The sequence below is a fragment of the Acinetobacter sp. ANC 3882 genome, assembly GCF_022549545.1.
Classification (GTDB): domain Bacteria; phylum Pseudomonadota; class Gammaproteobacteria; order Pseudomonadales; family Moraxellaceae; genus Acinetobacter.
In genome coordinates, this window is sequence record NZ_JAKZGB010000012.1 from 1 (window position 1) to 57,671 (window position 57,671).

The 57,671-nt window shown below is 39.7% G+C and carries 45 protein-coding genes and 1 pseudogene (1 of these 46 running past the window's edge); 31 read left to right on the forward strand and 15 right to left on the reverse strand.

Annotated elements, in window-relative coordinates; all coding sequences use genetic code 11:
* From MMO42_RS16455 to MMO42_RS16470, 4 genes are all read left to right on the forward strand, one after another.
* On the forward strand, positions 1–2,643 hold a 2,643-nt coding region (locus MMO42_RS16455), incomplete at its 5' end, for an ABSDF2314 family large adhesin (RefSeq protein ID WP_241321364.1).
* A gap of 128 nt (positions 2,644–2,771) precedes the next feature.
* On the forward strand, positions 2,772–4,427 hold the full coding sequence (locus tag MMO42_RS16460) for a glycoside hydrolase family 88 protein (protein WP_241321365.1): 1,656 nt from the start codon (positions 2,772–2,774) through the stop codon (positions 4,425–4,427).
* Positions 4,428–4,438: 11 nt separating this feature from the next.
* Positions 4,439–7,627 carry a CapA family protein gene (locus MMO42_RS16465; RefSeq protein ID WP_241321366.1) on the forward strand — a complete coding sequence of 1,063 codons (3,189 nt, stop codon included), beginning with the start codon at positions 4,439–4,441 and terminating at the stop codon, positions 7,625–7,627.
* Positions 7,627–9,054 carry a Mur ligase family protein gene (locus MMO42_RS16470; RefSeq protein WP_241321367.1) on the forward strand — a complete coding sequence of 476 codons (1,428 nt, stop codon included), beginning with the start codon at positions 7,627–7,629 and terminating at the stop codon, positions 9,052–9,054. Before MMO42_RS16465 ends, MMO42_RS16470 begins: the two co-directional genes overlap by 1 nt.
* A 5-nt stretch (positions 9,055–9,059) precedes the next feature.
* Here MMO42_RS16470 and MMO42_RS16475 read toward each other — a convergent pair whose 3' ends face one another.
* Positions 9,060–9,797, reverse strand: coding sequence for a metalloprotease (locus MMO42_RS16475; protein WP_241321420.1), 738 nt, complete (start codon positions 9,795–9,797; stop codon positions 9,060–9,062).
* Positions 9,798–10,573: 776 nt separating this feature from the next.
* Here MMO42_RS16475 and MMO42_RS16480 point away from each other — a divergent pair.
* The 8 genes from MMO42_RS16480 (at position 10,574) to MMO42_RS16515 (ending at position 20,806) form a co-directional block, all read left to right on the forward strand.
* Positions 10,574–11,146 carry a recombinase family protein gene (locus MMO42_RS16480; protein ID WP_241321368.1) on the forward strand — a complete coding sequence of 191 codons (573 nt, stop codon included), beginning with the start codon at positions 10,574–10,576 and terminating at the stop codon, positions 11,144–11,146.
* 328 nt (positions 11,147–11,474) lie between these two features.
* Positions 11,475–13,064 carry a peptide chain release factor 3 gene (locus MMO42_RS16485; RefSeq protein ID WP_151717072.1) on the forward strand — a complete coding sequence of 530 codons (1,590 nt, stop codon included), beginning with the start codon at positions 11,475–11,477 and terminating at the stop codon, positions 13,062–13,064.
* A 69-nt stretch (positions 13,065–13,133) separates the two neighbouring features.
* Positions 13,134–13,961 carry a hypothetical protein gene (locus MMO42_RS16490; protein ID WP_241321369.1) on the forward strand — a complete coding sequence of 276 codons (828 nt, stop codon included), beginning with the start codon at positions 13,134–13,136 and terminating at the stop codon, positions 13,959–13,961.
* A 108-nt stretch (positions 13,962–14,069) separates the two neighbouring features.
* Complete coding sequence (locus MMO42_RS16495; protein ID WP_241321370.1) at positions 14,070–14,981, forward strand: RsiV family protein; 912 nt, start codon at positions 14,070–14,072, stop codon at positions 14,979–14,981.
* On the forward strand, positions 14,981–15,796 hold the full coding sequence (locus MMO42_RS16500) for a TatD family hydrolase (RefSeq protein ID WP_241321371.1): 816 nt from the start codon (positions 14,981–14,983) through the stop codon (positions 15,794–15,796). The genes MMO42_RS16495 and MMO42_RS16500 overlap by 1 nt, the downstream gene beginning before the upstream one ends.
* A gap of 126 nt (positions 15,797–15,922) precedes the next feature.
* Positions 15,923–18,679, forward strand: a complete 2,757-nt coding sequence (acnA, locus tag MMO42_RS16505; protein ID WP_241321372.1) for an aconitate hydratase AcnA — start codon at positions 15,923–15,925, stop codon at positions 18,677–18,679.
* A 113-nt stretch (positions 18,680–18,792) separates the two neighbouring features.
* Positions 18,793–19,980 carry an MFS transporter gene (locus MMO42_RS16510; protein ID WP_241321373.1) on the forward strand — a complete coding sequence of 396 codons (1,188 nt, stop codon included), beginning with the start codon at positions 18,793–18,795 and terminating at the stop codon, positions 19,978–19,980.
* A gap of 61 nt (positions 19,981–20,041) precedes the next feature.
* Positions 20,042–20,806 (forward strand): tRNA threonylcarbamoyladenosine dehydratase, encoded by a 765-nt coding sequence (locus MMO42_RS16515; protein ID WP_241321374.1) that lies wholly within the window; start codon positions 20,042–20,044, stop codon positions 20,804–20,806.
* A 16-nt stretch (positions 20,807–20,822) separates the two neighbouring features.
* Here the strand turns inward: MMO42_RS16515 and MMO42_RS16520 are convergent, their stop codons facing one another.
* Complete coding sequence (locus MMO42_RS16520; protein WP_241321375.1) at positions 20,823–21,302, reverse strand: CHAP domain-containing protein; 480 nt, start codon at positions 21,300–21,302, stop codon at positions 20,823–20,825.
* A 260-nt stretch (positions 21,303–21,562) separates the two neighbouring features.
* Complete coding sequence (gene dusA, locus MMO42_RS16525; RefSeq protein ID WP_241321376.1) at positions 21,563–22,567, reverse strand: tRNA dihydrouridine(20/20a) synthase DusA; 1,005 nt, start codon at positions 22,565–22,567, stop codon at positions 21,563–21,565.
* Positions 22,568–23,443: 876 nt separating this feature from the next.
* On the opposite strand from dusA, the gene MMO42_RS16530 reads away from it, so the two are divergent.
* The 3 genes from MMO42_RS16530 to MMO42_RS16540 all read left to right on the forward strand — a co-directional run bounded on the left by MMO42_RS16530 (position 23,444) and on the right by MMO42_RS16540 (position 28,756).
* Positions 23,444–24,079: a response regulator gene (locus MMO42_RS16530; protein WP_241321377.1), complete on the forward strand. Its 636-nt coding sequence runs from the start codon at positions 23,444–23,446 to the stop codon at positions 24,077–24,079.
* Positions 24,080–24,087: 8 nt separating this feature from the next.
* Positions 24,088–27,705, forward strand: coding sequence for a transporter substrate-binding domain-containing protein (locus MMO42_RS16535; RefSeq protein ID WP_241321378.1), 3,618 nt, complete (start codon positions 24,088–24,090; stop codon positions 27,703–27,705).
* A 766-nt stretch (positions 27,706–28,471) separates the two neighbouring features.
* The gene (locus MMO42_RS16540) at positions 28,472–28,756 is read left to right on the forward strand and encodes a hypothetical protein (protein ID WP_241321379.1); all 285 of its coding nucleotides are present in this window, start codon (positions 28,472–28,474) and stop codon (positions 28,754–28,756) included.
* A 257-nt stretch (positions 28,757–29,013) separates the two neighbouring features.
* Here MMO42_RS16540 and MMO42_RS16545 read toward each other — a convergent pair whose 3' ends face one another.
* Together MMO42_RS16545 and MMO42_RS16550 are read right to left on the reverse strand one after the other, a co-directional pair.
* The gene (locus MMO42_RS16545) at positions 29,014–30,207 is read right to left on the reverse strand and encodes an MFS transporter (protein ID WP_241321380.1); all 1,194 of its coding nucleotides are present in this window, start codon (positions 30,205–30,207) and stop codon (positions 29,014–29,016) included.
* A gap of 19 nt (positions 30,208–30,226) precedes the next feature.
* Positions 30,227–30,646 carry a Rid family hydrolase gene (locus tag MMO42_RS16550; RefSeq protein WP_241321381.1) on the reverse strand — a complete coding sequence of 140 codons (420 nt, stop codon included), beginning with the start codon at positions 30,644–30,646 and terminating at the stop codon, positions 30,227–30,229.
* A gap of 867 nt (positions 30,647–31,513) precedes the next feature.
* Here MMO42_RS16550 and MMO42_RS16555 point away from each other — a divergent pair.
* The 3 genes from MMO42_RS16555 to MMO42_RS16565 are packed head-to-tail and all read left to right on the forward strand — an operon-like array spanning position 31,514 to position 34,435.
* Entirely contained in the window at positions 31,514–32,641 is a 1,128-nt protein-coding gene (locus tag MMO42_RS16555; RefSeq protein WP_241321382.1) for a Re/Si-specific NAD(P)(+) transhydrogenase subunit alpha, read from the forward strand.
* 12 nt (positions 32,642–32,653) lie between these two features.
* Positions 32,654–32,977 carry a proton-translocating transhydrogenase family protein gene (locus tag MMO42_RS16560; RefSeq protein ID WP_005051598.1) on the forward strand — a complete coding sequence of 108 codons (324 nt, stop codon included), beginning with the start codon at positions 32,654–32,656 and terminating at the stop codon, positions 32,975–32,977.
* 3 nt (positions 32,978–32,980) lie between these two features.
* Positions 32,981–34,435 (forward strand): NAD(P)(+) transhydrogenase (Re/Si-specific) subunit beta, encoded by a 1,455-nt coding sequence (locus MMO42_RS16565; RefSeq protein ID WP_241321383.1) that lies wholly within the window; start codon positions 32,981–32,983, stop codon positions 34,433–34,435.
* Positions 34,436–34,499: 64 nt separating this feature from the next.
* Here the strand turns inward: MMO42_RS16565 and MMO42_RS16570 are convergent, their stop codons facing one another.
* The 7 genes from MMO42_RS16570 to MMO42_RS16600 all read right to left on the reverse strand — a co-directional run bounded on the left by MMO42_RS16570 (position 34,500) and on the right by MMO42_RS16600 (position 42,231).
* Positions 34,500–35,312 carry an SDR family NAD(P)-dependent oxidoreductase gene (locus MMO42_RS16570; protein ID WP_277603373.1) on the reverse strand — a complete coding sequence of 271 codons (813 nt, stop codon included), beginning with the start codon at positions 35,310–35,312 and terminating at the stop codon, positions 34,500–34,502.
* A 195-nt stretch (positions 35,313–35,507) separates the two neighbouring features.
* A complete protein-coding gene (locus MMO42_RS16575; protein WP_241321384.1) occupies positions 35,508–36,128 on the reverse strand; it encodes an NUDIX hydrolase N-terminal domain-containing protein in 621 nt (206 codons plus the stop codon).
* Positions 36,129–36,307: 179 nt separating this feature from the next.
* Positions 36,308–36,706, reverse strand: a complete 399-nt coding sequence (rsfS, locus tag MMO42_RS16580) for a ribosome silencing factor (RefSeq protein WP_004774663.1) — start codon at positions 36,704–36,706, stop codon at positions 36,308–36,310.
* Between the two features lie 81 nt (positions 36,707–36,787).
* Positions 36,788–37,582: a TIM barrel protein gene (locus tag MMO42_RS16585; protein ID WP_005291788.1), complete on the reverse strand. Its 795-nt coding sequence runs from the start codon at positions 37,580–37,582 to the stop codon at positions 36,788–36,790.
* 30 nt (positions 37,583–37,612) lie between these two features.
* Positions 37,613–38,479, reverse strand: coding sequence for an NAD(P)-dependent oxidoreductase (locus MMO42_RS16590; protein ID WP_241321385.1), 867 nt, complete (start codon positions 38,477–38,479; stop codon positions 37,613–37,615).
* Positions 38,480–38,500: 21 nt separating this feature from the next.
* Positions 38,501–39,289, reverse strand: coding sequence for a crotonase/enoyl-CoA hydratase family protein (locus MMO42_RS16595; RefSeq protein ID WP_241321386.1), 789 nt, complete (start codon positions 39,287–39,289; stop codon positions 38,501–38,503).
* A 131-nt stretch (positions 39,290–39,420) separates the two neighbouring features.
* Positions 39,421–42,231, reverse strand: a complete 2,811-nt coding sequence (locus tag MMO42_RS16600; protein ID WP_241321387.1) for an ATP-binding protein — start codon at positions 42,229–42,231, stop codon at positions 39,421–39,423.
* A 149-nt stretch (positions 42,232–42,380) separates the two neighbouring features.
* Here MMO42_RS16600 and cysM point away from each other — a divergent pair, with 149 nt between their 5' ends.
* The 4 genes from cysM to MMO42_RS16620 all read left to right on the forward strand — a co-directional run bounded on the left by cysM (position 42,381) and on the right by MMO42_RS16620 (position 47,970).
* Complete coding sequence (gene cysM, locus MMO42_RS16605; protein ID WP_241321388.1) at positions 42,381–43,310, forward strand: cysteine synthase CysM; 930 nt, start codon at positions 42,381–42,383, stop codon at positions 43,308–43,310.
* Between the two features lie 87 nt (positions 43,311–43,397).
* Positions 43,398–44,213: a 3'-5' exonuclease gene (locus MMO42_RS16610; RefSeq protein ID WP_241321421.1), complete on the forward strand. Its 816-nt coding sequence runs from the start codon at positions 43,398–43,400 to the stop codon at positions 44,211–44,213.
* A 9-nt stretch (positions 44,214–44,222) separates the two neighbouring features.
* Positions 44,223–45,632 (forward strand): 23S rRNA (uracil(1939)-C(5))-methyltransferase RlmD, encoded by a 1,410-nt coding sequence (gene rlmD / locus MMO42_RS16615; protein WP_241321389.1) that lies wholly within the window; start codon positions 44,223–44,225, stop codon positions 45,630–45,632.
* Between the two features lie 31 nt (positions 45,633–45,663).
* Positions 45,664–47,970 carry a bifunctional (p)ppGpp synthetase/guanosine-3',5'-bis(diphosphate) 3'-pyrophosphohydrolase gene (locus tag MMO42_RS16620; protein ID WP_005291805.1) on the forward strand — a complete coding sequence of 769 codons (2,307 nt, stop codon included), beginning with the start codon at positions 45,664–45,666 and terminating at the stop codon, positions 47,968–47,970.
* Between the two features lie 45 nt (positions 47,971–48,015).
* Here the strand turns inward: MMO42_RS16620 and MMO42_RS16625 are convergent, their stop codons facing one another.
* Positions 48,016–48,789 carry an SDR family oxidoreductase gene (locus tag MMO42_RS16625; RefSeq protein WP_241321390.1) on the reverse strand — a complete coding sequence of 258 codons (774 nt, stop codon included), beginning with the start codon at positions 48,787–48,789 and terminating at the stop codon, positions 48,016–48,018.
* Positions 48,790–48,890: 101 nt separating this feature from the next.
* On the opposite strand from MMO42_RS16625, the gene mazG reads away from it, so the two are divergent.
* The 9 genes and pseudogenes from mazG to yjgA all read left to right on the forward strand — a co-directional run.
* Positions 48,891–49,697 (forward strand): nucleoside triphosphate pyrophosphohydrolase, encoded by an 807-nt coding sequence (mazG, locus tag MMO42_RS16630; protein ID WP_241321391.1) that lies wholly within the window; start codon positions 48,891–48,893, stop codon positions 49,695–49,697.
* A complete protein-coding gene (locus tag MMO42_RS16635) occupies positions 49,666–50,094 on the forward strand; it encodes a ComEA family DNA-binding protein (protein ID WP_005291811.1) in 429 nt (142 codons plus the stop codon). The genes mazG and MMO42_RS16635 overlap by 32 nt, the downstream gene beginning before the upstream one ends.
* Before the next feature lie 139 nt (positions 50,095–50,233).
* Positions 50,234–51,688, forward strand: coding sequence for a polynucleotide adenylyltransferase PcnB (gene pcnB / locus MMO42_RS16640; protein ID WP_241321392.1), 1,455 nt, complete (start codon positions 50,234–50,236; stop codon positions 51,686–51,688).
* The gene (gene folK, locus MMO42_RS16645; RefSeq protein WP_005291815.1) at positions 51,685–52,173 is read left to right on the forward strand and encodes a 2-amino-4-hydroxy-6-hydroxymethyldihydropteridine diphosphokinase; all 489 of its coding nucleotides are present in this window, start codon (positions 51,685–51,687) and stop codon (positions 52,171–52,173) included. Before pcnB ends, folK begins: the two co-directional genes overlap by 4 nt.
* Positions 52,174–52,212: 39 nt before the next feature.
* Positions 52,213–53,022 (forward strand): 3-methyl-2-oxobutanoate hydroxymethyltransferase, encoded by an 810-nt coding sequence (panB, locus tag MMO42_RS16650; protein ID WP_005184787.1) that lies wholly within the window; start codon positions 52,213–52,215, stop codon positions 53,020–53,022.
* 3 nt (positions 53,023–53,025) lie between these two features.
* On the forward strand, positions 53,026–53,871 hold the full coding sequence (panC, locus tag MMO42_RS16655; protein WP_241321393.1) for a pantoate--beta-alanine ligase: 846 nt from the start codon (positions 53,026–53,028) through the stop codon (positions 53,869–53,871).
* A 20-nt stretch (positions 53,872–53,891) separates the two neighbouring features.
* The gene (gene rapZ, locus MMO42_RS16660; RefSeq protein ID WP_005291820.1) at positions 53,892–54,743 is read left to right on the forward strand and encodes an RNase adapter RapZ; all 852 of its coding nucleotides are present in this window, start codon (positions 53,892–53,894) and stop codon (positions 54,741–54,743) included.
* Positions 54,740–55,009, forward strand: coding sequence for an HPr family phosphocarrier protein (locus tag MMO42_RS16665; protein WP_004637957.1), 270 nt, complete (start codon positions 54,740–54,742; stop codon positions 55,007–55,009). The genes rapZ and MMO42_RS16665 overlap by 4 nt, the downstream gene beginning before the upstream one ends.
* Positions 55,010–55,011: 2 nt before the next feature.
* Positions 55,012–55,548, forward strand: a pseudogene (yjgA, locus tag MMO42_RS16670) (ribosome biogenesis factor YjgA); the annotation flags it as partial.
* A gap of 60 nt (positions 55,549–55,608) precedes the next feature.
* Here yjgA and MMO42_RS16675 read toward each other — a convergent pair.
* Both MMO42_RS16675 and MMO42_RS16680 read right to left on the reverse strand, forming a co-directional pair.
* Positions 55,609–56,679 (reverse strand): hypothetical protein, encoded by a 1,071-nt coding sequence (locus MMO42_RS16675; protein WP_241321394.1) that lies wholly within the window; start codon positions 56,677–56,679, stop codon positions 55,609–55,611.
* Positions 56,680–56,952: 273 nt separating this feature from the next.
* Positions 56,953–57,671 carry the end of an acyl-CoA synthetase gene (locus MMO42_RS16680; protein WP_241321395.1) on the reverse strand. Its footprint extends 916 nt past the window's final position, so 719 of the gene's 1,635 nt are visible here — the last part of the coding sequence; the start codon falls outside the window, past its right edge — the gene reads right to left on this strand; it ends in the stop codon at positions 56,953–56,955.

Here is a 57,671-nt window from a genome sequence, read left to right on the forward strand (position 1 = left end):
TACACAGTAGATCTAGCAAACCCATTAACCAATGGTGAAGTGGTAGATGTGACTGCGACAGATGCTGCTGGAAACGAATCTGAACCTACACAAGCAACAGCTGATGACACAACGGCACCAAATGCACCGACAGCTGATGTTGTTAATGACGGCACGCAAGTAACAGGTACAGCGGAACCAGGTTCAACAGTGACTGTTAAAGACCAAAACGGCAACGTATTGGGCACAGCGGTTACCGATGAAAACGGCAACTACACAGTAGATCTAGCAAACCCATTAACTAATGGTGAAGTGGTAGATGTGACTGCGACAGATGCTGCGGGGAATGAATCTGAACCTACACAAGCGACAGCGGATGACACAACGGCACCAAATGCACCGATTGCTGAGTTCAACGATGAAGGTGATGCAGTAACAGGTACAGCGGAACCAGGTTCAACAGTGACTGTTAAAGACCAAGACGGTAACGTATTGGGTACAGCGGTTACGGATGAAAATGGCAATTACACTGTTCCAGTTAATCCAGCGGATCTGGCGAATAATGAAGTGGTAGATGTGACTGCGACAGATGCTGCAGGTAATGAATCACAACCAACCGAAGCAACAGCACCATTGTACTTAGATGCAATTAGTGATGTAGCAACTGTTTTAAGTGAGATTACTCCTGTAGTAACTAATCCAGATATTCCTGGTGGCGCATTAGTAACCTTCCCATCATTGTCATTCCTCGGTCCAATTATTGACTTGAAAGGTCAAACACCAATTACAGTTACCGTACCTGAAGGTGGAATTGCATCGTTTGATGTATCTTTTGGTGGTGTTTTATTTGGTGGTGGTATTGGAGCTTATGACCTTAATATTCTTCGTTATAACGAGAATACTGGTGGATACGAACCGTACAGCAAAATAGATAATGCTGGAATCATGGTTGGATTCATTGGTGGAGTTATGGGTGGCGGAGCATCTATCGATAATCTACCTGAAGGGCAATATGCACTTGTACTAACTCCAGGTGCAGGCGTACAAGTAACTGGAATTGGTATCGCTTCAATTTCTGTTACCAACGAGGTGTTGAGTGATTATGGAGATGTAGTAGCCAAAGGTAATGTCATTTCAGCAAACAACCCTGAAAATCCAACAGATGTTGCTGATGTGATCCATGCTGGTCAAACAGCAACAGTTGTTAGTGTTGCTAATGAAGACGGTGTAACAACTGCTCTACCACAAGACAATGAAGCATTTACTCGTATTCAAGGCGAATATGGTGAACTGTTTATTGATAAGAATGGTAATTATGAATACATCCGTGATTTCACTGTTCCAAATAGTCTAGGTAAAGTAGATAGCTTCACTTATACCCTTCAAGACAGTGATGGACATCAAGACACTGCGACTTTAAATATTCGCATTGATACAAATGGTCTTGATATCACATGGCCAGAAGATCCGACTCAAGATGGTGTAGTAGAGTTGACGGCAACTGATAATACAGCAGCAGCTGCGATTACTTTAGTTCCATCAACTAACACAACAGTTGACTCGGGTAGTATGGCCGCAAGTAGTACAAAACCTTTATTTGGTTCGGCTACTTCTGTTGCTGGTAGTGACACGAGTGATGTGATTAATGTTGCTGCACATACTGCTGCATCGATTAATTTCTCTGTAACTACACAAGGCGGTATCTTCGATAGCTCTGCTAATGGCGATACTTTCAGTTACCAAGTACAAAAACTTGTGAGCGGTGTATGGACAACTCAGCCTGGAGCATCAGCTTCAGTTGTACATTCATCACCAATCTTAGGTGATGCGGGTGGTACAGTGTTGATCAGCGGTTCTTATCAAGTTTCTGCATCAGAGACTACTAGCCAATGGCGTGTTGTGTTTGGTAGCACAGAATCTAATATTCCTCTGATTGCTGGAACGAACACAACTACTGTTAATACAACTGTAAATGCTACTTTCACACATTTTGACCAATTCATTGGTAATGGTGCAACGGTAACAGCTACAGGTAACTTGTTAACAGATGACTCTGGTAGTGGTGTAGATGTAACGGGCGGTGCAAGTACGAAAGTATTTGTAGAAACTTCACCTGGTACGTATGTACAAGCCAATGGTCAAACAATCTCGGTTGAAGATGGTACCTTCGTGGTTTCGGCAAATGGAACATATACGTTCACAGCAAATGGTTCTGCGACTTCAGGTGATGTTGCTACACTGAACTATAAACTGGTTGCTGCAACGGGCGATGAAAGTACACCTGCAACATTGACCGTGAATATTGGTAGTGAGGTCGTGAGTACTGCTAGCCATGACATCATTACGACTGGAGCTGGAGCAGATACAGTTGTCTATAACTTACTGAACGCTGCTGACGCAACGGGTGGTAATGGTACGGATGAATGGACTGACTTCAATTTGGCGCAAGGTGATAAAGTTGATATTAGTACGCTGTTAGACGGTGCTAATGCAGATAATATTGCAAATTATGTGTCAGTTACTTCAGATGGTGCAGGAAATACATTAATTAGCATCGATCGTGATGGTAATGGAAATGTATATAACTCAACAGATCTTATTGTATTAAAAAATACAGATACGACACTGGATGAGTTGTTGAATAATAATCAACTGTTGTTTTAATTTGATTTAAAAAAAGAGGGTCTAAGGACCCTCTTTTTATTATATGACTAGTATTTAAATTGAATAATTATGATATATTATTCAAATATAGATTTTTAAATTTTATTAAATTTAAGTGTGTAATTAATATGGCAATAAATACTTATACCGAATTATTAAAGCTTAAGCAAAATGCCTTTGAATGGGTGAATAAAACTTTGGAAAATGAAGAAAATAATAGTGAAAGATACTATGTTTTTTTATCCTATGGTGATGGAACTCAAAGAAGTACAGTTTGGAGTAATAGCGATAGAAATATTGATATAATACTAAAAAGGATGCTTAATTTTATTGAAAAAACTTTTGAAAAAAATAAAAAATTACTTAATTTTTTCAAAATAGATATTGCTTACCAGATTGAAAAAGAATCCTGGGAAAGTGTTGTCAGTCAAGTCACCAATCAGAATCATAATAATCATTATCGTAAAGGAATTAGTTTAGATCAAAACTTCGATGTGGTTTTCTTGGAACAGGAGGTTTATGGGAGAGCAATTATTCGTGGGCTGAAATATGATCAACCTAATTTTTTTGACGAAGATAATTTAAATAATGCAATTAAGAAAAAATATCCAAATATTCAGAAAAATGTCATATTAGATCAGCTTCAATTTGTATGGACTTTTGAAACTCATGGTGCAATTTATGAAAATGATCGATTTGTTTCTTTGCAAAGTGGGGGGTGTCAAAATGGTGTTCGAGAATTAGAAGATAATAAAAAAGAACATCTCAAAAATTTAATTTCAAAAAATGCAGAGTTTTTGATGGAGCAAATTCAAGAAAATGGTAAATTTATTTATGGCTATTTTCCAGCTTTTGATCGTGAATTGAAAAGCTATAATACAGTTCGACATTGTACATCAGTGTATGCACTTATTGAAAGCTTAGAAGTAAAAGAAAATCAAGCGTACTGGCCTAGAATATATAGTGCAATCCAGTATGCGATTGATCAATTTTATAAAGAAAAGCAAGAAAATATTGCTTTTATGATTGATGGTGAAAAAAATATCGAGATTAAGCTGGGATCAAATGCTGCAGCTATCCTTATGCTCACAAAATATCAAGAGCTTACTCAGGATGATCGTTATCTAAAATACGCAGAAGCAATTGCAAATGGGATTTTAGAAATGGTTGATGCAAATGGACAAACAACGCATGTATTACATTATCCAAGTTTGGAACTAAAAGAAAAATTTCGTATCGTTTATTATGATGGTGAAGCAGCTTTAGCATTATTGAGGCTTTATCAAATTAATCAAGATCCGAAATTACTTGAAACTGTAAAATTAATGTTTGAACATTTTATTGAGAAAAAGTATGACAAATATCATGATCATTGGTTAAGTTATTGTACTAATGAGCTTACTAAAATATGCCCAGAAGAAAAATATTTTCAGTTTGGCTTAAATAACTACTTAAAACATATGAACTTTATTAAAGATAGAAAGACAGCTTATGCAACATTTTTAGAAATGTTAATGTCTGCATATAAGATGGTGAAGCGATTAAAAGAACAAGGCTATGATGAGTTATATGCAAAAGCAGAGTTTGAAAAACTTCAAGAATTGATTGAGATCAGAAGCGAGTTTCAGAGAAGTGGTTTCTTTTACCCTGAAGTTGCGATGTACATGGCAAGACCAAATAAAATTTTAAACGCCTTTTATGTTCGACATGACCGTTTTAGAACTCGGATAGATGACCAAGAGCATAATTTATCTGGATATGTTGCTTATGTAAATTATTTTTAAATGGTGAAAGAATGATTCTAAATAAGAACAATATCGAGGAAATAATGCCTGGAAGATGGCATGTTGAACCTAAAGATGATTGGTATGTTCAACATATTTCAGAAAATCAGTTGAATTGTAAAAAAGACGAAACACTCTTTGTTGCAATGGATAAGGAGACATGGCTAAAGGGAACAGGTAATACTGGAGTGTATGCGAAATGGGAGGATACTCATGATCTTGTGTATACCTTTCATGATTATGTAAAAGGGGTTGTAGTACAAAGACCTATATTAGAGTTGCCTTCACATCTTCCACAATATGTTGTAGCAGACTCTTATCAATTTATTAGTCAATGTGCTGAATACACAAGAAAGAATATTAAGAGTAAAACGATTGCAATTACAGGTACAGTAGGAAAAACTAGCACCAAAAATTACCTTAACTTATTATTGAAAAAGTATGGATCCACTTATGCAACGTATGGTAATCATAATTCGCGAACAGGCGTAAAGCTGACATTATCCAACGCAATGTTTGAGCCAGACTATTTAATTTTAGAAACCGCAATGTCTGCGCTATGGATGAAAGATGGTGGGATTAGTCAATTATCTTGTCCTGATATTGCGATTATTACGGAAATAGGTGTTGGACAAAAAGGTTATGATGAAGATCAGACGGCAGATTTTAAGAGTAGGATTGCAAATGGTTTAAATACTGCTGGGATAGTAATTTTAAATCGTGATATAAAAAACTACGACCATCTTTTATACTGTGTTCAGCGGTATAGTCATAATATTTTGAGTTATGGTAAGCATCAAAAGGCTGATGTGAGATATGAGAGAACTGATAAAGGTTTTTTAGTTAATATAAAAGAAATTGATTACAATATTTTATTAGATCATTATATTGATGATGGGACATTGAGTAATATGGTTGCTACTTTTGCAACCTTATATACACTTGATTTAGATGTGACTAAAACTCTACATTTATTTAATTCTATGACTAATAAAGAATCAACATTAGAAATTTTACCAGTGCAGGGTAAGAAGGCATATTTAATTGATGATACTTATAATGCAGAATATCTTTCGATGGTTAATGCATTTAAGTATTGTTATGAAAAATTTAAAAAAAATAGAAAAATATTAATAATAGGCGATATTATAAATTTAGGAAATAAGTCTAGACAAGTCCATGAAAGTTTACTCACGCCAATACTTGAAAATGAGTTTGAATTCATTGCAACTTTTGGTAAAGATACACTATTCTTAAATCAAATTTTGCCAAAAGAGCGAAATCTAGGGCACTATACAGATGCCAATCAATGTGCTAAACAGGTTAGAAATCTTTTAAAAGAAAATGACGTTGTTCTTATTAAAGGCTCAAGACGAAATTCGACTATAGCAACAATTCCTAATCTAATAGTGATACAAGATAAAAATCAAATAGATAATAACTTAGGCAAGCATGTCACTGCAAATTTATCTCATTCCAATTTCTCAGAAGAAATATGGCAGACTAAAACAGAGTATGGTATTGGTGCTCTTATTTTAATTTATTTAGCCTTAAAGAAATATGCATTAAATGATATTCAATTGAATTCTATTTATAAAGTTACTGAAAATGTAGATAGAGAAGCTAAAATAAAAAATGCTTTAGGTCTGTTTTTTGGAGAAAGCTATTCTTTTTGCCAGATATTGCAATATACAATTTTAACTCAAAAACCAGATTGTGTATTAGCTCTTGCAGAGCTATTGTATCGAACAACTGGCGATGCATTAAAAGACATAAAGAGAGAAGCTGAAATTATAGGAATAGATCCAAATAAGATTCTTAATGTTACAGGGCGAAACGTGAGAGGGATAAATCAAGAAAAAAATTTTATAGATATCTTTAAAGTTGCAAAAAAGATTTTTGAACTTCCAGTATATTTTAGAAGTCATTTTTTTGTTGATATTACCTATTTTAAAGAAAAAATATTAAGACCAAGCATTGCTGTTACTTTAGATGCTAGTCTAAATGGATTTCTATTCTTAGGTGATAGAAGTAGGCTGGTTTATATTGGTTTTAGTCAGCAGCCTACAAAAAGAATAAGTATTCACTATACAGATGGGGAGCAAGCAAAGATAGAGCATACTCTTCCGTATAATCAAACTTTTGATGAGTTACCAAATCCTAAAAAAATAAATGCTAAAAGCCCGTTTATTAATATTTTAGGTGATACATATTTTGGTGAGTTTTATACCAAAATTAGAGAGCGAAGAAAAATAGTCGATGTATTACAGAAATATGGCTATACGTACTCTTTTGAAAAAATCGCTTCAATCTTTGGCAAAGATGACATTAATATTGCAAACTTTGAAGCAGTCTTTACCAATAAAGAAAATGAGCAGTCACCTTTAGAAAAGATTAAGCCTTTTATTTTAGGGGCTGATGCAGAAAAAACCTTAAATGAATTTTTACATAGAAATATCAATCATGTTGTACTTGCAAACAATCATTTAAAAGATTATGGAAGTGAAAGTCTTGAATTTACTCTAGATCAATTTGATAAAAAGTCGATTGCATACATAGGCGCTGGTCGAAATCAAAAGCAAGCAAATGAGTTTTTTGAAATTGATTACAATGATAAAAAGATAGCAATCTTTAATGGATACTGGCATAGAGATGTTGCTTACAATAAATTTGACTTCTATGCTTTAGGTCATAGAGATGGGGTGGCTTGTACGAATGGTATTCTCATAGAGCAGCTTAAAGCTTATCGTACTTGTTTTCCTCACCACAAAATTATGGTAATTAGTCATTGGGGTGTTGATTTTAAGCCAGTTCAAGATGAACAGACTCGAATTGCCAAATTACTTGTATCCTGTGGTGCAGATATAGTGATTGGACATGGTCCACATACTATTCAACCTATTGAATATATTAATGGAAAACCAATCATTTATAGTATTGGGAATGGCGTATTCAATAGTAATGGAGAATATGATAAGCATCAAGCACTACCATATGGATGTATAGTCCGATTAAACCTACATGAAGAAAAGTTAAAGCTATATCCGATTTTTACGAATAATCTGAAAACATTTTGGCAGCCCTCTTTTGTGAATCAAACCGATTTTGATATTGCATTAAGAGTTTTATTGGAAAAGACTCAGGAAGGAATAATAAAAAATATAGATGAATATGGGTATTATTTAGAGGTGAAATATTAATGTTAGATCTAACTTTGTTTGAAATTATGAAAATTTCAAGAATTACTTCATATCTTGATGAAGAATACCACAATAAAAAGATAATAAATTTTAGTATCTATACAGATGGCTTAGCTGTAGATCATTTATATTTTCATTGGAAAACTGGAAGTGAAAATTTACATTTGATTGATAAAGCATTGAAAAAAGGTGCTTTTGTTATAACAAGTGATCCTAAATATAAAAATATAGAGTCTAAAAGATCGAAAATTATTCATGTTCCTTCTGTCAAGAAAATACTATTGGCGTTGGCAAGTTATAAACGGAGTATTTTTACAGGCGATGTTATTGTGGTAACTGGCAGTGTAGGGAAAAGCTCTGTAAAAAATATGCTTTCAAAAATGTTATCTATGAATTCTCATGTTATACATACAATTGGAAATGAAAATGCTTGGTTAGGAATATATTGTACTTTATGTAATATTAAGAAAACTACACAATATGTTGTTTTAGAAACAGGAGCATCAGGTGTAGGTAGTTTATCTGTTCCTATAAAAGTAGTTTCTCCTACAATTTCTATTTTGTTAGATATTAACTTTAGCCATCAAGAGAAATATCCAACATTAACTGACCTTCTATTGGAGAAATCAAGTGTTATAGATGCTCTAAAACCAGGTGGTAGATTAGTTGTTTCAACTCGTACTTTTAATATGCTGAAGAAAATAGACTATAGAATAAGAAATGATATTAATATTGTAAAAGTAGGGGAGGATGATGCTGATATAAAAATATTGAAATTTTCTTTAGAAAAAAAAGAATCTAGTGTTGATATATACTTTTATAATAATTTAATAACGCTGAAAATCCCTCAAGGAAATAATGCTGATTTAATTAATGCAGTTTATGTATATGCGGTTTTAAATGGCTTTGATTTTAACTTTTCTAAATTCAATGCATTATCTAATTTTTACGCACCTCTACCAAGACGATTTGATCGTAATAGAGTTGGTTATAAACATAACTTGACTTTTGAACTAATAGATGATGCATATAATTCCTCACCTATTTCAGTACAGTCTTTGTTAGAATCAATAAGTATAAGAAAAGTCAAAAATAAAGTTTTGATTTTGGGTGATATGTTGGAACTTGGTGCTGATAGTCAAAAAATACATCAAAGTATTTTGGATAATCCATTATTAAATCAATTTAATAAAATTATTTTGATCGGTGATATTTTATTTAAATGTGTGAAAAGTAAAAAAATGGAATCATTTTTAAATGTAGATGATTTTATACCATATATTGATAGCAATTTTTCAGATGGTAGTTTGATTGTGTTGAAAGCTTCTAATGCGATTAATTTATATAAGCTACACAGCCATATAAAAAGAGAAGCTATTTCCTTTGAAAAAAATATTAATTGGTTTGTAGAAGATGAAAAAAATTAATTTCATCATCTGAAATTTTGGTAGTAGTTTAAAATTGTGGAAATTTGCACATGATTAAACCCAATATTACGTTGCCCACCATTACCTAGTTTACAATCACTACTGCTCATAATATTTGTTGAATCACTTAACTTGGCGCCAGGTGTACAAAAATGTTTTAAGCCAAAAGCATGACCCATTTCATGTGGTGTTGCTGCCTGAATATTATAATTCAGCCTTTGCCAATCGATTAATATAAATGGTTGGCCCATGTTGCGGAAGCCCCAACTAGTGACATCTCTATATTTTAGTTTTTCATTATATGCATCATAAATAATAAAAAATATTTCTTTAGACTTGCGTTCTGGAAAACAGCGTTTCACTGAATTAGGAATACTTTCTGTTATAATTTTTCTAGGTTGGTTTAGGCGATAAGCTAGGTCACAGTTACGCTTACTAAAGTTAGCATATGAGTAATAGCGATAGGGCTTAAATCTAAAAATTTTCTGATTATTTTCATCTACAAAATACTGGTTTAGGATATTAATTTCTTTAATCATTTGATCTTTATTGTCAAAACCGTTGGCTTTAGACGGTTTTGTTGTATAGATAAAGCTAACATATACAATTGGCAGTGTATTATCTTCTCTTTTTGGAATATTTATGGGGTGTTTTCCTAATTCTATATAATTTTTTTCTTTATTGCTACAAGCAATACAAGCAAAGCTAATAAATAGTAGTACTGTAATTTTTGTATATATCATCATTCAGTTCTCTTGGGGAAAACCTATTATTAATAATTAGGTTTTTGTTTGGTTTCTAATTTATATTATCAATTTTTGATAGTGTTTTCACGCTAATTATTTTGATTTTAATATTAAATCGATGCTGAAGATATATATTTTTTAAATTTAAGTTGATTTTTATGAAGTTAGAGTATTTGACTAGATATTCCCTAATGTGATTTTACTTTTTGTTTCATTGGTTTTGTTCTTTTATAAGAGGTATAGATGTTTTTTAATTTTGATTATAGTATTTATTTAAATTAACCTCGAGCAAGATACTGGGCTAAATTAAATCTTACTTGAATGTTTGAATTTTTTATAAAAAAAGCAACGTTTAAATATAATGAAAATAGGTTATTTTTCAAAAAATATAAATTATAAAATCAATTTTAAGGTGAGTTATTTGTGTTCTATTTTTATGTTTTAAAATAATGAATAATTTAATACATGTTTTTTAATAACTGTTTTTTTAAAGGTAATTTTAAATTTTTTACTCTCTTTTTTTTTATTTTTTGCTAAGCAGGTTTTGGACTTAGCTATACATACTATGTATTTAACTCTTATTTTGTTGTATCTTTTAATTTTGATGAAAAAAATAATAACATATTGATTTTAATTGTATTTTTTTATATTTCCTGCATATGTTTTAAACAATGTTGAATACAGTAGTGTGATTTAGTTCATGTTTTTTTAAAAAAATGTATGGTAGTATCGTTTTGTTATGTTTAATTTTGTAGCTTTCTGGTGTATTAAATATGCGTACATATGCCTATGTAAGAATTGACACTTGTGTCGAAATTGAATCACGGAAGTTCCTGTCTTTTTTCAATGAATATGGCTATAAAATTCAGAAAAATAGATTGGTTTTAGAGGAAGTTTCAGTTAATAAATCTATTATTTTTAGAGATAAATTATTGAACTTGATAAATTACTCTTTGGAAGAGGATGATCTTTTGGTAATAAAAAGCATTGATTGTTTGGGATGTAGTTTTGAAGAGATATTATCTTTAACAGATAAAATTTACCAAAAGAAGATTCGACTTATTTGTTTGGATTATTCTAAAAGTGAGATCAGTGGGGATTTGAAAATATTTTTTCTGCATTTTCTTAAATTATGCTTTGAGTTTGAAAAACAATTTAGTGTCAATAATGAGAAGCAAAATAAAATTGTAAAAAAAGTAGGCCGACCCGAAATTTTAACAAACGAGCAAAAGAATCAAGTTATTGAGATGTTTAAAAGAGGGGAAAGTGTTTATTCTTTAGCAAAACATTTTTCAGTAACTCGTACAGTTATACAAAGAATCTTGGATAAAGCTGCAAAAAAATAATCCATAAAAATGTCATTTGAAAAATAATGAGTTGGATGTATTAATGTTTTTCTACTCGTTATTTTAAAATGGCAATAATGTTATTTAAAATAAAGTGCTGGAATTTTTTTTAAATGATTCCCACTCTGATTACTCTTTTAATAATTGGAACTTTTAAATAATTTGTAGTGAGGAAATCGTCACATTCTTGCTCTTTGACAAGCTAACTATCGGTCAACATGCTCTATAAATCTGCTACAATTGCGCCAATTTTAAATTCTTTCGCACGCCATCGTTTCTTGCCATTGTTTGCAGATACACATGGGTGCACAAATTGTAGATTTTTAGCATGTTTAAAGATGAATTAGCGGCACAGGTTGCCCAGCGTCGCACCTTTGCGATTATTTCCCACCCCGATGCGGGTAAGACCACCATGACAGAAAAACTGTTGTTATGGGGTAAGGCGATTCAGGTTGCGGGGATGGTCAAAAGTCGTAAGTCTGACCGTTCTGCGACATCTGACTGGATGGAAATGGAAAAAGAACGTGGTATCTCGATTACCACGTCGGTGATGCAGTTCCCTTATAAAAAGCACACCATCAACCTACTCGATACCCCGGGACATGAAGACTTCTCGGAAGATACCTATCGTACTTTAACGGCTGTCGATTCTGCTCTCATGGTGATCGATGGCGCCAAAGGTGTCGAAGAACGTACCATTAAATTGATGGAAGTGTGTCGTATGCGCGACACGCCAATCATTTCATTCGTCAACAAAATGGACCGTGAAATTCGCGAGCCTTTAGAGTTGCTGGATGAAATTGAAAATGTCCTGAATATTCGCTGTGTTCCAATCACATGGCCTTTGGGTATGGGGCGTGACTTTGCTGGTGTTTACAATCTGCTTGAAAACAAACTGTATGTCTATAAAGCAGGTTTTGGTTCGACCATTACTGATATCGATGTTCGTGATGGCTATGACCATGCGGATATTCGTGAAAAAGTCGGTGAGTTGGCGTGGGCATCTTTTGAAGAATCTCTTGAATTGGTCCAAATGGCAAATGAACCATTAGACCGTGAATTATTCTTGCAAGGGAAGCAAACACCAGTTTTGTTTGGTACGGCTTTAGGTAACTTTGCTGTTGATCATGTACTGGACACCTTTATCAATTGGGCACCAGAACCAAAAGCACACCCAACCCAAGAACGTATTGTGGATGCCAATGAAGAAGGTTTTACTGGCTTTGTCTTTAAAATCCAAGCCAACATGGATCCGAAACACCGTGACCGTATTGCCTTTATGCGTATTTGCTCGGGTAAATATGAAAAAGGTTTGAAAATGAATCATGTGCGTATTGGTAAAGATGTACGTATTAGTGATGCATTGACTTTCCTTGCGGGTGAGCGTGAGCATCTCGAAGAAGCTTGGCCTGGTGATATCATTGGTTTACATAACCACGGTACCATTCAGATTGGCGATACATTTACCAGCGGTGAAAATCTGCATTTCACAGGGATTCCACACTTCGCGCCTGAAATGTTCCGTCGTGTTCGCCTCAAAGATCCTTTGAAATCGAAACAGCTACAGAAAGGCTTAAAAGAGTTATCCGAAGAGGGTGCAACTCAGGTGTTCATGCCACAAATCAGTAACGACTTGATTGTGGGTGCTGTCGGTGTGTTACAGTTTGACGTGGTCGCTTACCGCTTAAAAGAAGAATATAAAGTGGATTGTATTTATGAGCCAGTCAGTGTTCATACGGTTCGTTGGGTGCATTGTGATGATGAAAAGATTCTGAATGAGTTTAAGAAGAAGGCACATGATCAACTTTCGGTTGATGGTGGTGGCCACTTAACCTATCTCGCACCAAGCCGTGTAAACTTACAATTGATGCAAGAACGCTGGCCAGATATTCAGTTCCGTAACACACGAGAACACTAAAATAGACAAAAACAGCTTCTAATTAGAGGCTGTTTTTAATTGAATAATCGAAAAATAAAGGATGATGCGATGAACACTTTAAAACCACTTTTTGCTTTCAGTGTATTGATTGGAATGATGGCTTTAACAGCATGTGATCATCCTAACAAAAATGAGACCGATGCAGCCAAAAACAAAGAGCAAGCAGCAGCGACTACTGAAAAAGCCGAAGTTCTACCTTATTTAAATATGAAAGAGGCGAAGGCTGATTATGCTTTGCCATTCTGTGAAAAGAAAAACTGTATTGATGTCGATATTCAAACCATCAAAACACAGGATGATTGGCTGAATGCATGGATTGCGAAAAATCAGGCCAATGTGATTCAACAGCAAATTGAGCTGAATAAAAATCTGACTCTGCAACAAGCCATTAATGCGTATGTGAAAAAGTCAGATGAATGGCAGGATAAATATTCTAAAAATAAAGCGTATGAATTGCATTTAAATACACGGATCGCTTCGCAGCGTAACCAATATGTATTGTTGCAAGTCGGAGTAAATGCGCAACAAGAAGATATTGCGGTGAAGGATCGTTTCTATTTCTTTGTCGCCGATCGCAAGCTGCAAAAAAGTGTCAGCATTTTAGATGTAATCCAGAAGAATCAGCAAAATGCATTGAACGAGATTATTCAAGTGCATTACCAACAATGGATTGAGAAGCAGTCTTCAGAAGTGAAAAAGCAGGTTCCAAAGAAACTGTATTGGGGACAAGCAGATTGGTTCTTTGATGGTGAAGGTATTGGACTACATTATCGTGCCAATGAAATCAGTAAGGATGCACCACAGTTGGATATTTATTTAACCACTGAACAAAGCAAACAGATGCTGCAACCTGAAATTTATCAGCAGATGTTTTAATCTAGTTGCTTGAGTTTCGTATAGAAATTGCATGTGCTGCTAGCGGTTTTGCATGAACTTCGATAGCATTTAAAAATCCTGTGTAATAACAATGCTGATAGGTTTTAAATGAAAACATTTTATAAATTTAGCGTTCTTGCATGTGCAGTTTTACTTGCAGCGTGTCAGCCGAAATCAGAACCGAAAGAGTCACAGGATAAACCGACGGATCCACCTGCGGTGCAACAACAGGCTGAACCTGTTTTACAAGGGGAAACCGTCAAGATTCAGGTGAAATTACCCGAATGTAAGGGCAATACCTGTCCTGATTTTACCGTTGAACGATTACAGAGTAATTTCCCATTTATTGATCAATTACTGGATCAACAGATTTTAGACCAACTCAGCAAAATGCTAGAGGTAGTTGATGCAGAGACAGCGACATCTACGCCAAAGACAACGGAGTCAAAATCAAGTTTAGACAGCCAAGCACAATTATATGCAGATTCATTTGTCAAAATTGATGAAGAATTGAAAGCATTGAGCAGTAGCCATCAGATTAGCTTGATGATTAAGCCTAAAATTTTACAGCCTAAAGGCAAGCTAGCAACCGTGGTGTTAAATAGTAGTAGTTATTTGGGCGGAGCGCATGGTTCAACCTCACAACGCTACTATAACTTTGATTTAGCGAGTCAAAAACAGATTCAATTGCATGATCTATTATTGCCGAAGCAGAAAGCAGCTTTAGATAAATTGGCGCAAGAAGCCTTTAAGACATGGATTGTTGATTCCAAACTTGCAACTGATCCGAAGGAGTATGAACAGGCTTGGCCATTCCAAGTGACGGATAACTTCTTGTTGGGAGAGCAAGGTTTAATTCTGCAATATGGTGAATATGAAATTGGACCTTATGTGGTTGGCTTACCACGTCTAGTGATCCCATTTGGTGAATTGCAAAGTGTATTAAAACCTGAATATTTACCTAAAATAGATACACCTGCGGCCTCTGCGGCTGTTGCAAGTGATAAAGCCAAAAGCTAATGCAATTGTTTGATACTCACACCCATTTTGATGTTGCCGATTTTGATCATGATCGGCAACATCTGGCCGTACAGGCAAAACAGGTAGGCGTTGAGGCATTGGTGTTGATAGGTTTTCTTGAGTCACGATTCAATGATCTGATTCAAACCCATCAACAATTACAACATTGGGAAAATGTACCGCGATCTTATCTTGCCCCGGGTTTGCATCCATTTTATATCGAACAACATCAACCCGAACATTTACACCGCTTAGAGCAGGTCTTACAGCAACATGATTGTGTTGCTGTGGGGGAGATTGGATTAGATACTTTTTTAAAACAGCACAAACAGCCAAGCATATTTGCTCAGCAACAGCATTATTTTATTGAACAGCTTGGACTTGCAACCCACTATCAAAAACCTGTGTTGCTACATATTCGCAAAGCCCATGCTGAAACCATCGCAATTTTAAAAACACAAAAATTCAAATTGGGTGGCATTGCTCACGCGTTTAGTGGTGGAGTCGAAGAAGCCAAAGCCTTGGTTAAACTGGGCTTTAAAATCGGGGTGACGGGACAAATCACCAATCCAAATGCTAAAAAATTGCATCAAGTGGTGCAGGCGATTGGCAGTGAAAACTTGGTCATTGAAACGGATTGTCCCGATATGACGCCGTTGTGTTGTCAAACCTCAACAGAGCATCGCACCCGTAATACACCTGTTAACCTGCCTTATGTACTAGAGAGTTTGGCACAAAGCCTTGAGCAGTCTAAGGCTCCGCTTGCAACTCAGCTATGGCAAAATTCTTTGACGGCCTTGCAGCTACAATTTTAAGAGAATAAGCAAATAATCTTGTTAAAAATAAGATACTAAAAGGGAACACATCTGTCTTTAAACAGGGGTACATTAAAGTAAGAAATTCATAATAAACACATCAGCCAATACTGGGAGGGTAACCTTATGGCCAGATATAGCAAAATCAATAGTTTCAATGCATTACAAACACTCACTGTCGGTTCAACATCCTATCAAATTTATAGTTTAGCGCGAGCAGCTGAAACACTTGGCAATATTGATCAATTGCCAAAGTCTTTAAAGGTTTTGCTAGAAAATTTACTGCGTTTTGAAGATCAAAAAAGTGTAAAAGTGGAGCATATTCAGGCACTGGTGGATTGGCAGAAAAGCAAAAGTTCTGATCAAGAAATTCAGTATCGCCCTGCACGAGTGCTGATGCAGGATTTTACGGGTGTTCCTGCGGTCGTCGATCTTGCTGCAATGCGCGCTGCAATGTCTCAAGCAGGCGGTGATCCTAATCTCATCAATCCCTTATCACCTGTAGATTTAGTCATTGACCATTCTGTTATGGTCGACCATTTTGCTGATGAAAATGCCTTTGCTGAGAATGTCGAAATTGAAATGCAACGTAATGGTGAGCGTTATCAATTCCTGCGTTGGGGGCAATCTGCGTTTAATAATTTTAGTGTAGTACCGCCTGGGACAGGGATTTGCCACCAAGTCAATTTAGAGTATTTGGCACAGGCAGTATGGTTAGGCGATGATGAAAGTCAAGTTTTTGCTTTTCCAGATACGCTCGTTGGAACAGATTCGCACACCACCATGATCAATGGACTGGGGGTTTTAGGTTGGGGTGTGGGTGGGATTGAAGCAGAAGCCGCGATGCTAGGACAGCCTGTATCCATGTTGATTCCAGAAGTAATTGGATTCAAACTGACAGGCAAGTTGAATGAAGGAATTACTGCGACTGATTTGGTTCTCACTATTACGCAAATGCTGCGTCAAAAAGGGGTGGTGGGCAAATTTGTTGAATTCTATGGCGATGGTTTGGCTGATTTACCCTTGGCGGATCGCGCCACCATTGCCAATATGGCACCTGAATATGGCGCAACCTGTGGTTTCTTCCCTGTTGATGAAGTGACATTGGGATATTTATCTCTAACAGGTCGTAAGCAAGAGCGGATTGATTTAGTTGAAGCCTATAGTAAAGCACAGGGCTTGTGGCGTCATACGGGTGATGAGCCGATCTTTACCGATACACTGAGCTTGGATATGAGTACGGTTCAGGCAAGTTTGGCAGGACCAAAACGCCCACAAGATCGTGTTTTGCTGTCAGATGTTCCGAAGACCTTTAATGCATTGATGGAGTTGAATCTCAAACCCGCCAAAGAAGCTAAAGAACGTTTGGAAAATGAAGGCGGTGGAGGGACTGCCGTTGAAGCCAAGAAAGCAAATTTAGCCCATGAAGAACCCGCATGTACCATTGATGGAAAATCATATCCATTGACCGATGGTGATGTGGTGATTTCAGCGATTACCTCCTGTACCAATACTTCCAATCCAAGCGTGATGCTGGCTGCAGGATTGTTGGCGAAAAAAGCAATTGAGAAAGGGCTACAACGAAAACCATGGGTGAAAAGCTCATTGGCACCTGGTTCTAAAGTGGTCACTGATTATTTAGCAGCGGCTGGCGTAACGCCTTATTTGGATGAGTTGGGCTATAACTTGGTCGGTTATGGTTGTACCACCTGTATTGGTAACTCTGGACCTTTACCAGAACCGATTGAAGAGGCGATTCAATGCCATGACTTAAATGTTGCTTCGGTACTTTCAGGAAACCGTAACTTTGAAGGACGAGTTCATCCATTGGTAAAAACCAACTGGTTGGCTTCTCCTCCATTGGTGGTCGCCTATGGTTTGGCAGGAAATATTCGTATAGATTTAACTACGCAGCCGATTGGCCAAGGCAAAGATGGGCAGGACGTTTATCTCAAAGACATTTGGCCGAGCCAATTTGAAATCGATCAAGTGCTGCAAAAAGTGAATACGGACATGTTCCATAAGGAATATGCCGCTGTGTTTGATGGTGATGCAACTTGGCAAGCGATCCAGATTCCACAAAGTCAAACCTATGCTTGGCAAGATAACTCGACCTATATTCGACATCCGCCATTTTTTGAGGAAATCAATCAGCCTCCGAAAGCCATTACCAATATTGAGCAGGCACGTATTTTGGCCGTGTTGGGAGATTCCGTCACCACTGACCATATCTCTCCAGCAGGGAATATCAAGAAAGATAGTCCAGCAGGACGTTATTTACAGCAGCAGGGGGTTGAACCGAAAGATTTCAACTCTTATGGTTCTCGACGTGGCAATCATGAAGTGATGATGCGCGGGACTTTTGCCAATATTCGGATTAAGAATGAAATGCTTGGTGGCGAAGAAGGGGGTAATACCATTTTCATTCCAACAGGTGAAAAACTTGCCATTTATGATGCTTCCATGCTTTATCAACAGCAACAAACGCCGTTGGTGATTATTGCTGGTAAGGAATATGGAACGGGTTCATCACGAGATTGGGCCGCAAAAGGTACCAACTTGTTGGGTGTAAAAGCGGTCATTGCTGAAAGCTTTGAGCGTATTCACCGTTCTAACCTAGTGGGGATGGGCGTATTACCCTTACAGTTTGTAGATGGTCAAACACGTCAATCTTTAAATCTGACAGGTCGAGAAATGCTTTCGATTCATGGATTATCCGATGATATTCAACCGCATCAGACTTTGGATATCCAAGTACAGCGAGAGGACGGGTCACAAACTCAGTTTAAAGTATTGTGCAGAATCGATACCTTGAATGAAGTGGAATACTTTAAAGCAGGTGGTATTTTGCATTATGTATTGCGAAATCTGATTGCTGCCTAAGCGATAGGATACTTCATAAATCAAAGATGAAAGCGAGTCTTTCATCTTTTTTTATTTGAATTTCAGGTATTCAGCGTTAAGGTAGTCAAGCCCGATCAAATTGGATAAAGGCTTTGAATCAGTTACCTCGCTATGTTTATTATCTCTTGGCTGCGCAGGCATTTAATTTAATTGCCGCTGTTTTGTCAGTTACTGTGGCTGCAATTGTGGGTTTAAAGCTTGCACCAACTCAGGCCTTGGCTACTGTGCCGTATGGTTTGCAGTTTTTAGCGATGTTACTGACGACTTTTATTTTTTCTTTCTTAATGAAAAAGCTTGGACGTCATCTGGTTTTCCAGTTTGGTTGTATCTGCCTGTTTTTGGCTGGTGTTCTAGGCTATCTGGCATTGCAGCAGCAACAGTTTTATCTATTATGCCTCAGCCATTTTTCACTGGGTTTATTTATCTCGACTGCGAATTTTTATCGCTTTGCTGCTTCTGATCGTTTGGCTGCCGATTTGATTCCAAAGGCAACTGCCATGGTGATCTCGGGCGGAGTGATTGCAGCAATTATTGCACCCCTATTGGCGATTCAATTTCAGCAGGTAGCAGGTCTACCCGATTTCACCGCTATCTATTTCATTTTTAGTCTCTTAGCCTTGTTGTTATCTCCAATCTTGTATGTATGGAACACAAAATTCCAACGCCAACAGACACAGCAGGTGGTGATTGAACCCACTCAGCGTAGCAAACTGCCAAGCACTTTGATTATCGCTGCCGTGATCAGTGGTGCTTTTGCCTACTATATTATGAATGTGATGATGATTATGTCTTCGTTGCATTTAAAGGAACATCATTCATTTCACTATGCTTCGATCTCCATTCAGTTGCATGTGTTGGCAATGTTTATTCCATCATTCTTTGTTTCTAAACTGATTCAACGATGGGGAACGTACACCACAATTTATGTGGGCTTTGCTTTACTGATGTTGTCGTCACTCATACCAATGCTGGGACAAGTTGGGCTTTATATTAATGCTGCCTTGATCGTTCTCGGCGTGGGCTGGAATTTCGCTTATTCAGGCGCCTCGACGTTATTGGCAGGTTTAAATGAGCAGCAAAAACATCGTGTGCAAGGAATTAATGAGACTGGAATTGCCTTATTTGCGACCTTAGGTGCATTTTTACCTGCCCCCATTTTGAGTGGTCTTGGCTGGATCAATGCCAACCTTTTAGCTTTATTTATGAGCTTCATGGTTTTTATTCTATTGCTGATTTTAAGTCGCCAAGGTCAAGCATCAAGCAAAGTTTCATCAAGCTAACCTAAACGGGTTTAAACACGTTAAAATACGGCTTTAATTGAAAGCTATAGATCGCCCTGTTATGACTGATGTGCCTGTAAATGATGAATATGAGCGCCGTTTTGCTGGTGTTGCCAAAATTTATGGAGAAAATGCGTTTGCACATTATGAGCAAAGCCATGTCATGGTGATTGGTATTGGCGGTGTGGGGAGTTGGGCTGTTGAAGCGTTAGCTCGTACGGGTATTGGTGAGCTCACTTTGGTTGATATGGATGTGGTGGCGGCATCGAATGTTAACCGTCAATTGCCTGCAATGAGCTCGACATTAGGACAAGAAAAGATTGAGATTATGGCCGAGCGTTGCCGTCAAATTAATCCACGTATGAAAGTGAATGTGATTGATGACTACCTTACGCCTGAAAATGTCAAAGAGATTTTAATTCCTGTTCCAACGATCATTTTAGACTGCATTGATGACGTTAAAGCCAAGTTTGCTTTGATGTTGCATTGTCGCTTTAACAAAATCCCGTTGATTGTGTCCGGTGGCGCTGGTGGAAAGCTGGATCCACTTAAGATTCGGGTGGCGGACTTATCCAAAACAGAACAAGATCCGATGTTGGCAAAGCTACGCACTCAACTACGTTCGAAAGGGATTTGTAAAAAACCAAAAGAGAAATTTGGCATCACTTGCGTATATTCGATTGATAATCCATTTTCAAGCGCAGAGATTTGCCCAAGCGCTGGTCTACGTTGTGGGGGATATGGTTCGGCAGTGGTAGTGACTTCAAGCTTTGCAATGGTCGCAGTGGCTGAAGTCTTAAAGAAACTGGATAAAATCAGAGTTTAAATAAACGTTGGACGGATTAAGCCTGAGGATATTGCGGTGCTAAACGGTAATAGCTATAAGTGACATTTGGATCTTTATAGACGTCATAGCTAGTTTGTTTATAGTCAGAAACCCATTGTGAGCCTGTAAAGCCGGCAATATGTCCGTAACGGTGCTTCTTGGTGCGGTGGATAATATAGATATCGCCTGGCTGCGGGTTGTTAAATTCAGGGGTGATTTTCTGATAACCAATCTGTTGTAAGGTACGTCCCCAGTCTGAGGCTGCAACAGGATGTTGAACGATATTGGCACCAGCAGATTGTAAAGCGATTCTGACGAATTTAGCACATTGAGATGAGCTACGATACGACGCACGTTTGGTCAACTTCTGAGAGAACTTACTCACATCAATTCCAGAAGTCGATGGCAGTTTTGGCATCTCTCGATAAGGAATAACCACCTGTTGCGAGGGTGGGTGAATCATACTGTGGTCTATTGAAGGTACATCATAAATCATTGTGAATCTCTACCGCATTTTCAAAACAACTGAACGTGTGCCAGAATCTCTAACGGAGCACATGGTAAGCGATAAATCTTCAAAAACCTAAAATGTAATGTAATAATATAACAAATTGATCGAATTATAATGAATTTTGAATGAATATTTTTTGAAGATCATCTTAATTATAAAAGGTTTAAGTTCTCTTTAAAGAAATCTTTCATATTTGTAAAATGATATTTCACACTGTGATGAAGTTGGCAATTTTAGAACATCAATTAAGATTGATGCTCTTTCAGATAATCTTCGGTTCTTTGCATTGCTGTTTGAATATTTTGAATTGCATGTTCAATATCAGCAATCGTTTTGGCATTGCCACCGCTAAGCGCTTGACGCCATTTTCTTGCACCAGGCAGGTTTTGGAATAGACCCAAAATATGTCGGGTGATAATCGACAAGGGTGCACCTTCAGCAACCCGCTGATGAATATACGGCATCATCTGTTGCATGATTTCGAAACGATCAGGTTCTTCCAGATTCCAGAGTTGTCCCATTTCGGCCAAAAGATATGGATTGTGATAAGCCTCACGACCAATCATGACACCATCTACATGGTGTAAATGTTGTTGTGTTTCTTCGAAAGTTTTGATGCCGCCGTTAATTTCGATGGTGAGGTGGGGGCGTTCTTGCTTCAAACGATAGACATCGTCATAACGTAAAGGTGGAACATCACGGTTTTCTTTAGGTGATAAGCCTTGCAAAATAGCAATACGTGCATGCACGATAAAATGAGTACAACCAGTTGCAGCAACCGTATCCACAAAATGCAGCATTTCTTCATAAGACTGCATATCATCAATCCCGATACGATGTTTCACGGTCACAGGGATTGACACTGCTTTTTGCATGCTATGAATACATTCGGCAACCAGATTTGGCTCAGCCATGAGACATGCGCCAATTTTATTATTTTGTACACGGTCACTTGGGCAGCCGACATTTAAATTGACTTCGTTGTAGCCCCAATCTTCTGCCATTTTGGTACAGGTCGCCAACTCTTGTGGATTGGAGCCACCAAGCTGTAAAACAATGGGATGTTCTTGTTGATTGAAGTCTAAATGACGATTTGCACCACCATAGATAATCGCACCTGTTGTGACCATCTCGGTATAGAGCACGACATTTGGATTAAACAGGCGCGCAAAATAACGATAATCTTTTGTTGTCCAATCCATCATTGGCGCGACGGAAATACGTGGCTTTAATGATTCAAGTGGTTGCATAAACAGTTCTCGGATGTGGACAAGCAAAGAAAGGGCAGCATTATACGAGTTTTGTGATCAATTCACCAATTATCCTCTGTAGGGCTTTGACTACAGCATTAGAATTTTACCCTTACAGAAAAATCGAACATCCTTGGCATCAACCGAAGCCGCATTGAATCATACTTCTCATGTCTGAATGCTCTAGAGACGGGTCATCACTCGAAAAAGATGAAAGCAGAGTCATGCTGACTTTTATATATTCTATTTTTGTGTGAGGATTCTCAAATGAGCACATTAAGTTTAGGCTTGATTCTATCGACTATAATAACAGTGATATCAACTATTTTTGCCGTATTAGGCGTGATCAGTTATTCCGGTGCCTTGTTGTTGATTATGTTTATCATATTTCCTATGTTCATGGTGCAGCAGTTAAAGTGGAATTTCTGAATCTGGCTTTTTTATTATTAAGCTAACTCGCTTTTAGTACATATAAGTGCTCAGCAGGTTGATTGTCCTTGGTCTAAAATTATTATATTCAAATAAAAAAACTAAATAGCATAGAGTAAATTCTAAGCAGTGTAATAGCGATGACTCAATGTTTTATATTCAAAAGTGATGCTATTTGTACATTTCGAATTTCAAAAAAAATTAAACCTTAAAATTATAAAAACATTTGATTTATATCCATTTTAATCATGCTTTTTTATTTTGCAAAGTATTTCTGGTGATTAAGCAAAGATCGGTGGGATATCGTTTTTAGCTGATCTAGATGTTGTAAAAGAAATACAATTATGTATCCAGCGCTGTAGTAAAATTAGCAGCGTATTTCATTGGTTTTTTTTACATAAATTTATACTTTGACAAGATCTACTCTATAAATATTAAAGGAACGATATGCACAACGCATTGATTGTAGATGATCATCCCGTTGCACGGTTGGCTGTTCGAATGCTTTTGGAAAAAGAAGGTATGACCGTTCTTGCAGAAACGGGGGATGGTTTGGATGCGGTTTCTTTAATTAAGCAGCTTGGGCCTGATTTAGTTGTGATTGACATTGATATGCCGTCTTTGAATGGTATTGAGGTTGTTCAGCGCTTGCGTAAAAATGGTTATCAAGGCGGTATGCTGATGCTCAGCGGCAAGGATGATGATCATTATATCAAACGCTGTGCGAGTGCAGGTGCCGATGGATTTATTAGTAAGAAAAATCAACTGGTTGAACTTCATGATGCGATTCGTGCGCTACGCGGAGGCTATGGCTATTTTCCGCGTGCCCTTGCACGTTTTCACGTTGCTGATGCGACCTTAACTGCTACTGATATTGAAAAGAATAAAATTGCTGAGCTTTCATCTAAAGAGTTGCAGGTACTCCTTTATTTAGCCAAAGGCGAAAAGGTGATTGATATCGGGGTGTTGATGCATATCAGTGATAAAACGGTGAGTACTTATAAAAGTCGCATGATGCAAAAGCTTGAGCTAAAAAATATGATGGAATTGTATGACTTTGCCCAGCGTAATCATTTGGTCTAAGGAATCATATGCCAAAACTGTGGATACTGGGTTGTGTCGTGTTCTGCCTGTTTTGCAATGCTGTACGGGCAGAGTCTCCACAACTGATGAAAGTTTTCAGTCGGGAAGCACCAATCCAGCTTGAATTTGAATTAAATGATAAAGATTGGCGTTGGCTCGGGAAAAAACAAGAAATAAAAGTAGCCGTCTATGACCCGAAAAATCCCCCTTTTGCTCTGTTATTAGAACCCGATGTTTTTGAAGGAATTGCAGCTGATTATACCTTGCTGATTGCCCATTCTTTAGGGGTTCGCGTCAAGATTCTACGTTATCCAGATCGAGATGCTGCAATTGATGGGTTGAATCAGGGGCAGGTCGATATGTTGATTGACTATGCCAATGATATTACGGATGAAACAGAGTTTAAGGCGAGTATTCCTTTCACACCTGACGCGATTGCTCTGGTCAGCCGAGAAGAAGTTTTAACACGAAATTTAAAAAAACCTCAGAATATACGAATTGCTTTGCTGAATGATTCTTTGTCTGATGAATGGGTCGCGAAATATTATCCTCAGGCAAAGACAGTCCGTTATGCCTCACCTGCAACAGCATTATCTTCTGTGGCGTTTGGAAATAATGATTATTTTATTGGTAGCTTTGCGACAGTAAGTTATTTGGTTGAACGCAATTACGACAATTTGCTATCAGTCGCTGAAATTTTGTCAACGGAAGAAACAGGACCACATTTTTTATTTAGAACCGATGAGAAGGTTTTACCACATACGGTCAATACGGTATTGGCGTCTATTCCGCCAGCACAGCGAAAAGCGATTTCACATCAATGGAGTTCAGGCTCTGATTTATGGCAGTTCCAGTCACGCTTGGCATTAACCGAACGGGAACAGCGCTGGTTAGATCAGAATCGAGAAGTACGCGTCGTTATTAATCCGCTCTATGCACCATTTACCATGCTGGATTCAAACGGACAGTTTTATGGGATTAGTGCGGATGTGCTGCGGTTGATTCACTTACGCACAGGCTTACATTTTAAGGCGGTTGAAGCCGATAACGTTGCAGAGATGTTCCAGAAAGTGAGCCAAAATGAAGGCGATCTGATTGCTGCGATGAGTTACAGTGATGAGCGAGATAAACATCTCATCTTTACTCGCCCTTACATTCAGCCTCCTTTTGTCTTGATTGTCAAAAATAGCACGACCGCACCGAAGGGATTATCGGAGGTTAAGAGTTTGGCAATCACGCCAGGTAATTCTTTGTGGGAATGGATAAAAACAGAATATCCGCAGATCAAATTGGTAAAAGCTGAGAATGCCAGCTTGGCAATGCAGTGGGTTAAAGAAAAAAAAGTAGATGGCGCCGTACATAATCTGATTGGTGCCAATTATATGATTGATAGTTATTTCCGTCATGAACTCAAGATTGCCACACGAATTGGGGATAACCTTTCACATATATCCTTTGCTGTACAACGGGATGAGCCTGAACTGTATAGTATTCTCAACAAGGCTTTAGCGGATATCTCCCCACGAGATATTTCGATGATCGCATATAAGTGGCAAGGAACACCTGCAGTTAAATTGAATACATGGACCGTATATCGTCGGGAGTTTTATTGGCTGGCAGGCATCTTTGTTGCTTTGGTTCTGATTTCGTTGAGCTGGAATTACTACTTACGACAAAAAATGAGTACACGTAAAAAAGCACAATTGAAGTTAAAGGAACAGGTCGAATTTAGAGAAACATTATTCAACAGTATGCTGGTACCAGTTTATGTGGTTGACCGAGAAGGAAATATTCTAAGCCGTAACCAGGCTTGGGAGGATTTTTTTAAGCTAGACAAAAAGCATTTAGACAAATTGGCACTGACCTCATCTTTGCACCCGCTCGCGATTGTTTATTCAACCCTACAAGAGATGCTTAATGATCCGTATGGATCACCGTTATTAAGACATCGTTATACCATTAAGAATGGTGATGAGATGTGTGTAATCATCCATCAGGCAGTTCCATACATGGGAATAAATGGAGAAGTTGTTGGGTTTATTTGTAGTTGGCAGGATATTACCGAGCATGAAGCACTGTTACTCGAACTGTCGTCAGCGCGAGAAAGGGCAGAACAGGCAAGTCGGACTAAAAGTACATTCTTGGCGACCATGAGCCATGAGATCCGTACGCCAATCAGTGCCATTATTGGTTTACTTGAACTCACAGTGACCAATAAAACGTTTACTCAAACCGATATGGAAGCCGTACATGTTGCCTATGAGTCAGCCAAATCGCTTATGGATTTAATCGGTGAAATTTTGGATATGGCTAAAATTGAGTCTGGAGAACTTGAACTAGCGCCAAAATGGACTGATTTTGATGAATTGGTACAACCTATCGTCCGCGTATTTGAAGGATTAGCACGGCAAAAGAATCTGACCTTATCTAGTCATATTGATGCCAGGCATCCAGATGAAATATTTATTGATCCGATGCGTTTGCATCAAGTGCTTTCTAATTTAATTAGCAATGCGATCAAATTTACAGAGCAAGGCTCGATTGAGATCGGGATGAAATGCTTACGTAAGAAAGATCAACATATGGTTTTGGAGCTGATTGTCTCCGATACTGGTGTAGGGATTGCAGAAGAAGATCAAGGGCAAATATTTACCCCATACAAACAATCTGATGCTGGGAAAATGCAAGTGGGTACAGGGTTGGGGCTGGCGATATGTATGCAATTGGTCAAAATGATGGGCGGCGTGATTACGCTACGCAGTGAGCAAGGAAAAGGAACGCATATTACAGTGCATCTTCCAGTTGAACACCGCCAATTTCAACCTGTATCCGTTGAGAGTGTCACGATGGCCGCAGATCGTATGCAACCCTTGAGTATTCTTGCTGTAGATGATCATCCCGCTAATCGACTATTGCTCAAATCTCAACTCACACGTTTGGGACATTTTGTGATGGAGGCTGAGAATGGAGAACAAGCCTTACAGCTATGGCGTAAACATGATTTTGATTTGGTGATTACTGATTGTAATATGCCAATTATGGATGGAATGACCTTGACACGCTTGTTGCGTCAGGAAACTACTAGGCCCGTGACGATTTTTGGGCTCACCGCAAATGCCCAAGCTGAAGAGCGTGCACGTTATTTGGCTGCGGGGATGGACGATTGTCTGTTTAAACCCTTGCAACTCGCACAATTAGAAACACTTTTAAATACCGTATTTCGGCATGTAGTTCAAAATAAACCAGCGCAGAAGCAATTAGCGAGTCTGGTTGATTTAAGTGTTTTACGTCATTTAGTGAATGATAATACTGAGCTGTTGCAGCAGTTGTTGTTGACGACACGCAATGAAAATATCAAAGATATACAACAGGCTCGTTCACTCATCGAGAAGCAAGATAATATTGGCTTAGCTCGATGTTTTCACCGTATGGCTGGAGCGGCACAGATTTTAGGTGCATCAGATGTTGAACGACATTGTCGTGAACTGGAACGTTATGCTGAAAATACGGCAGATTTTGAATTGCTTTATCAAAGAACTGGTCCAGTGTTAGAGCTTGTCATGCAGTTCAACAATGCAATAGACGATTTCATTACCAATGAAAAAACAGATGAACAGCAGATTTAAATATTGATTCAGTTAGGTGACTGAATCGATTCATGCGATGTATCTATAAGCAATCAATAAAGACCGTATTCAATGATAGGTGAGGAGCATAACCGCCAGATTTTTTTCTTCGTCTAGATATTTTAGTTGCGAATCAGATAGAACCTTAGACTCCGATACGGTATGGTTTGTTCTTGAACAATCTAATTGTATTTTTTGATTTATTTGCGAAACCTGACAATGAGATTCCTCGATAATTGCACCATGAAAATAAATTTCCCCTGTAGAACTTGCAAAGATCAATGAAGTCATCAAAAAATATAATATTAAGCTAAGGGCGAGTGCTATTCTGGGCATGATAAGACTTCCAAATAAACAACCCAATGAGTCAATAACTCAATGGGTTATGGTTTTAATTTTGGAGTGAATGGTAGTAGAAATGGGGTGTTTTCTTTATCGGAAGTGGATGGTTAATCTGTCAGGTTTAAGTCTTTATTTTTGAATCTAAGCCGTAAATATTTGTAGGGAATGGATGACAAAATAAAAAATGAAAAATAATCATTTTAATCGTTGATGAATATCTCAGTCTTGTAGTCGCTCCCCTACATTGAAATCATTGTTACGCTACATTATTTATATCGCTTGATGATATATCCCTTTATTTAACCTATACATAATATGACTCAAAGCGGTGTGGAATAGACGTGATCTAAAAATCGAGTCTATTGCTTTGGGTCGCACATTAGCGCCGTTCAGAAATTCATAGTCAAAATTTCGAGATGCAATAATGGAAAAGTGGGTGTGTAAAGAATGTGGTTTATATCAAAAAGTGAACCCTAAAATGATTAAGGCTGGACAGCGGGTTTATTTCTATAAAAATAAAAACCATATCAATCGTTTTTTTGAACACGTCGATATCAATATCGTTAGAGGTGTTGTTTTGAGTAAGCGAGGTCGTTTTGTTACGGTTTTAGGAAGTGGAAAGATCTCTAAAGTACTGAATGATGATGTCTATACTGAATGTGCCCCGATGCATTTTATTTATAATATGTTTGGTACTTGTGAATGCTGATTTGCTTTTAACTCCAAGTCAGATGCTATAACCCTAGGTTTTTTTTAAGAAACATTTCACGTGGTTGTAGACGTGTTTTTAATTTTAACGAACCCATCATAACTATTTGAATTTTGATCTTGGGATTGAGCAGGAGGGGATGCTGTTTGAGAACTCTGATTTATAAAGCTATTGAGCTGAGATAAGCATCATATTTAAATATTTTGAGAAACACCCCCATCTCCAAGGTCTGAATTTTTAGAGATGAGGATCCGTATTCAGGAGACTGCAACGCGATTTCTTTTCGTCAAAAGATAATCCAACAAGCTAAACAGCATACAGGCGAAAACAAGGCTGATTCCTGTTAAACAGGTCATACGCCAACCGCCATGATTCCAAGCAAAAATACCCAGTGCTGAACCACATGCACCGCCCGTGAAGTATGCCGTCATATAGATGGCATTGATACGTGATTTTGCATCAGGACGTAAACGGAAAATAACACTTTGATTGCTGGTATGAACTAAGGCCAAAGCCAGTTGGATCAGTGCAAATCCAAGGATATAGCTGAACAAGAAACGTTGTCCGAAATAGAAAAATATCCAGCTTAAGATGAATAAACCACAGCCAATCCATGTTAGTTGATTGGTATAACCTTGGTCAGCATATTTACCGACATATTGCGTAGAGAGGGCACCAAAGATACCGACCAAAGTGACCATGCCAATAAAGAGGTCTGGCAGGTGGTGGGCTGATGTAAGCAGTAGAGCGATGGTTGAATACAAGATACTCACGGCAGCAAAAGCAAAGCCACCCGCGAGTGCGCGTAACACCAAACGCTTCTCTTGTTTTAACAGTTGTGCCATTGAAGCGAACACTTGCCCATAATTCATTTTCATGCGCATGGCATAAGGCAAACGACTTTTTAAGGCATAAGCCAAGATCAGCATCAATACACCACTGACCACATAAATGACTTTCCAGTGGAATAAATTCGAAAACAGTCCCGCCAGACTGGTTGAAAGTAAAATACCAACCAGCAGTCCACTCATTAAAAAGCCAACCACTTCACCTGTCTTTTCGGGTTTTACCGTCATGGTTGCAAGAGGAATTAGAACTTGTGCTGCGACTGAGAATAGTCCGGCCATCACGGTTCCAAGCCAGAGCATGGGCAAATTGACTGAGAATGCACTGATAAACAAACCTACAGCGCATAATCCCATCAGCAAAGGAATGAACTTGGTTTTATTCACCACGTCGCCCATCGGCACGATAAACAATAAGCCCAATGCATAAGACACTTGAGCAAAGGTCACCGTAAGTGCAGCTTGACCTTCGGTCACAGCAAAATACTGCTGGATGGAATGAATCAGCGGTTGACTATAATAGTTGGCACCCGCACATAAACCACATGCTGCAGCCATAAACCATAGTAAGGTTCTATTCTGACTAATATCTTGAGGGGCAGACATAATTTTCTCGATCACTGATTTATGCGGTATAGGCAGTTGCTTCAACTTCGATTTGCATGCCTTGCAATGCCAAACGAGACACAGGAATCAGGGTGCATGCTGGGAAAGCATGGTTTTTCCATAAATCTTGCATGATTTGAATCAAAGCCTGATGTTTTTCAGCACTGTGATTCACAATAAGAATGCGTAAAACCGCGATATCCGTAATTTGCGCATGGACTGAAGTTAGAGCGTGTTGAATATTATAGAAGACTTGTTGTACCTGTTGGTCAAAATATTCTGACAGTTCACCATTTTTATTTTCACCACCTTGGCCTGCGATATGAATGGTCCGCAGATTCGGTGGTACAACGGCAATATGACTATAACCATTAGGACGAGGGTCATAAAGCTCAGCTGGATTTATTATTTCAAATAGAGTTGTGTTGATCCGATTCATCACTAAAACATCATGCTGGAGATAGAGACTATTGAGTATCAAAGCTCAAGTTAGCTTTAGGTCAAGTGAATTTCGAATCTAAATCAACGATCGATGGCAATAAAAAGACTATTTTTTAGAATTTTAATTTTTAAGGAGATCAAAAGTTACTAGGATTGCTCAGAATGTTTAATTTTTGCACCAATATTGTGCAATAAAAAAGCTTTTGCTAGACAAAACCATACAAATATCACTTGAAAAAATGCCGATTCAAGTTTTTTTAACTCTTTTAGATTTTTCTGAATGATCCGCTGTATACAATTCAGATTTATTGATAAGGCGAAATCACAGTGGATTGCCTTAATTTAATTGCTTCCTATCAATTCACTGCTAAAAAGTAGCCGAAACGACCAATAAAAGTTCAGAGAAGCCAATCCTTCGCAGCAACTGCATGATTATGATGCCGATTCAGCCGACCTATCGTTACAAGCTAAAAGAAACGATCCAATCTAGTGAAACGGATTTGGTCTAATTGTGACGATGATCGGGATGATGAGTCGATTTATTCAATGAATGCCGCTTTTATCTTTCGTGTCAGAAAGGGAAATGCATAAAAAATAGATGGATTGATAGCGAGAGTAGTCGAATTTTTACATTCATAAAATATGAAAAACAAGGTTTGACTGATCAAAAGGCAAACCTGCGGATCATACAAGCTAAAAATGTGAATGTGAATCATCAGTTCAAAATATAGGTATTTATTAAATAAATATTGGGTGGAATTTTAAAAAAGTTCCATTAGAATCCAAATTTCTACAAAGAATACTCCTGGGGGAAACATTGCTATTTGCGATGTTTACTTAAGAAAAACTAGCTTGAGGAACGCTCATGCAGATCGGAATCCCAACCGAAACTATCCTCGGTGAAAGTCGCGTAGCGGCAACACCAGAGACAGTTAAGAAGTTGATTAACGCAGGTCATAGTATTGTCATTCAACGTGGTGCTGGTGTTAAAGCGGCTTACATTGACAGTGCTTATGAACAAGTTGGCGCAACCATTACGGACGATGCTTATACAGGCAGCCAAATTATTTTGAAGGTACGTGCCCCTAAAGGCGATGAAATTCAAAAACTTGCGGCGAATACTACTGTAATAGCAATGTTTGACCCTTACCGCAATCCAGAACTCGAGCAGTTTGCTAATCAGCAAGTGTCTGCTTTTGCTCTAGAATTACTTCCACGTACACTTTCACGTGCACAAAATATGGATGTACTTTCTTCTCAAGCAAACTTGGCGGGTTATAAGTCTGTATTGTTAGCTGCGGCTGAATATCAACGTATGTTCCCAATGTTAATGACGGCTGCAGGTACTGTGAAACCTGCCCGTGTTGTGATTATGGGTGTTGGTGTTGCGGGTCTTCAAGCGATTGCGACTGCAAAACGTTTGGGTGCAGTGGTTGAAGCAACTGACTTACGTCCAACAGCTAAAGAGCAGGTTGAGTCTTTAGGCGGTAAATGGCTTGATGTGCCAATGTCTGATGAAGAAAAACAACGTGCTGCTGAAGCTGCGAAAAGCGGTTATGGTTGGCAGCCGGGTGAGCAATACATTAAAGATCAAGCTGCGATTGTAGATAAAGCGGTATCAAATGCTGACATCGTAATCACTACTGCATTGATTCCAGGTCGTAATGCTCCGCGTTTAATTAAAGCTGAAACCGTTGCCAAAATGAAACCGGGTTCTGTCATTTTAGATATGGCAGTTGAGACTGGTGGTAATGTTGAAGGTTCTAAAGAAGGCGAAACAGTAACAACTGAAAATGGCGTGAAAATTTTGGGTATTCCAAACATTCCAGGCACAGTTGCAACTGAAGCATCTGCATTGTATGCACGTAACGTTTTTAACTTCCTTGAGACATTATTCGACAAAGATAAAGCTTTTGCGATCAATCAAGAAGAAGAAATCCAAAAAGCGTTACTTGTGACACATGGCGGTCAAGTACTGCTTAAGCGCGGTTAAGGGAGAGTTCTCATGGTTGAAACGATTACAATTTTCGTCCTTGCTATCTTCGTGGGTTATTACGTGGTTTGGGGTGTAACACCTGCGTTACATACACCACTTATGGCAGTAACCAATGCGTTGTCTTCAATTATTGTTGTTGGAGCAATGATCCAAACTGTGGGTATGCCAGTGATTGGATTAGATGCAAATGTTGCATTTCAAAGCGTAAACGTAGTCAGTGTCCTTGGTGCGATTGCTGTGTTCTTGGCAAGTATCAATATCTTTGGTGGCTTTGCTGTAACTGCGCGCATGCTTGAAATGTTCAAGCCAAAGCAAAAGAAAAAAGAGGGCTAATCGATGGAATTTATTCGAGACTATGCGGAATGGTTCTACCTGATCGGTGCCGTCCTTTTTATCTTAACCTTACGTGGTTTGTCAGGTCCTAAGACTGCGATTGCAGGTAACCGTTACGGCATGATCGCTATGGCGATTGCTGTAGCAACAACGTTCTTTGTTGCAGAACATCCTGTCGTTTGGATGATCGTTGGTGCAATGGTATTAGGTGGTATTGTTGGTATCGCTCGTGCGAGAACGGTTCCAATGACGCAAATGCCTGAAACAGTTGCATTGATGCACTCATTGGTCGGTTTGGCTGCGGTATTAATTGCAATTGCTGCAATTTTGCATAACAACCAATTGACGGCATTATTTGCTGAAAATGAAGCTGCATTAACTGCTGCTGGCGTACAACATGCTCATATGAGTAAGGTTCATTTATTTGAATTGTTTGTTGGCTGCTTTGTTGGTGCAATTACTTTTACTGCGTCAGTATTTGCTTACGGTAAATTAGCTGCGAAGAAATGGGCAAAAACCATTTCTGGTGCATGGGTTAAACCTGTTCAAGCACTTATCTTTACTGCAATGCTTGCAGCAGGCATCATGTTCTTCTTAACGAATAATATGACTGCATTCTGGGCGATGACAGCACTTGCACTTGCATTTGGCTGGGTATGGATTGCACCAGTCGGTGGTGGTGATATGCCAGTTGTGGTATCACTTTTAAACTCGTTCTCTGGTTGGGCTGCAGCAGGTATTGGTTTCACACTTGAAAACAATATGTTGATCGTTGCGGGTTCATTGGTTGGTTCTTCTGGTGCGATTCTTTCTTACATCATGTGTAAGGCGATGAACCGTTCAATCATCAACGTATTGTTTGGTGGTGCAATGGGCGGTGCAGCAGTTGCATCAGCAGATAAAGGTGAGCAAGTTCAACGTAACCACCGTTCTGGTTCAGCAGATGACGCAGGCTTCCTGATGTCAAATGCAGACAGCGTTGTGATTGTACCGGGTTATGGTATGGCGCAAGGTCGTGCACAGAATGCGGTGAAAGAATTGTGTGAAATCTTGAAAGAACAGGGCGTAAAAGTTCGCTTCGCGATTCACCCAGTTGCAGGTCGTATGCCTGGTCACATGAACGTATTGTTAGCAGAAGCAGATGTTGCTTATGAAGACATCTTGGAAATGGATGAGATCAACTCAGATTTCCCTGCAACAGACGTAGTACTTGTTATTGGTGCAAACGACGTTGTGAACCCTGCGGCGAAAGACGATCCGACATCACCGATTTACGGTATGCCGATCCTTGAAGCACACAAAGCACGTACTATCATGGTGATCAAGCGTTCTATGGCGACAGGTTATGCTGGCCTAGACAATGACTTGTTCTACAATGAAAAAACTATGATGATCTTTGGTGATGCCAAGAAAGTTGTGGAAGATATGACTAAAGCCATCAATGGTGGTGGTCACTAATCTGACCTAAAGCAAGATTGTAAAAGCCACCTTTGGGTGGCTTTTTTATTTGGGATGATTTGTTTTAAATAAACTTTTCTACAAGGTTTATTGATTGCTGATACAGATCACGTGCCAGTTGCTGATTTTTTGCATGTGAAGATTTCCAGTCAGGCATATGTGCACTCACATATTCTCCATTACGCTTTGCCCATTCATCTCCAATTGCCATTTGGCTGATCAGATTTGCAGGAACGGAGGTTGGAACTAAGCCGAGTTTCATTGCTGCATAAACAGGTTTAGGCAGGTCGCGATAAATATCAGAGGCGACTCCACCAGGGTGTAAGGCATTGTTGGTGATTGAGCTATCTGCCAGTTGTTCTGCGAGAGCATTACTCAGCAATAAATTGGCAAGCTTGGATTGCCCATAATAAAACAGGGGATTATAAAAACCTTCTGCACGGAATTTATTAGGTTTAATTGAGCCTGCCCAGTGTGCAATCGAAGCCAAATGAACAATACGAGCTTGAGGAGATTGTTGTAAAACAGGGAGTAATTTTTGCGTCAATAAAAAATGACCGAGATAATTGACACCAAATTGTTGCTCGAAACCATCGGCTGTCAACTGTTTAGTCTTAGCAAATAAGCCTGCATTGTTGATCAACACATCCAGATTGCCATAGCGATCTGCAATTTCATCTGCTGCTTTTCGGGTAAGTTCAAGACTATTTAGATCGAGAGAAACTAGATCAACTTGCCCTTGATCCAGTGCGCGTAATTTGTCTTGTGCTTGTTGTGCTTTTTGAGGATTTCGGCACGCCAGAATGACATGTTGCCCTTGTTTGACCAATTGTTCTGCCGTGGCAAAACCAATACCTGTATTGGCACCTGTAATCAGTATTTTCACTTCCTGTACTCCAGTTATGCTATTTCTTAGTGGGATTTCAAGAATCTGTATAGTGCTGTAGTTTTGACAATTTGTCATGTCAAATTTAAATGTGAGTGATGATTGGTATCTTAATGGGTGGGATATATCTAACAGCGTCTAGCAATCTTCGTGGCCATGAAATGTATTACTAGTTTTCTTTTAAAATCAATCGAAGTAAGTATCTTCGGGTAATTGTTGTAGTAAATCGAAGAATTGATCGATTTGCTCTTGAGTTACACGAGCTGTTGAAATCGGTGGTAATTCATCCTTACTAAAGAAACCTACCTCAGAGGTTTCAATACTCGGTCTTAAGTCTCCAGCTATAATCTCACACCAAAAGAATGCCTTATAAACATGCAGGAACATCGCTGGGTGAGGGTGTTTTCTTCGATCTGTGAGCGCCAGTAATCTGGTGGCTTTTACCGCTAGGCCAGTTTCCTCTAACACTTCTTTTTCGGTATTCTCGGCTGCTGAATAGCCAACATCTGCCCAACCACCAGGAATCGACCATAAACCATCCTGTGTTTCTTTGACTAATAGCAATTTATTGCCTTTAAATACGACTGCACGTATATCTATTTTCGGTGTTGCATAACCAACGTCTTGAAGAACATTCGGAATAAAGTTGTTTGTATCAATTTCTTTTAATTCAATTAGGGTGCGGACGTGATCAAGTAGTTGCTCATAACGCTCTTTATCGTACACGTCTTTGCTGTAGTACAAACCTGATTGCGCTAATCCTGTAATCTTATTGAGTGTTTCAATCCATTCTGTTGAATCTTTCATCTTATTTTTAGCTGTGATTAAGCAGAGAGTTTAATACTAGCATTGCTATTAAATTTTACAACGAGCAGTTGGGGCGCGCATTAAGTCGGCTTATGCTTGCTTGTGTTTAGAGATCTCTTTTGATTGATGTGTGTCATATATAAAAAAAGCGACCTATTCGGTCGCTTTTTTTGAGAGCTTTACGCTACAGATTCGGGTGCACGCCATAAGCTTTCTAAGTCGTAGAACTTACGCGCGGTTGGTAACATCACATGTACAACAACGAAACCGAGGTCGATTAAGATCCATTCAGCATCGCGTTCACCTTCGACACCGATTGGGCGGAAACCTGCTTTACGTGCTTCATCAGCAACATTGTCTGCAAGTGCTTTGACATGACGAGTTGAAGTACCGCTTGCAATCACAATTGCATCGGCAACATTGCTAATCGTACTTACGTCAAGTTCAAGAATATCTTTGGCTTTTACATCAGTGAGAGCTTCATGTACAACTTTTAGGCAAGCTTGTACATCTTTGTTCGCTGTTTTGATTTTTAGGTCGTGAGAATTAGAAGCGCTGGGCGATGGTTCTAAATTCATAGAGGGTATATTTTCCTGACAATTACTCATCATCAAATATACCGTTTTTCTCTAAAAAGTTCAAATTTTAGCAGTAACAGTTTATGTATTCACATCATTGGAAAAATACTTCTTTTTCCATGCAAAAGATTGATCTGACTGGGTTTTTGGTCGGTATTCAGCAGCAATAAGACCTCGATAGTCACTTTGTAGTAACCAGTCAAAGATTTGTTTATATGGGATATTTCCTGTATCGGGTTCATGGCGGCTTGGACAGTCGGCAAATTGAATATGCCCAATTTGATGTAAGTTTTCTTGTAAGCCTGCCAAAACATCTTCACCCATCATCGCCATATGATAACAGTCATACTGCATTTTCAGTGCAGGATGGTTGACCGCTTCCAGCATTTCTTGCGCTTGAGCAATGTTTTGAACTAAAAAACGTGGCATATCGGTGCCATTAATCATTTCCAAAACGGGTTCAATGCCTTGTTCAGTTAACATGTGACAAGCCAGTTTTAGATTGTTCGAGAGGGTATTGAGGCAAGGGAGTAAATCGGCATCATGGGGTTGCTTACCTGCGAGAATATTCACGCGTGGAACATTCAGTGCATTGGCATAGCGAATCGCCAGTTCAAGTGCTTGGTGAAACTCGACTTCGCGGCCAGGTATACCGGCAAGCCCATTGCCACCCTGCATGAGATCACCTGCCGGAACGTTAATCAGACAGAGGGAAAGATTGTATTGTTCAAGTTGGGTTCGAATATCAATAATGTCTAATTCATAAGGAAATTGAATTTCCACATGCTGAAAACCATGAGTATGCGCCAAAGCAAAACGCTCAATTAAAGGGACTTCAGTGAAAATCATTGATAAATTGACTGCAAGATGGCTCATGTTCGGACTCCCTGAATCAATAGATCCTATTTATTGTTCTATAATTTTGATGATAGTCGCTAAATCCTTATCAGCAAAGCCATTTTCTTGGTGAGCTTGTAACTGTAGTAGAGCTTTTTGTGCAACAGGTATCTTTAAGTTAAAACTTTGTGCGAGCTGTAACGCATTGTTTAAATCTTTGGATAGTGTTTGCACCTTCCATTGCACAGGCTCAAAGGTCTGTGTCGCCATACGTGGTGCGAGGATTTGAAAAGGTTTTGAGTCAGCAAAACCACCTGCCAACGCAGGTGCGAGGAGAGATGTATCGACGCCAGCCTGATCTGCAAGTGCCACTGCTTCAGCAATTAAAGTGCTGTTGGCGGCGACAATCAATTGATTACAAATCTTGGTGGCTTGCCCTGTGCCAGTTTCTCCCATACGGGTGACACGTTGTGAGAGTACATTGTAAATAGGGCTAAGCTGTTCAATTGTTTTCGCATTACCACCGGCAAAAATGACCAAGGTCCCTTGTTCCGCGCCCATGGTTCCGCCTGATACGGGAGAGTCAATCCACGTGACCTGTTGCTGTTGAGCGGATAAGGCCAATTGTTGTGTTGCTGCTACCGATAAGCTGGAGAAATCCACGAGGACCTGTTCAGCCTTTAAATAAGGTTGAATTTGGGCAAAAACACTTTCTACGGCTTGATCATCAGCTAAACAAGTGAGAATAACGGGATAGTTTGCGATTTCATGCAATGCTAATAAGCTTGCACCTTGTTGCTGGAGTGGTTCACATGCATGTGGGCTGCGGTTCCATACCGCGACGGAATAACCTGCTTGTAATAATCGGCTGGTCATGCGTGTGCCCATTAAACCCATACCTAGAAATGCGATTGGTGTTTGTTGATTAACATGCATGTGAATATACCCAAGTTGTGATTATTTATATTGGCGTGGTAGGAATTGAATCTCTGGATTCTTATCCTTTTTACGCGCAAGACTACTGTTTTTACCTAATAGCAGCTTAAGTTGCCAAAGTTTTTCTAAGCGCAATGCTTTTTCTGGTTGGTGTTCCATCGCATCTAAGACACGTTTGGCTGCCATGATGGCATCTGGTGAACGTTGTAAAATTTCTTCAGCAATGATGTTCGCTTTCGCTAATGGATCATTGTCTAAATGGGTCACTAGACCAATTTGTTTTGCATATTCAGCATCAAAGATACGTGCGGTCAACGTCAGCTCTTTGGCCAAATCAACACCAATCAACCCTTTTAACGAGCGAGTGAGTCCCATATCTGGTACTAAGCCCCAGCGACTTTCCATGATTGACATTTGGGTACTTGGCGTTGCAATACGGATATCTGCTGCGAGTGCTAACTGCATACCTGCACCGAAGCAATAGCCTTCGATTGCTGCAATGACTGGGATGGGTAAGTTTTGCCAAATCAGGAAGGCTTTTTGGAACAAGCTTTGGCCTGGTTTGATCAACTCCCATGCAGCAAAAGCTGTATTTTTAGGATTGTTTAAATCAGAGAGGTCGATGCCTGCACTGAAAACATGGGCTTCACCAGTCAGGATGACACAACGGATTGAACGATCTTTTTCAATTTTTTTTGCAGTCGCCACCAATTCTTTCAGTAATGCAAAACTCATTGCATTGCGTTTGTCAGGTCGATTTAGGGAGACTGTTGCGATTCCATTGTTCTTTTCAACGCGTAAAAGTGCCATCTGTCTTACTCTTATTGTGTTTGATGAGGCAGCATAGCATGAGTCTTTAGCTGGAAACATGACAGGGCAGTCACAAAAAGGACTGCTCTTATTTTCATCATTGTTTGTGTTATATGTCCCAACTCGCTGTGTTACGAGTCGTGGGCATGTAGAATCAAGTTGGCTGCTTGTCTTACCTGTTCAATCGCAGTACTGAGCTCATTGAAACGATGTGTGGTTTCACGGATAAACACATCATCTGCTTTACGGCGTTCTTTGCGTAAGGTCGAGACAAATTGTTCAAACTCACCTGACACTTGCTGTAAGTTTGGCGTACCGACATATCGTGTTGCACCATAAAGGCGATGTAGGACATGCTCGAGTTGTGGAAAATCCTCCATCTCGATCAATTGCTGCATTTCCGCCAGCTCTGTATCAAAACTATCCACCAGCATATTCAATAGATCTTGTGCCAGATCTTCTTTGTTGGCAGCAAGTTGAACGCTTTGTTGCCAGTTCAGGATTTGAGGGTCGATCGATTCAATTGGACGTTTAGGTTCAATATTCGCAGGCTGAGTACTGAAATTATTTTTGGTCCAATGGGTCAGGATTTGAATGATTTGCTCCATCTGAATCGGTTTGGTCACATAATCATTCATACCGACTTTGAGCAGCTTCTGCTTTTCATCAGCCAGCGCATGCGCTGTAAGGGCAATAATTGGCAGTTGCATGCCATTATCAAGTGTTGACTCCAATGAGCGAATTGCACGAGTGGTATCAATCCCTGACATGACAGGCATTTGAATATCCATAAAGACCAAGTCAAACGGCGGCGATTTTTGTTCGATTCGCTCTTGAATAATGTCGAGGGCTTTCTGGCCGCTTAACGCTTTGGTGGTGGTGACATTGAGTTCGCCGAGTAAGGCTTCAAGTACAATCAAATTAGGCAGATGATCATCCACTGCCAAGATGTGTAAACCTTGACCATTAAAGTCTTCAGGTTCTTGTTCAAAAACGGGCTCATTGCCGAGCAGTTGTACCAACTCACGACGACTTAGCGGTTGATACAGTGGGCGCGCGCGGTATTCATTGAGCATGTTGGGTTCAAGGCTCATCTGATAACCATAAACAGCTAGGTTGCCATGGTAGCGTTGACGAATCTCTTTGAGTAAGGCCTCTGTATCACCACTATGATCGACGATCAGCCAAGTATTCTCTTGTTGGTTGAGATGATTTAAACGGCTAAAGAGGTCCAGAATCGATTGTGTCTCTATGTGGGAGACATGGTAATTTTCTAAATATGAACGCAGTACGCTGGCCGTGGCAGGGTGGGCAAGATATGACACCACTTGCAGATGGTCGAAATGAGGATGTTCAACAAACTCATCTTGTTCTTCAACTTTAAATGAGGCGGTAAACCAGAAGGTTGAGCCTTTCTCTGTTGGTGCGCGTTCTTGGTTGTCTTCAAAACCGATTTGACCATGCATCAAATGCACCAGCTGTTTGGAAATCGCTAAACCTAATCCAGTACCACCAAATTGACGGGTAACCGATGCATCGCCTTGAGAGAACGATTCAAACAGCTTTTTACGATCAGTGCCGCTGAGGCCAATTCCGCTGTCTTGGACACTAAAGTGCAGTAAACATTGTCCAATTTCATCATCTTCCATACGTACACGCACAATGATCTCACCATCAGGCGTGAATTTGATTGCATTAGAAATCAGGTTGGTCAGGATTTGTTTAAAGCGTAATGCATCTCCCACCACATGCTTTGGAATATTCTCTGCGTAATAGAAGGCCATGTTGATATGCTTTTGTGCCGCTAGGGGCGAGAGCATATCCATAACATCGAAAATGGCTTCTTCAAGGTCAAATGGGGCAGTCTCAAGTTCGAGTTTACCTGCATCAATTTTAGAGAAATCCAGTACATCATTGATCAGTGCCAATAAATGTGCAGATGATTTTCGAATAGTTTGCAGGTAAAGATTCTGTTCATTGCTCAGATTTTGCTGACGCAGCAGTAAATGAATAAAGCCATCAATACTGTTCAGTGGCGTTCTAAGTTCATGGCTGATGTTGGCCAAAAACACCGACTTGGATTGATTTGATGAAATCGCTTGGTCACGTGCCTGACGATAGGTAATGTTCTGAACTTCTAAGGTGTCGAGTGTGCGACGTAAATCTTCTTCAGTTTGTTCAGTATGTTCTTTTAATTCAAGGAAACTAAAGTGCAGACGTTTCACTACATTGGCGATATCACGCTGTAATAAACGTAATTCACCGGTACTATTCACCACAATATGTTGATCTAGCGTATCGGCATTTAAGCGTTGCATCTGCATGCGGATTTCATACAGCGGTGCGAGCCAGCGACGTGAAAAGACATTTAAACAGAACAGTAGAATTAATAGGGTGATGAGTCCAGTGACCACCAATGAAAGCAGGATTTTATAGCGCGCCAGCTCAAGGGGCTGATTGTCTAATTCAATCATTAACCAAACTGAGTTAGGGTTGCCGCTGTCCAGCTTTGAACCATAGATGCTGTTGTGGTTGTGGGCAATGGGTCCAAAGAAGTTACTATTTTCTGGAAAATTTGGCCAAAAGCGGTTGTTTTGATAGCCAACGCTTAAATAGGTTTGCCCACGAGTATCAATAAGCACTGCGCGCTGTAAGTTTTTTTCATCAAACATTTTTTGCATGATGTTTTGGGCACGATCATATTGATCAGGTTGCTCTTGCACCAAGCGTAATAAATCATTTGCGGTTTGATGGTAGCGTGCCAAAATGGCCGAAGCATCCGAACGTTGTTGTGATTTTGCGGAGCTTGTGGTTTCGGATAAAACCCAAAGAATTCCAACACCTGTCAAAATTGCAATCGGCACTAAAATAAGTGCAATCAATTGCCCATAAGCATGATTCAGGCGTAAGCGTTTCGATATGGTCTTATTGAAATTTGACATAGTACGGTCAGATTTATCATTCTGCGCAACATCTTAGCACGCTTTGTGAAAATCAAGGACATCTGCTTGCCAATAAAAAGCATAGTGAAAAGGTGCAGTATCTCTATTTTTTTCATACAATAGTCGCCACCTTGATATCGGTGTCGATCATGACGAATACGCAAACTGATTTTTTAGCAGATGATTTTTTACTGGATTACTATGTCGGTAAAACCCCTTTGGTGCGTTTGCAGCGTTTAGCGTGTCATACCCAAGCCACGGTATTAGCAAAATTAGAAGGGAATAACCCTGCGGGTTCGGTGAAAGACCGTCCGGCTTACAACATGATTGTGCAAGCAGAAAAGCGTGGCCAAATTCAACCAGGTGATACCTTGATTGAAGCGACCAGCGGGAACACTGGAATTGCTTTGGCCATGGTTGCAGCGATGCGTGGCTATAAAATGAAGCTGATCATGCCGAACAACATGAGCCAAGAACGTAAAGATGCAATGTTGGCTTATGGTGCAGAACTAATTGAAGTCACGCAGCAACAAGGGATGGAAGGTGCCCGCGATCTTGCTTTGCAAATGCAGGCAGAAGGTCAAGGTTTCGTCCTCAATCAGTTTGGTAACCCAGATAATGTAGAAGCACATTATTTGACGACAGGTCCTGAGATCTGGAAGCAAACAGGTGGGAAAATTACTCACTTTGTCAGCTCAATGGGCACGACAGGGACGATTATGGGCGTCTCTAAATATTTAAAAGAACAAAATCCAGACATTCAGATTGTCGGCCTGCAACCTTCTGATGGTTCCAGCATTGCTGGGATTCGCCGTTGGTCTGAAGAATATTTGCCAACGATTTTTGATCGCAGTCGTGTCGATCGTATTATCGATATTCCACAGATTGAAGCAGAAAAAACCATGCGTAAACTGGCGCGTACTGAAGGCATTAGTGCAGGCACCTCTTCAGGCGGTGCGGTATGGGCATCGATTAAAATTGCTGAAGAAAATCCTGATGCGGTGATTGTCTGCATTATCTGTGATCGTGGGGATCGTTACTTATCGACGGGCTTATTTTCAGTTCAAGATGAAGACTAAAACCCTGTCTTACACTGTTATAATTACAGCTCACCTTGGGTTAAAGGGAACTGTGTTGCAGCTTCGGCAGGTCGTTTGAATATGAATTTGCGTTTTCCGATTTTAATTTTTGATATTGAAACACTGACTGATATAAAAGCTGGTGCACATCTTTATCATCTTGACTTGCCTGAAAGTGATGTAGAACAAGCGTTGACCAAAATTCGTCGTCAAGAGTCGGGCATGGATTTTCAACGACTGCCATTGCATGAAATCGTTTGTATTTCTGGGCTGTGGATCGATGAAAAAGGTTTTCGCCTGTTTTCATTTAGCCAGGAACAAAACAGCGAAGCTGAAATGTTGACCAAGTTTCTGTCTATTTTTGATAAGAAGCAACCGACCTTGGTCAGTTGGAATGGTTCACAATTTGATTTGCCTGTGATTTTATTTCGTGCCATGTATCATGGGCTTTCCGCGCCAAGTCTATTTGATCAAGGCGAAATTGATCAGCAAAAGCGTTTTAATAACTATCAAAACCGTTATCACCATCGTCATGTTGATCTGATGGATGTCATGGCGATGTTTAATGGTCGCAATTTTCAAAAATTGGATGATATTGCCTGTTTGCTCGGTTTCCCTGGGAAACGAGGCGAGTCTGGCTATCATGTACCCGAATATGTTCGTACGGAACAGTGGTTGAAATTGACCAGCTATTGCGAAGGGGATGTGCTGAATACTTGGCTAGTGTATTTACGCTGGTTGTTACTCAAAGGGCAGCTCAATCAATCCGATCATCAGCATTTGGTTCAATCAACGGTTGATTATTTACAAACGCAAACGCAACAAACAGAATTCTTACAGGTATGGCAGCAGTCATCGCAATATACTGTATTCACCGCAGATACTTTTGCGCCAAAAAATTAGGTTCATCTTTTGAAACACAAAGCCAAACAACGTCCCGCTCAATATCCAACCTATACCTTTCAGATTGAAGCTTTTTCACATGAGGGGCGTGGTATTGCGCATTATGGAACGCATCCAGATCATCCTAAAGAAAAGCAGGGCAAGAAAGTTTTTATTCGTTATGCCTTGGTGGGTGAGACGGTACAAGCCAAAATCACCAATCAGACCACACGTCTAGAAGAAGCGGATATGATCACGCTTGCAAGTGATGCGGCGCAGGAACGTGTTGATCCGATTTGCCCGCATTTTGGTGTGTGTGGCGGTTGTAGCTTGCAACATATTCATCCTGACCAACAGATTTTACTTAAACAGAATGTTTTAAAATCCCATTTACAGCATTTTGCGGGTCTGCAACCTGAGCAATGGTTGGACCCAATACGTTCTGTCAAAACGGATTACCGCCGTCGTGCCCGAATCGGGGTACGTTATATGGCGAAACAGGATCGTTTGGTGATGGGGTTTCGTGAGCATCACAGCAATCATTTGACTGCCATTCAGCAATGTAAAGTATTGGATCAAAGTTTATCCGAAACTTTACCAGAATTGAAAAAACTACTCGAAAGTCTAACAGGCAAGGCGCATATTGGTCATATAGAATTGGCGATGGGCGACAGCGAGGTTGCACTGCTGGTTCGTCATTTAGATGAATTAAATGTGTCGGATGTCAACCAATTACGTCAATTTACGTTACTCAAAGGATGGCAGTTGTATTTGCAACCTAAAGGGGGAGAGAGTTTACATCGCGTAGATGATTCACAAGCTCCAATGCGTTTGCATTACAGTTTGGATGATTTTGCAGTCAAATTTGCGTTTTCACCTTTAGACTTTACCCAAGTGAATAGTGGTGTAAATGCACAAATGATTCAGTTGGCATGTGAATTGCTTCAGTTACAGGAAGGGGAAAGAGTACTTGACCTATTCTGTGGGTTAGGTAATTTTTCTTTACCCATTGCACGTTGTGTGGGTGAGACAGGTCAGGTGGTCGGCGTTGAGGCGAGTGACGAGATGGTGCAACGAGCAACTGAAAATGCGAAAGCTAATCAGTTGTCACAGGCAGCATTCTTTTCACAAGATTTAACAAAAGACTTTTCGCATCATTCTTGGGCGAAACAAGGATTTGATGCATTATTAATTGATCCTCCACGATCAGGTGCATTTGAAGTCATGCAATATGTACCAAAGTTTGGAGCAAAAAGAATCGTTTATGTTTCATGTAACCCATCAACACTGGCAAGGGATGCAGGTGTACTGGCACAATATGGCTATCAATTGAAGAAAGCTGCGGTAATGGACATGTTTACGCATACTGAACATGTTGAATCGATTGCCCTGTTTGAAAAAATTGAGCGTCGTGAAAAAATCGAAGAGATAAACGATTAAAAAATGAGTTACATATCCAGAGGAGAAAGGTATGGTCACAGTACGTGAGCAGTTACCTGGACGACTCCAAGAGTTGTCTGAGGAAGCGACTGTAGAACATGCCGCTGAAGCGCAAAGTAGTCTAGTGTCTTGGCTAGATCGAGTGCGTGGTATTTTGGATGGGGCTGAGCTGAAACAACTTCAACAAGTTGCAGAGCTTACCTTAGCAAGAGAATTACAAGCGACGGTGAATCATCGTATCAATACCTTTAGTACAGGGATTGGTATGGCGGATATTTTGGCCCATTTACGTGTTGATGAAGACACGCTTTCAGCGGCGGTGTTATATCGTAGTGTTCGTGAGGGATTAATCACCTTAGAGGATATTCAACAACAGTTTGGCGAGCAAGTTTTGGCTTTGGTCCAAGGCACACTGGCGATGGGTAAACTGTCTGAGTTGATTGAAAAGAATAAACGTCTAGAAGATCATTTTAATAATAATCAGCGCGAACACTTAAATGGCATTTATAAAATGCTGATTTCAGTTACGGAAGATGTTCGTGTTGTTTTGATCAAACTGGCAGAGCGTACTTATGCTTTACGTGAGTTGGCGACAGCAAGCAAAGAGCGTCAGGAGCGTGTGGCACGCGAAATTCTCACCATTTATTCTCCATTGGCACACCGTTTAGGCATTGCCCAGTTAAAGTGGGAATTGGAAGATCTTGCCTTTCGTTATTTAGCGCCAGAACGTTATAAAGAAATTGCATCTTTATTGAATGAAAAGCGTTTGGAGCGTGAGCAATATATTCAGTTTGTAATTGATAAACTCAAAACTGAGCTGGGCGAATACGACATTCAAGCTGAAATCACAGGGCGAGTGAAGCACATTTATTCGATTTATCGAAAAATGAAAAGCAAGAACCTCAGCTTTGATCAGCTCTATGATATTCGTGCAGTGCGCGTCTTGGTGAAAAGTGTTCCTGATTGTTATCACGCGTTGGGGATTGTGCATCAATTATGGCGCCACATTCCGAACCAGTTTGACGACTATGTGACCAATCCAAAAGCCAATGGCTATCGTTCATTACATACGGCGGTGATTGCAGAGAACAAGTCTTTAGAAGTACAAATTCGTACTTTTGAGATGCATAACGAAGCCGAGCTTGGGGTGTGTTCGCACTTTAACTATAAAGAAGGTGCAAAGAATACCGACCATTCTTTTAATGATCGTTTGCATTCATTACGTGCGGTACTTGAGCATTATCAAGAGCGTACTGAAACTACACCGCATGGTGAAGATGAAGAGTCAAATGGCATTGATCAAATTCAAGATTTTGAAAATTTTGAAAAGATTTATGTGTTTAGTCGTGATGGTGATATCAAAGAGTTACCACGTGGGTCAACCGTTCTGGACTTTGCGTATCATGTGCATACCGAGGTAGGAAACAAGTGCTATGCGGCACGTGTGAACCAGCGTTATGTGCCGCTCACCTATATGTTAAAAACTGGTGAGCAGGTTGAGATTTTAACCAAGAAAGATCGTGAACCAAACCGTGACTGGTTGGTGAACTCGCTGGGTTATATCAAAACAGCGCGTGCACGCGACAAGTTGCGTCATTGGTTTAGACAGCAAGATCGCAGCAAGAATGTTGAAGTTGGACGTGAGCTTCTGACCAAAGAATTGGCACGTTTAGCAATTCACCCGAAAAGTATTGATCTCAAAGATTATTCATCTCATTTCAACCTGAAATCGGGTGATGATATCTTGGTTGCTCTGGTGAGCGGTGATATCAGTCTGCATGCCTTGATGAATCAAGTGAATCGTCAGATGCACTTGGATCAAGATGAGCCTGAACTGGTTTTAAAACCTGCGCTAAATCCACGTGCCAGCCATACTTTATCGGCCCATGGGATTTTGATTGATGGTTTGGACAATGTTGAACTGCATATTGCACAGTGTTGTCAGCCCGTACATGGCGAATCGATTGGTGGTTATATCACGCTGAATCGTGGTGTCAGTATTCATAAGATTGCGTGTCCTGATTATTTGCGTATGACCACTCAAGAACCTGAGCGTGCAGTTGAAGCTGATTGGGAAATGCAGCCAACGCGTGGTCAAAGTGTTCAGATTGTGGTTGAGGCGTATGATCGCCGTGGTTTACTGAAAGATCTCACACAAGTGATTTTCTCTGACCAAATCAATATTCGTCAGGTGAATACGATTTCTGAGGCAGATGGTATTGCCAATATGAAGTTGTTGATTGAAGTTAAAGGTTTGGCGCAATTGTCACGGTTATTGGCTCGTTTAGAGCAGCAACCAGGCATTATCAGTGCAAGACGTTTGGTTCAAGGAAGCTAGACCATAAAATTAAAAAAGCTGCATCTCGATGCAGCTTTTTTATGTCTAACGTTTCGCTAAAAAGATATTGGTGAGTCGGTTTAAAAACTGCGGGCTAATACTGGACAGTTGATACATCAATTTGGTTTTTATGCCGACAGGCGTGTGGGTTGGAATCAGGGCATGGTCTTTTTGTTGTGCCAAATGCAGCACCTGTTTCGCCACATCGGCAGGGGTTAAATCCACACCAATATTTTGAATGCTGCCAGCATCCATATCTTTAACCATATTGGTTTGCACAAAGAGCGGCATCACGTCCAAGACCCGAATATTATATTTTTGCCACTCTACGTCTAAGGCTTCAGTTAAACCACGCACGGCAAATTTGCTGGCAGAGTAAGAGGCCAAATCAGCTTGGCCATAAATCGCAGAGGCCGAAGACAGGTTAATGACACGTGCAAAGCTGGCTTGTTGTAGATGTCCTAAAGCCGCGTGACAGCCATTGAGTACACCTTTGACATTAATATCAATGGTACGGTGATGGGATTGAATAGAAGTGTTTTCGAATGCACCAGAGTATAGAATTCCTGCATTATTGACCAAGATATTCAGTTCGCCCGCCCAGCTTTTAAATTCCTGTAGTGCGATCTGCCATTGACGGTGGTTACTGACATCAAGATAACCTGCTTTGGCATTGCTCCCGAGTTGCTCAGCTAAGGCTTGAGCTTGTTCTTCATTGATATCATAGATACCAACTTTAAAGCCTTTTTGGTGAAACAAGCGTGCGATTTCAGCACCAATCCCCTGAGCAGCCCCACTAATAAAAACACTATATTGCATTGCTTTCCCTTGCTTTATATTGATAATTTTTGCGTGCGTGTATATTACGCATAAGCAGCTTGGCGCTGCAACAATTTGCTTGTTTGGGTTTGGAGATCATCATGGAAAAGTTATTGGCAATCATGCAAGAGTTAAGACAAAAATGTCCATGGGATCAACAGCAAACCCCAGAAAGTTTGACGCGATATGCCATTGAAGAGGCATATGAAGTTGAGGCTGCGATTCGCTCAGGAGAGGTGGACGAAATCCGAAATGAGCTGGGTGACTTATTGTTGCAAGTGGTCTTTCAATCTCAAATGTTTGATGAAAAAGGATTATTTAATTTTCAAGATGTGGTGGAAGCCATCAGTGAAAAATTAATTCGTCGCCATCCTCATGTTTTTGAGGCTGAAAAATATCAAAATCTAACGTCTGAGCAAGTGAGTGAGTTGTGGAAACAAATCAAACAACAAGAAAAACAAGGTAAAGTACAGTCACGGTTAGATGAGATTAAACATGCACCTGCGCTGGTACAGGCACATGAAATTCAGAGCAAAGCAGCACAGCTCGGCTTTGATTTTGAAACCGTTAAAGATGCTTATGGCAAATTAGATGAGGAATTGGGGGAATTACAGCAAGCGCTAAGAAATCAAAATGCTGCTGAAATTCAAGAAGAATTTGGGGATTGTTTGTTCTCTTTGATTAATGTGGGCCGTAAGCTTGGTGTATCAGGTGAGGCCGCATTGCTGGCAACAATTCATAAATTTAGAAGCCGTTTCGCCTTTATTGAGCAACAGGCGGTAGCACAACAGAAAGACTTGCAAGAAATGAGTTTGGCAGAAATGGATGAACTGTGGGAGCAAGCGAAAAGACAATTAAAATCGCAGGAGAGGAAGAATGACATTGCCGCAGTTAAGCAGCAAACATAGGTTTTTTTTATTGATGATTTTGTGCTTGGGGTGTGTTTCACATCTCAATGCACAGCAGTTTGATCAATCTTATCAGCAATGGAAAACACAGCAGCAAGCCCGCGATCAGCAATTGGCGAAGCAGTCGAACAATAATTATTATTTATCTCGACCTACACAACAGCAAAATTCCCAACATCTTTCATCATCTGTAAATATTCAAGGCGGTAAAATTAGCTTAAACCAAGCAAACTTACAGCAATTACAGACGCTCAGTGGCGTTGGTGAGAAAAAAGCGCAAGCGATTATGGAATATCGCCAAAAAAATGGTGCTTTTAAAAGCGTAGACGAGTTGATGAACATCAAAGGTATTGGACCAAAACTGCTTGAGAAAAACAGAGCAAGGCTCATGTTATAAGTGGAAAAGTGAGATGTAGTTGTTAATTTCGCATACAGATCTATTGAAACTGCAACAGAATAAATTGCCCTTTGTGTGTGTTAGAGCTATGATTAGCGACAAATTGTTATTTACGTCCTGACGTAGGAGACAGTGTCTTTTGCAAACTTTGCGTGCGTCAAAATGTGGTTTATCCACAACTCAACTTCCTTCCTCAATTCTAGATGTGATTGATAGTCTGACTAAAGCAGGCTACGAGGCATATATTGTAGGTGGTGGTGTTCGAGATATGATGTTAGGTCTTAATCCAAAGGATTTTGACGCGGTTACTAATGCTACACCAGCCCAAGTAAAAGAGGTTTTTGGTCGACGTTGCCGGATTATCGGACGACGTTTTGAATTGGCACATGTTTATTCTGGTCGCGAGTTGATTGAAGTTGCGACCTTTCGTGCCCCACCGAAAAAAGCAGTTACCAGTGCCTCTGGTATGATTCTTCGAGATAATAATTGGGGAACGATTGAGCAAGATTTTGCTCGTCGGGATTTTTCGATCAATACCTTGTACTACCAGCCACGAAAAGGCATCGTACTTGATTTCTGCCATGCAGTAGATGATATCAATACGCGTACCTTACGTTTTCTGGGTGAACCTGCACAGCGGTTTGAAGAAGATCCTGTGCGCATGTTGCGTGCTTTGCGTTTTGCCGCAAAATTGAATTTCCAAATTGATCAATCTATTCTTGATGTTTTTGATGCGGATATGACGCAACTGTTGCGTGATGTCTCGCCACATCGTTTATACGATGAGTCACAAAAATTATTTACCATGGGGCATCTCACCCGTGTGCTGCCTATGTTGATTGAGTTTGATGTATGGAAGCAATTGTTTGCTGAAATTCCACCAAATCTCACTGCATTTATTGAGCGTGCGGCAAGAAATACCGATCAACGCATTCAAATTGGTAAAACCATTAACCCTGCATTTTTCTATGCGGTGTTGTTGTGGAAGCCATTTTTAGAGCGTTGTGATTTTTATTTAAACAAAGGTGTTGTTCCTGCGGAAGCGCGTGCGCAAGCAGGACTTGATGTGCTTAAGCGTCAGGCAACACGCACTATTATCCCGCGTTTTGCTGAAACCTTTATCCGTGAAGTTTGGGAGATGCAAACGCGTTTGCTGAATCCAAAACCGCAGCAGATTGAAGCATTGGCAGGGCATGCACGTTTCCGTGCTGGATTCGACTTTTTGTTATTGCGTGAGAAATCAGGTGATAGCAGCACTGAGGGGATGGGCATTTGGTGGGAAGCCTACCAAGAAATGTCACTCGATCAAAAAGAAGCAGCAATTCGTCAATACAATCGTCAGCGTAGTAAAACACGTCGTAAAGCGGTTGATGTAGATGAAACGAAACTTACTGAAATCGAGCCTTTGGTGGATGTGCCTGAGCCAAGAAATCGTCGTGGTCGTAAAGAACGTGTGAGAACGGATGAGTCGGTTGGACGCTTTGTTGAAAAAGCGACAACCAATCCGAATCAGATTAACGCTGATCACCCGATTCTCAAACGTAAACGCGTACAACGTGATTTAAGCCAAGTGGTTTTTGGACCAACGCAATGACCATTCGCAGCTATATTGGTCTGGGCAGTAACTTAGGTGATTCGCAACAGATTCTCAGTGAAGCTGTTGCGAAGCTCGCGACATTGGGCCGTGTAAAAGTATCACGGCTCTATCAAAGCCCGCCGATGGGACCGCAAGATCAACCCAATTTTTTAAATGCCGTTGTTCAACTGGATACGACACTCGAGCCACTTGCCTTGTTAGATCAATTACAACAATTTGAGCAAGAAGCAGGTCGTGTTCGGTTACGCCGCTGGGGCGAGCGTACCCTTGATCTGGATCTACTGATCTATGGTCAAGAGCAGATTCAAAATGAACGTTTAACCGTGCCACATATCGGTGTTTTACAACGCGATTTTGTAATCCTTCCCTTATTAGATTTAGATGCTCATTTACAATTAAATGGTCATTCATTAAAAGATTTAGAACTGGTACAGCAAGCAAACTTGACTGTAATAGCAGACCAGTCTTGGGCAACCGCCTAAGACTGTTTCGTTCTGGAAACGCCTGTAGAGGACATCATCATGATTAGTCTAAGTGACTTAAGAAAGTTTAAAGCCGAAGGACGTAAGTTCTCATGTCTTACTTGCTACGATGCAAGTATGGCTAAAGCGATGGAATTGGCTGAAATTGATACGATTTTAATCGGTGACTCTCTAGGAATGGCGATTCAAGGCAGAGACTCTACACTTCCTGTCACTGTCGAAGATATGGCTTACCATACCGCTGCTGTACGCCGTGGTAATTCACATGCCTTAATCATGACTGACCTGCCATTTATGAGCTATGCAACGCTTGAAGATGGCTTGAAAAATGCCAAGACCGTGATGCAGGTTGGTGCTCAAATGGTCAAGATCGAAGGGGGTGCATGGTTAAGTGAATTGGTTACGGTGTTGACCCGTAATGGTATTCCTGTGTGTGTACATTTAGGTTTAACCCCACAGTCGGTACATGTCTTTGGTGGCTATAAACTACAAGCCAGAACACGTGAAGCCGCAGATCAGTTGATCGCAGATTGCCAAGCCGTGGTTGATGCGGGTGCAGCAGTTTTACTGCTTGAATGTGTACCTGCTCAACTGGGTAAAGAAATTGCTGAATTATTTCCGAATACCCCAGTGATTGGGATTGGTGCGGGCAATGAAACGGATGGTCAAGTCCTCGTTGTACAAGACATGTTAGGTCTAACTTTTGGTCGTGTTGCGCGTTTTGTTCGTAACTTTATGAAAGAGCAAGCCGGTGAAACTGCGATTGTAGATGCGTTTAAATCGTACCATGCAGCAGTTCAAGATCAGTCTTTCCCAGCGAAAGAACATACGTTTCAAGTTGAGCTTTAATTCATGAAAACTGAAACAACGATACAAGGCTTAACTGCTTCACTTGCACCTACACGCAGTTCAAAAAAGTTGATTGGTTTTGTGCCAACCATGGGCAATCTACACGAAGGTCATTTGACTTTGGTGCGTGAGGCAAAAAAACTCTGTGACGTGGTGGTGGTCAGTATTTTCGTCAATCCAATTCAGTTTGGTGCGGGCGAGGACTTTGAGAGCTATCCACGTACTTTAGAGCAAGATAGCCGTTTATTGGCAGATGCAGGTTGCGATATTATTTTTGCGCCTTCTGTTGAGCAAATGTATGGTAATCAACCGCGTCTGACCAATATCAGTGTCAGTCAAATTACGGATGATCTTTGTGGTAAATCACGTCCAGGCCACTTTGATGGGGTTGCGGTGGTGGTGACGAAGTTATTCAATATTGTGCAGCCGGATTATGCTTTCTTTGGCCAGAAAGACTATCAGCAACTGGCCGTGATTCGTCAGTTGGTGCAAGACTTGAATATGCCACTGGAAGTGATTGGCGTGCCAATTATTCGTGCTGAAGATGGTTTAGCTTTAAGCTCACGTAATGGTTATTTGACTGAACAGCAACGCGCGATTGCACCGACAATTTACCAATTGCTCAAACAAGCTGAACTTCAATTGTATGAAGGGCAGGCACTGACACAAGTGTTAGAAAATATCTCTGCTCAATTGACACAAGCAGGTTTTGTTGTGGATTATGTGGAGGCTCGTCAAACCAACTTGCAACCGATTCAGCAATTTGACCAAAACTTGGTGTTATTTATTGCAGCGAAGCTGGGTTCAACACGTTTGATTGATAACTTACAAATCGACTTTAAAACATAAAAAATGAAGGGCAAAACGCCATGAAGCGTATTCTTATCGTTACAGGTCAATCCGGTTCAGGAAAATCCTCTGCATTACAAGTGCTTGAAGACTTGGGCTATTATTGTATAGATAACTTACCTTTGGCGTTGTTGCCTGAAATTGTGGCAAAACTGGATCATGAAAATAATCTGGAGCAACTTGCACTTGGGGTCGACATTCGAAGTACCCGTGCAGATATGCAAGAGTTTGATCATGTTTTTGAGCAATTAAAAAGACATGGTTCGGTCGATGTGATCTACCTGACTACTCAGGACCAAGACCTGATTGCACGTTTTAGTGCATCACGTCGACCGCATCCTTTGGCCAGTCGTTTCAATAGTCTGTTGCAATGTATTCAAGAAGAGAAGCAATTGCTCATCCCGATACAATTCCGTTCAACAGTACATATTGATACGACCGATAAAAGTGTTCATGATTTAAAACATATTCTATTGTCTAAACTCGGGCAGTCAGATAACTTAATTGTGATTCTACAGTCCTTTGGTTATAAACACGGCATTCCGCTGGATGCTGATTATGTATTTGACGTACGACATTTACCAAACCCGCATTGGGATTTAGAATTACGTCGTTTTTCAGGTTTAGATGAACCTGTACGCCGCTTTTTGGAAGGTAGTCAACAAACCAATGACATGTTTGAAGATATTTATACTTTCTTGGATAAGTGGTTGCCTGCATTTGCAGAAGGGCATCGCCATTACATGACCATTTCTGTGGGGTGTACTGGCGGGCAACATCGGTCGGTTTATATTGTAGATAGACTCAAACAAGCCCTTGAGGCAAAATGGGCTGTCCAAATCTTACATAGAGAAATGAAGCACTGGTCATGATAGACACAACAATTGATGTAATTAATAAACTCGGCTTACACGCTCGTGCATCTGGTAAACTTATTGAAGTGACGACAAAATTCCGTTCTTCTATCCAAATTGGTAAGGGCGATAAGTTGGTCGATGCAAAAAATATTATGTCATTGTTGATGCTGGGTGCAGGTAAAGGCACCACATTGAGATTGGTGATTGATGGTGCTGATGAAGACAAGGCACTAGAAGAAATTCAAACGCTGTTCGCAGCAAAATTTTACGAGGCAGAGTAATAGTGGCACGTGGTACCCAACGTTATACCGATGAAGATTTTGAGTCATTAGATGGACGTGCGAGTAGAACTGAGCAAAAAAAAGCTGTGCAACGAATGGCGGCTTTGGGTGAGCAATTGGCTCAACTGAATAAAAAACAGATTCAGAAACTTCCGGTTGATGAGCGTCTTATTGATGCTTTGCTTGAAATACAAAATATTAGTGCGCACGAAGCACGCCGTCGTCAATTTTTACGTATCGGTAAATTATTGCGAAATGAAGATGAAACCATCATTTTATCTTATTTAACGCCGCAACAAGGTGCTAAAAAACAGATGCAATTAATGCGTTGGGTTGATCGGATGATTGACCAAGGCGATCCAGTGATCAATGAGTTTAGTAAGGTGTTTAATGCATCTGAACGCCATACTTTGCGTCAACATGTATTACGGATTCACCGTGATATCAAGCAGCAAGTCAGTGAAGAAGAGCTTGCTGCATCTAAGTTGAAATTTGTGAATTACGTACAACAAGTCGCTTTGTTATCTGAACAAGGTTAATTAAATTTATTATTAAATAAAAAACCTCGTTAACGAGGTTTTTTATTTAAACCCTACAACTTAAAGTACACGATTGAGTGCATTTGCCATGGTCTGTACCGCAGCCTTATTGAAATAGGTTTCAGACATATCGATACTTTCATCTGGCAAACGCTTCGGATCTTGAGCTAGATCACCTTCTGCAATCATATAAGCTTGGTAGATTTTTCCATCTAATTGAACACCTGCATAAGCATCTGTAAGCGTGGTGCGTTTCCCAGTTAATGAGTCAACAAGATAAGTGACCTTGTGGTTAGCAAATGTATCATCTTTCCAATGATAGCCTTTAGGAATAACAGTTGCCTTTTTGAACTCTTCCAAGTTTCTAAAATCAGTTTGATCTGATTTTGAAAAGAAAATTTCTGGTGCAGTTGAGATTTGCTGGTCTACATAGCTAAGCGTTGAACCTTGTGGAAATTTGGTCTGATCATTTAATAACTTCTTTAGTGTATCTTTATTTATACTTTCTAAATTATAAATAACGCCTGAACTTATATAACGTTCAGTTTGGATCATCTGAGGGAATTCATAATATTTAAATAAATCACTGATAGTTTTACCTGAAATATCAATTTTCTTAAAACGCTGATTAATTTGTTGTTCAATATGAATACTGCATGTGTCATTAAAGCGATTTAGTTGTAATGTATTTTCGCTTTGTGCGATGGCATAGCCGATTGGAGAACCAGAGCTTGTTTTTTTGTATTGAAAAGCAGTCGTAAATGTATTTGGTGTTAAAACATAATCATCTAGATAGTCTGTGTCATTGTTAACAGCAGATCCTTTAATTAAATTGGTTGTATTCTGATAAAAGACGCCATTGATGAGTTTATTGGAGTAGAAAACTACAGGTGTTGCTTCGCTATCATCACCTTCTTCTAAAGAAAACCATTCTTCATCAAAAATACCTGTCCCTTGTGTTTTGAGATTTTTGGGGATGCCATTTACACAACTAATTGCAGTTAGATTTTGTGATTCAAATGAAGCGGGGGTAGAGCTAGTATCAGATGACCCGCCACCACACGCTGTAATAGAGGCTGCTAAAATAAAATAGATTGAAATCGAAATAGGTTTAAATTTGAATACTTTCATTTTATAAATTTCTAAAGTAAAAAAAGAAATGAATTTACCATAAAATAATTAGTTGGTTTTTAAGTTGGTTAGTTTGAATTGTTATTAAATTGTTCTAATTGATTTTCTGACTTTCGGGAGGTAATGTTGAATAATATACTCGGTCAAAATGAATTGAGAATACTTGTATTCTATTTCTTAGGTTTATTTTATATGACTATAAATATAAGTTGGCATCAATTGAAAGCAAAAGAAGTTTCCAAGGAAACTTCTTTTTTTTGATTATGAATTTATTCAACTATCCGTCGCCCTTTGTTTTGCCCATTCTCTTAAAATAAATTTCTGTAATTTCCCTGTCGAGGTTTTTGGAATCTCGGTAATCACTACATCTTTGGGGACTTTAAAGCGTGCGAGTTCTTTTTGACAATGTGCAATGATCTCCTCAGCCGATGCGGATGCGCCTTGTTTAAGTTCAATAAAAGCACAGGGCACTTCTTGCCAACGTTGATCAGGTTTTGCCACAACCGCAGCGGTGAGCACAGCCGGATGGCGATAAAGTACATCTTCAACTTCAAGAGAGGAAATGTTTTCCCCGCCTGAAATAATAATATCTTTGGAGCGATCGGTAATCTTGGCATAACCATCAGGATGACTCACGGCTAAATCACCTGTATGAAACCAGCCGCCTTTAAACGCCTCTTCTGTGGCCTGGGCATTTTTCAAATAACCTTTCATCACGATATTGCCACGGAACATGATTTCGCCCATGGTTTGTCCATCATTGGGAACAGGTTGCATGGTTTCTGGATCGAGCACACGCATGCTGTCTTGTAATGGATAAGGCACGCCTTGGCGTGAGTGGAGTTGAGCTTGTTCTTGGATAGATAAATCGCTCCAGCCTGCTTGAGAAGCACAGAGTGCAGAAGGGCCGTAGGTTTCAGTCAAACCATAGACATGGTTGACGTTAATACCGATATTGCGCATTCCTTCGATGATTGCCACAGGTGGTGCAG

Bases quoted from the DNA above. Each gene is read 5' to 3' on its own strand.
- MMO42_RS16675 (WP_241321394.1), bottom strand. From the start codon at position 56,679: ATGAAAGTATTCAAATTTAAACCTATTTCGATTTCAATCTATTTTATT.
- MMO42_RS16665 (WP_004637957.1), top strand. From the start codon at position 54,740: ATGATAGACACAACAATTGATGTAATTAATAAACTCGGCTTACACGCT.
- MMO42_RS16560 (WP_005051598.1), top strand. From the start codon at position 32,654: ATGGTTGAAACGATTACAATTTTCGTCCTTGCTATCTTCGTGGGTTAT.
- panB (WP_005184787.1), top strand. From the start codon at position 52,213: ATGATTAGTCTAAGTGACTTAAGAAAGTTTAAAGCCGAAGGACGTAAG.
- MMO42_RS16535 (WP_241321378.1), top strand. From the start codon at position 24,088: ATGCCAAAACTGTGGATACTGGGTTGTGTCGTGTTCTGCCTGTTTTGC.
- MMO42_RS16495 (WP_241321370.1), top strand. From the start codon at position 14,070: ATGAAAACATTTTATAAATTTAGCGTTCTTGCATGTGCAGTTTTACTT.
- MMO42_RS16620 (WP_005291805.1), top strand. From the start codon at position 45,664: ATGGTCACAGTACGTGAGCAGTTACCTGGACGACTCCAAGAGTTGTCT.
- MMO42_RS16520 (WP_241321375.1), bottom strand. From the start codon at position 21,302: ATGATTTATGATGTACCTTCAATAGACCACAGTATGATTCACCCACCC.
- MMO42_RS16460 (WP_241321365.1), top strand. From the start codon at position 2,772: ATGGCAATAAATACTTATACCGAATTATTAAAGCTTAAGCAAAATGCC.
- MMO42_RS16635 (WP_005291811.1), top strand. From the start codon at position 49,666: ATGACATTGCCGCAGTTAAGCAGCAAACATAGGTTTTTTTTATTGATG.
- MMO42_RS16540 (WP_241321379.1), top strand. From the start codon at position 28,472: ATGGAAAAGTGGGTGTGTAAAGAATGTGGTTTATATCAAAAAGTGAAC.
- MMO42_RS16555 (WP_241321382.1), top strand. From the start codon at position 31,514: ATGCAGATCGGAATCCCAACCGAAACTATCCTCGGTGAAAGTCGCGTA.
- MMO42_RS16500 (WP_241321371.1), top strand. From the start codon at position 14,981: ATGCAATTGTTTGATACTCACACCCATTTTGATGTTGCCGATTTTGAT.
- rsfS (WP_004774663.1), bottom strand. From the start codon at position 36,706: ATGAATTTAGAACCATCGCCCAGCGCTTCTAATTCTCACGACCTAAAA.
- MMO42_RS16530 (WP_241321377.1), top strand. From the start codon at position 23,444: ATGCACAACGCATTGATTGTAGATGATCATCCCGTTGCACGGTTGGCT.
- MMO42_RS16565 (WP_241321383.1), top strand. From the start codon at position 32,981: ATGGAATTTATTCGAGACTATGCGGAATGGTTCTACCTGATCGGTGCC.
- MMO42_RS16465 (WP_241321366.1), top strand. From the start codon at position 4,439: ATGATTCTAAATAAGAACAATATCGAGGAAATAATGCCTGGAAGATGG.
- MMO42_RS16480 (WP_241321368.1), top strand. From the start codon at position 10,574: ATGCGTACATATGCCTATGTAAGAATTGACACTTGTGTCGAAATTGAA.
- MMO42_RS16475 (WP_241321420.1), bottom strand. From the start codon at position 9,797: ATGATATATACAAAAATTACAGTACTACTATTTATTAGCTTTGCTTGT.
- cysM (WP_241321388.1), top strand. From the start codon at position 42,381: ATGACGAATACGCAAACTGATTTTTTAGCAGATGATTTTTTACTGGAT.
- MMO42_RS16595 (WP_241321386.1), bottom strand. From the start codon at position 39,289: ATGGCACTTTTACGCGTTGAAAAGAACAATGGAATCGCAACAGTCTCC.
- folK (WP_005291815.1), top strand. From the start codon at position 51,685: ATGACCATTCGCAGCTATATTGGTCTGGGCAGTAACTTAGGTGATTCG.
- dusA (WP_241321376.1), bottom strand. From the start codon at position 22,567: ATGCAACCACTTGAATCATTAAAGCCACGTATTTCCGTCGCGCCAATG.
- MMO42_RS16490 (WP_241321369.1), top strand. From the start codon at position 13,134: ATGAACACTTTAAAACCACTTTTTGCTTTCAGTGTATTGATTGGAATG.
- MMO42_RS16470 (WP_241321367.1), top strand. From the start codon at position 7,627: ATGTTAGATCTAACTTTGTTTGAAATTATGAAAATTTCAAGAATTACT.
- acnA (WP_241321372.1), top strand. From the start codon at position 15,923: ATGGCCAGATATAGCAAAATCAATAGTTTCAATGCATTACAAACACTC.
- rapZ (WP_005291820.1), top strand. From the start codon at position 53,892: ATGAAGCGTATTCTTATCGTTACAGGTCAATCCGGTTCAGGAAAATCC.
- mazG (WP_241321391.1), top strand. From the start codon at position 48,891: ATGGAAAAGTTATTGGCAATCATGCAAGAGTTAAGACAAAAATGTCCA.
- MMO42_RS16585 (WP_005291788.1), bottom strand. From the start codon at position 37,582: ATGAGCCATCTTGCAGTCAATTTATCAATGATTTTCACTGAAGTCCCT.
- MMO42_RS16575 (WP_241321384.1), bottom strand. From the start codon at position 36,128: ATGAAAGATTCAACAGAATGGATTGAAACACTCAATAAGATTACAGGA.
- MMO42_RS16625 (WP_241321390.1), bottom strand. From the start codon at position 48,789: ATGCAATATAGTGTTTTTATTAGTGGGGCTGCTCAGGGGATTGGTGCT.
- MMO42_RS16485 (WP_151717072.1), top strand. From the start codon at position 11,475: ATGTTTAAAGATGAATTAGCGGCACAGGTTGCCCAGCGTCGCACCTTT.
- MMO42_RS16515 (WP_241321374.1), top strand. From the start codon at position 20,042: ATGACTGATGTGCCTGTAAATGATGAATATGAGCGCCGTTTTGCTGGT.
- MMO42_RS16590 (WP_241321385.1), bottom strand. From the start codon at position 38,479: ATGCATGTTAATCAACAAACACCAATCGCATTTCTAGGTATGGGTTTA.
- panC (WP_241321393.1), top strand. From the start codon at position 53,026: ATGAAAACTGAAACAACGATACAAGGCTTAACTGCTTCACTTGCACCT.
- MMO42_RS16545 (WP_241321380.1), bottom strand. From the start codon at position 30,207: ATGTCTGCCCCTCAAGATATTAGTCAGAATAGAACCTTACTATGGTTT.
- MMO42_RS16550 (WP_241321381.1), bottom strand. From the start codon at position 30,646: ATGAATCGGATCAACACAACTCTATTTGAAATAATAAATCCAGCTGAG.
- MMO42_RS16600 (WP_241321387.1), bottom strand. From the start codon at position 42,231: ATGTCAAATTTCAATAAGACCATATCGAAACGCTTACGCCTGAATCAT.